Source organism: Nocardioides sp. 1609 (assembly GCF_004522105.1).
GTDB lineage: Bacteria > Actinomycetota > Actinomycetes > Propionibacteriales > Nocardioidaceae > Nocardioides.
Window position 1 is genome coordinate 1 of record NZ_SPUJ01000010.1, and the last position, 55,949, is coordinate 55,949.

Here is a 55,949-nt window from a genome sequence, read left to right on the forward strand (position 1 = left end):
GACACTAGCTTTCGCCAGAATCATTGCCGAAAAAAACCATCCAAACCCTCAAGAAAAGAGGACAGGACATACAAACTAATCCGTCGACTATGACACACTGTTGAGTTCTCAAACATCAGACGCACACCAGCCTCGCCCTGTTCGGGGTCCGGTACCGGTAGCTGGTGCACCATCTCGAGCACACCTACGTGCCAGGCTCTCGTCGGCCTCGATCGTGCTGGCCTTCGATCACCTGACGGTGAGAGAGTGGTGGCCGCTCGGGGGCCGGTGGCCCGACCTCTCGGTCTTGCCTCCCGCCGCTCCCTGGCGACAAAGAGAACATTAGGGGACTTCCGGGAGAACGCCAAATCGAATCGACGTGACGGGGACCACATCAGGCCGGGTCCGACGTTTCCGCAGGTCAGAGGCGGTTTGATCGTTCAAAGACCGACCAGGTCCCGCGTGTCGCGCACCCGACGAGCTCCCGCGAGGCGCATCGACTCGGTGGTCTGGGCCTCCAGCTCGGCCAGCATCCGACGCACACCGGGCTCGCCGTCGACGAGGGCGTACAGGGGCAGCCGGCCCAGGAAGACGGCGTCGGCCCCGAGGGCGAGCGCGGTGACGACGTCGAGCCCGTCGCGGACTCCCCCGTCGACGTAGACCTGGGCGCGATCCGCGACGGCGGCCCGGACGGCGGGCAGCACCGCGGCGGTGGTGGGCGTGCGGTCGAGCTGTCGGCCGCCGTGGTTGGACACCCACACGGCCGCCGCTCCCGCATCGACCACCCGGGCGGCGTCGTCGGGACGCAGCACCCCCTTGACCACGACGGGCAGTCCGGTGAGCGTGGCCAGCCGGTCGACGTCCCGGGCGCCGAGGTCGCGCGCCTTGTCGGACCCCGGCGCGGTGTCGTACCCGGGGTCGAAGTTCACGCGGAGCAGCGCGGGGTCGACGACGTCCCAGATGACGTCGGCCCCCGGCGAGCCGGGGTACTTGGTGCCGACGACGGGGGTGTCGGCCGTCAGCACCACGGCCGAGGCGCCGGCGTCCACCGCGCGGCGCAGCAGCGGGACGGCCAGCGAGCGGTCCGCGGGCAGGTAGCACTGCACCCACCACGCGACGCCGGTCGCGCCGATCTCGGCGAACGGCGTCCCGGCGTTGCTCGACACGACCAGCACCCCGTCGGACGCGGCGACCGCGCGGGCCATCGCGAGCTCGCCGTCGGGGTGGACGGCCCGCTGCAGGGTCGACGGGGCGACACCGACGGGCGTGCGGTGCCGCCGACCCAGGAGCTCGACAGAGGTGTCGACCTCGGTCACGTCGCACAGCACGTGCGGGTGCAGGACGACGTCACGCCACGCACTCACGGCCCGCGCCGCGGTGCGCCCGTCGCGCGCGCCCTGGGCGACGTACTCGAACAACGGCGGCGACAGGCGCGCGCGGGCCTGCTCCTCGAGACCGGCCACCCAGCGCGCGTCGGTCATGGCCTCAGCGGACCTCGACCCCGGCGAAGTTCTTCTTGCCGCGGCGCAGCACCAGCCAGGACCCGCCGAGCAGGTCCCCGTCGGTGATCGCCGCCTCGGCGTCGTCGACCCGGACGTTGTTGAGGTAGGCGCCGCCCTCGGTGACCGTGCGGCGGGCCTCGCTGCGGCTCTTGACCAGCCCGGTCGACACGAGGAGGTCGCCCACCGTCGGGAGCCCGTCGCCCCGCTCGACGGAGGTGACCCCCGCCTCCCGCAGCGCGGCCGCCAGGGTCGAGGGACTGAGCGAGGCCAGGTCTCCCCCGCCGAACAGGGCGCCCGCGGCGGCCTTGGCCTGCTCGGTCTCCCCCGCTCCGTGGACGAACGTCGTGACGGCGTCCGCGAGCCGCTTCTGCGCCTCTCGCAGGAACGGCTTCTCCGCGTGCCGGGCCTCGAGCGCCTCGATCTCCTCGCGGGTGAGGAAGGTGAAGACGCGCAGGAGCTCGCCGACCTTCTCGTCCTCGACGTTGAGCCAGAACTGGTGGAAGGCGTAGGGCGAGAGCATCTCGGGGTCGAGCCAGAGCGCGCCGCCCTCGGTCTTGCCGTACTTGGTGCCGTCGGCCTTCGTCATCAGCGGCGTCGCGAAGGCGTGCACCGCGTCGCCGGTCGTACGACGGACCAGCTCGGCGCCGGCGGTGAGGTTGCCCCACTGGTCGGAGCCGCCGAACTGGAGGTCGACGCCGTGCTCGCGGTGCAGGGTGAGGAAGTCGAGGGACTGCAGGAGCACGTAGCTGAACTCGGTGTAGCTGATGCCGGACTCGAGCCGGCGCTTCACGGTGTCGCGCGCCAGCATCCGGTTGACCGGGAAGTGCTTGCCGACGTCGCGGAGGAAGTCGATGACCGAGAGCCCGTCGGTCCAGTCGAGGTTGTTGACCATCGTGGCGGCGTTGTCGCCGGCGAACGACAGGAACGGCTCGAGCTGGCCCCGGACGCGGGCGGTCCACTCGCCGACGGTGTCGGCGGTGTTGAGCGTGCGCTCCCCGGAGTCGCGCGGGTCGCCGATCATGCCGGTGGCGCCGCCGACCAGGAGGTACGGCGTGTGGCCGGCGTCCTGGAGACGGCGCGCGGTCATCACCTGCACGAGGTGGCCCATGTGCAGGCTCGGTGCCGTCGGGTCGAAACCCACGTAGAACCGGACGCTCCGCTCACCGAAGGCCGCGCGCAGCGCGTCGGGGTCGGTCGAGTGGGCGACGAGACCGCGCCACTGCAGGTCGTCGAGGAGCATCGGGTCGACGGGCACGGAGGGCCTTTCCGGGGTTCACGGGTCGGACGGAGGAGTCGGGACAAGCCTGCCTCATGAGGGAGCGTGGCAGGTCATCCGGCTCGTCACAGTAGGTTTTGCCGTCAGGAGGAGAGACGAGACGTGATCGGCGACAGGTACTCGCTCGACCGGGAGATCGGTCGCGGCGGCATGGGAGCGGTCTGGCTGGGCCGCGACGAGCTCCTCGGGCGACCCGTGGCGATCAAGCGCGTCGGGGTGATGCCGGGCGGCTCGAGCCCCGACCTGATGCGCGCCGAGCGCGAGGCGCGGATCGCGGCGAGCCTCAACCACCCGAACATCGTCGGGATCTACGACCTCGCCCACGACGCGGACCAGCAGTACCTCGTGATGGAGTACGTCGAGGGCAGCACCCTCGCCGAGCTGGTGCGCGAGCGCGGCCCGCTGCCGGCGCGCGAGGCCGCGCGGCTCCTGAGCCAGGCGGCGTCCGCGCTCGCAGCGGCGCACGCGAGCCAGATCGTGCACCGCGACGTGAAGCCGTCGAACATCCTGGTCCGCTCCGACGGCGAGGTGAAGCTGTCCGACTTCGGCATCGCCCGGATGACGGCCGACCCGTCGCTCACCCAGACCGGTCTGGTGACCGGCTCCCCCGCCTACCTGGCGCCCGAGGTGGCCTCGGGCACGCAGGCCTCCCCCGCCAGTGACGTGTGGTCGCTGGGGGCGACGCTGTTCCACGCCCTGTCGGGCGCGCCGCCGTACGACGTCGGCGACAACGTCCTCGGGACGCTCTACCAGATCGTCAACGACCCGCCGCCGCGGCTGCCGAACCCCGGCGAGATGGCGCCCGTCCTGCTCGCGACGATGGCGCACGACCCCCAGCGCCGGTGGGCCATGGAGGACGTGGCACGCGTCCTGGAGCTCCTGGCGCACTCCGACTCGACCACCGCCGTCCTCCCGGCGCCCGACGCCACCGCGCTCCACCGCGCGATGCCGGAGGGAGGCACGCGGGCCCTGCGCTCGGCACCCGAGCCGGCGCCCGAGCCGGCGCACCAGCCGGCGCCGGCACCGCCCGAGGCGTCGGCACCGGCCCAGCCGGTCGCACCGCCCGTGGCCGCGCCGCCGGGGCGCCCGACGCGGCGCCGTCGTCCGGTCCTGCCGCTCCTGGTCGCCGCGCTCGTGGTGCTGCTGCTCGGCGTGATCGGGGTCCTGATCCTGACCGACGACCCCCAGGACGACGCCCCGCCGCCCGGCGTCGCCACCGCGTCGGACCCGCCCTCGACAGCGCCGTCCTCGGAGCCGACGAGCGCGACGTCGTCGCCGCCGACGGCGCCCTCCGAGGACGAGATCCGCACGTTCGTCCTCGGCTACCTCCAGACCGCCAGCAAGGACCCCGAGGCCGGATTCGCGATGCTGACACCGAAGTACCAGGCCGAGAGCCCCGACTACGACAGCTTCTGGGGAAGCGTCTCCAACCCGCGGGTCCAGGCGTTCAGCGCGGACCCGGAGACCCTGGTCGCCACCTACACCTACACCTACAACCAGCAGGGCGTCGGGAAGAAGACCGAGCAGGTCCGGCTCCAGCTCGTGCAGGACGACACGGGTGCGCTCCTCATCGACGGGGCGTCCTGAGGTGAGCGAGGAGCCGCTGTCCCCGACCCCGCCGATGGCGGGCCTGGACGTCGAGCGCCTCGACTCGCTGCGTGACCTCGACCCCGGCGACACCACGTACCTCGACCGGGCGATCGGCAACTTCCAGGTCAACTCCGTCGAGGCCGAGGCCGCGATCCGGGACGCCGTGCGGGCCGGGGACGTCGCGACGGTGAAGGCGCGCGCCCACAAGATCGCCGGCAGCGCGCTCAACCTCGGCGTCCCGCGGGCCGGCGAGGCCGCCCGGGCCATCGAGCTCGCCGCCGACTCCGGGAGCGTCGAGGACGCACCGCCGCTCCTCGAGGAGCTCGCGGGCGCGATGGCCGAGGGCCGCGCCCGGCTGCTCGCCTACCAGGCGACGTACGCCGGCTGAGCGCGACGCGACACCGCCGTCGGCCTGGGCCGCGGTGCTGGCTGTCACCGCCCGCCCTCCACCCCCGACCCCGGGGCGCGAGCACCCGACCCCGAACCTGGACAGCGGGACCACCATGACCGTCTCCACCTACCCCACCGGCTCCGTCGACCAGGCCGCCGCCGCCCTGGAGATCCCCGTCGCCGCCACCGAGGGACGCATCCACGTGGTGGGCTGACCGTTCGTGCGCTGGTCCCGCGGCACACGGCGAACCCCCCTGAGGCGCGTCCTGTACCGACCATGTCCGAGTCGGTCTCCGAGCTGATGTCACCTGGTTGCGGGATTCTCCGGACGCCGCGTCAACCGCGTTCACGTCTCGTTCCGTTCTTGATGGTGACCTGGCCTGACCGAGGAGGACCACATGGACCTACACGACCTGATCGATGACGTCATCGAGCACCCGACCCCGCTGCGCATCGAGGACCACCTGGCAGCCGGACGCGCCGCTGTACGCCGCCGACGCGCACCTGCGGTGCTGGGCCTCGGGGTGGCCGCGACCGCCGTGGTGCTGCTCGGCACAGCAGCGCCTTGGTCGCCGAGCGGCACCGCGCGAGAGGCCACCTCGCCTGCGGCCTCCGCGTCGGGCCCCTCCCCGAGTGCGGGCCCCGTGGCCTCGTCGCCGGTCGATCCAGTCGTGGAGTACCGCCCCGACGGAACGCTGGCCGTCGGTGACGACTGGCGGGTGACCGAGCGGATCGACGGCCCGGTCGACGTTCCGGTGCAGATCAACGGCGACCTGTGGGCCGTGCCCGACCGCTCCGTGGCACTCGAGCTGAGCGACGGAACCACGACCCAGTGGGCCCTGGCCTGGGCGTCGAACCGCGACGGGGGAAGCTCCAGGACACGCTCCGAACCTGCCGACTCGGGTCCTTCCTCGCTGAGCGCCTGGGCGGAGATCCAGGTGGCGTTGGAGTCCCGCAGCGCTACCCCGACGGTCGTCCAGGTGGGTGCTGACGGCGCGATGGTGGGCCTGAACGGCGTCCAGGTGCTCGGGCAACGGGCCACCCCGGAGCTCGACGGCGCGGGCCGGACCACCGCCGTGGCCGACGTGACGTTCCCTGGCGCTCCTCCGTCCGACGGGTGGGTCCTCCTGGTCCGCGACGGCGACACGGTCTCGACCTATCCGATCTGGGGCTACCCGTCAGTCGACTCAGTCGACAACGACGGTCCCGACACCATCGACGGGTTCGTCGCATGGGCGGCCCCCCGGGTCGCGGCAGGCGCGTTCCGTTGACGATCTGGACACGCCGCCAGCCGCGCGAGCTCAGCTTCGTCGAGTACGTCGAAGCGCGCCACGCCCACCTCTGGCGCCTCGCCTTCGCCCTGACCGGCACCCGCGAACGCGCCGATGACCTGCTGCAGGTTGCCCTCGAGAAGCTCTACGTCGCCTGGCCCCGCGTCCGCGACCTCGCGCACCCCGACGCCTACGCCCGCCAGGTCCTGGTACGCGCCAACGTCGACGAGTCACGACGACCGTGGCGGCGCGAGACCGTCTCGGCCACTGCCCCCGACACCCGCGTCACGCCCGACCCGACCGGCGCCGTGGACACCCGCAACGACCTGCTCTCGCTGCTGCAGGAGCTCGCGCCGATGCAGCGACGCTGCGTGGTGTTGCGCCACTGGCTCGACCTCTCCGTCGCGGAAACGGCGCTCGCGCTGAACATCAGCGAGGGCTCCGTCAAGACACACACGTCACGAGGTGTCGCCCACCTCCGCAGGATGATGGCGGTGACCGCCTCGAGCTGACCTGGCTTCCCCCACCCCGATGCCGGAGCCACCCGCCCAGACCGGACGGCCGGGGGTGTTCGACATGGTCTGCTCCGGCTCTGCCGGAACGACCGCAGCGGGTGCGTTGCGCCCGCGTTGATCCCAGTCCCGACGTCGCAGGTGGACTCGAAACGTCGGCTCTGCAGTTCACGTGCGTAGGGCGACAGGGACTTGAACCCTGGACCGAAGGATTATGAGTCCTCTGCTCTGACCGACTGAGCTACCGCCCCGTGATTCGTGTTTCCGCAGGTCAGAGGCCACTTCCGACGCTCGCGAGCGGGACACTTCTCAGGGGCTCGACCCTACCGTGCCGCATCTGTGCCGCACGAGCCGCGACCGCGACCTCTCCGAGGCGGTCGACGTAGGTGTGCGCGTCGCCCGGGTACAGGTGGCCGTAGCGGTCGAGCGTGATCGCCACCGACGCGTGACCGAGCATCGTCGAGAGCACCTTCGGTGGCGTGCCGTGCTTGATGTGGAGCGACGCGCACGTGTGCCGTAGGTCGTGCGGGCGGACCAGGTCGCCGCGGACCTGCGTCGCCAACCCGGACAGCCGCACGGCCGGATCGAAGACGCGGCCGCGCCAGTTCCCGAGTCGTAGCGGTCCGCCCTCCGACGCCGTGAACAGCCGATCCTCAGGACCCTTCCCGCCCATGAGCGGCGCGAGCTCGTCGACGAGCCACGCAGGCACCGGGACCGTGCGGACCGAACCCTCGGTCTTCGGCGGTCCCTCGACGAGCCGGCCGCCGAGCTCCGAGAGCGTCGCCGCCACTCGGAGCTCGCGACGCAGCACGTCGAAAGACCGCACGCGGAGCGCAGCGAGCTCGCCGAACCGGAGCCCGCACCACGCGAGCGCGAGCACGCTCAGACGGTGGTCGCCAGCAGCGTCCGCGAGCGCCCACACCTGCCGCTCGTCGAGAGCCCGGATCTCCTCGCGTGTCGACCGGCTCGGCAGGCTCGGCAGCTCGACGCCGCGCGCCGGGTTGCTCGGGATCCGCCGCGCCTTCACGGCCAGCTCGAGCACCTGCGAGAGCACGACCCACGCCTGCCGAGTCCGCGACGCAGAGAGTCCCGAGGCGTGGAGCCCCGTCACCCACGCCGCGACCTCCTCGTGACGCACCCCGGAGAGCGAGACACTTCCCCACGTCGGCAGGACGTGAGTCCGCAGGAGCGCGTCGTACGTCGCCCGCGTCGACTCCCGGAGCTTGACCTTCCCGCGCAGCCACTCCGCGGCGTACGCCTCGACCGTCGTGCGGCCGAGGGCCGGGTCGGTCCAGTCTCCGCGGTCGACGCGCGCGGTCTGAGCGCGTCCCCACCGATCGGCGTCGACCTTCCGATCGAAGATCCTCGTTCGCTCGCGACGATCCGGGCCGCGGTAGCGCGCTCGCCACCGTCCGTCCGGGATCTTCGCGACGTTGTATGTCGCCACGTCGTGTCCTCCTCCTGTGGGGCCGTCGCGGTCAGTCGCGACGGTCGTCTGATGTGTCCGGCGAGGGCCCCGACGTCGGTCCCTCGACCCAGCTCGAGCGGCGCTCGCTCGTCCTAGGGATGAGCCCCGCTCGACGCGCCTCCGCGATCCACTTCCGGACGCGCACGCGGCTGCCGTCGCCGCTTGACCCGTACACGTCCCGCTCAGTCAGCAACTCCGCCGTGCGCGCGGCCGCGCGTCGCGGCTGCTCGAGGACGGCGACACGGTAGGCATCTGCGACGAGCGCGAGGAAGTCGTCCCGACTGCCGTAGGGGCTCCGCTCGGCGGAGCGACGACGTCTGTTCTCGCGATGAGCCTCGAGGAGCTGCGAGCCGCGCTCGGTCATCAGGATCGTCCCGCCCGCCGAGTCCTCGTCGTCGATGACGATGCTTCGGACCCCGCTCGCCAACAGGCGGGCCCTCGACGAGTCGATCATGCGACCCATCGGAAGCTGACCGAACAGTTTGCGGGTCACTGCGGCGAGCTCGGGCGGGTCGCTGGCGGCCGCCGGCGCTCCCTCGAGCCGATAGTCCCCGTCTTCACCCACCTGCTCGGCGTCGTCGTACGCGGCGATCGTGACGCCGACCGGGCGGAGGCTCGGGTCGGTCTGCCACATGACCGTGACCTCCCACCTATCCCCGTTCGGATCGGTCCATCGCACCGGCGGGGCCACTACTCCCGGACCGACCACCCGATCGACCTGTGACCCGTCCTCGTTTCTCATGCTCACAGTACAACACTTGTCAGCCTGTACCCGCAACAGACAACGTTGGTAGCGACCGATCCCAAGAGAACCGGAGACCACCGACATGACCGATCGAGAGTTCCTCAGCACGGAGGAGCTGGCAGACCTGCTCGGCGTCCCGGTCGCCACCTGCCGATGGTGGCGACACAACGGCACGGGCCCGCGCGGCTTCCGCGTCGGTCGCGCCGTCCGGTACCGCCGGACCGACGTCGACCGGTGGATCGAGGAGCGCGAGCGCGAGGAGCGGCTGAGCGCCTCGAGCGCGACGTGATGCGGCACAAGTGCGGCACGCGCCGGCCGTCGATCGGCGCTCGTCGAGTTGCGCGTGCCGCTGACCTGCGCCGATGCCGCTCGTCGTGCGCGGCCGCGGCGACGTGACCGCAGGACGACCGATCCCCTCTTCCCCGCAACAGACAGGAAACCCTCGTGAGGACCGATGTCCTACGTGTCGACGGTGGCCGGCCCGCCGTCGCTCTCGTGGCCGCTCTGCCCGCGAGCTGGACGACTGAGGCCGATCGGCTCGTGCTGCTCGCCCTTGCCTGCGACTCATTCGACGGGCAGACCTCCGCACCCGGAGCGGACAACCTGGCCGCCTGGACCGGACTCCACCGCGGCACCGTCTACGACGTCGTGCGTCGCCTGCAGTCACCAACGAGCATCCGGCCAGCGCTCGTCGCAGTCGCAGACACCCGACGCGGTCGAAGGCGCACCCGCTACCGACTCACCCTCCCGGACGTCGAACCGTCCAGTGAGGCCGACAGTTGCGAACCGTCCGGCCAGCACGACGGTTCGGCGGGTGCAGCCGTCGGCCAACCGTCGGGTGACCGTCCGCTCAGCCCGACGGTTGAGCACCCTCAACCGTCGGCCAACCGTCCGGAGAGCACGGACACTCCCTCTCCCTCAGACTCCCCTTCCCCCACCACCGACGTCGACCCCGTCAAGCTCGCGAGCGGCGAGCTCGTGGTGGTCGTGGTGGAGGCGATCCCCGACAACCTGAGACCCGACCACGGTCGCCTGTCGTCGCTCTGCCAGCGCCTCGCCGACGATGGGTGGACGCCCGACGAGCTCCGCTTGTGGGTCAAGCGGCAGAGTTGGTCCGGTGCTGGCGGTCCTGGCCTGGTCGTGCACCGGCTCGGCGGTCTGCAACCCACCGACCGTCAGCCCTCGCCCACCCGTCCGCACCGACCGAGCGCCCGACCGACCTGCCCGAACGGCTACCCGATCGGCGTCGACGAGACGTGCTGCCCCGACCCAAGCAGCCACGCGGAGGCGTCGTGACCTGGCCGCCGGTGTCGTCGGAGGACACCCGCGAGCAGCGGGCGGCCGAGGCCGAGGAGAGCGCCGCTCTCGACGCCCGACCTCGCCACGGCCGTGACTGCGTCGACGGGTGGCTCGGCGACGACGAGCACGACCGGCCGATCCCCTGCCTTGAGTGCCGCCCCCACCTGGCCCGCCGGCGTAGGGACGTGAGCACGTGAGGACCACTCGTTCTCGCGAGATCGGCATGACCGTCGTACGCCACGCCCTCGGCGTGAAACTCGCTCTCGAGCTCGACCGGCCCGACGTCGCCGCGACGGAGCTAGACGCGCTCCTCGAGGCCCTCGTCGTCGTCGAGCAGATCACCCCACCCAGCACCAGAAAGGCCCACCGATGAGCGCACCTCTGTCCCCGCGAACCGAGGCGATCCTCGACACCTTGCAGCGACTCGGCCCGTCCGACGCCGCCACGATCGCCAACCTCCTCGACCTCGACCCACCCGACCCACGATGGACGTCCCTCACGACCGTGGACCGGACCAGCACCGTCCGCCGCTACCTCGGCCGACTCGTCGATGCCGGGGAGGTCTGCCGGCTGGAGGAAGGGACCTACGTCGCCGTCCGGCACACCACCGCCGCACCCTCGACGACCCCCACCAGGAAGACGCGAGATCCCGCTCCGCCTGCATTCGATCCGCAGACGTCGACGTCACACGAGGCAGGACACAACCCGCCCGCCGATCCCCAGCAGCCGACCCCGCATGCACCCGACCAGCACGAGACCAAGACGACGAGCCCGGAGCCCAACTCCGAGGAAGGACAACCCACCATGACCGAGACGACCACACCCGAGGCGACGACCCTCGACGAGACGCCCGCCGAGGCACGACCGGCCGAGCCGGCGCGCACGGCGCGCGCGCTCCTCGACGAGTGCCCGCACGCCCCGTGGCCGGCCGAGACCTACGACCGCGTTGACGTCGTCGTGCGACTCCACGCCCGCCGGGTCGAGCTGACCCGCGAGCGCGACGAAGCTCTTGTCGCGGCGAACGCCGCGGAGGCGGCCGAGGCCGAGGCGATCGTCGACGGTGGCGACCCGGCCGCTCACGCCGCGGACGCGTCCCGCCACCGCGAGAGCGTCGCCACTCGCAACCGGGCACTCTCGAGCCTCGAGGTGCGCCTTCGTGCGGCCGCCTTGCACGTGCTCGACGCGCAGGAGAGCGAGCTCCTCGAGCGCGCCCACGCCGACCGCCGGGCGGTCAAGGAGCACCGAGACGAGCTTCGTAGACGGCTCGAGGAGCTCGCAGCATTCGACGGTGACCACTGGACCGACGTCGAGCTCGCCGTCCCGCGCTTCACCCAGCTCGGACGGGCCGCCCAGCTCGAGCGATGGGCCGAGAGCAGCGCCGACCTCGTCGCCGCCGTGCGTGCAGTGCTGGACGACATTCCGCTCGGCTTTCCCGGAGAGCGTGGCGCGGTGAGGTCCGGGCGGCTCGCGACCCTGACCGGCGTGGACGGTGTCCCGCCGCTCGTCGACGTCGAGACCCTGCGTGGCGAGGACGCGCTCGGGATCGACGGTGCGGGGCCCCTGCTCAACGAGCTGGCCGCCGAGCTCGCAGAGACCCCGATCCGCTGACTCCGATCCCCGGTCGGCGTTTTGGTGATCCGCCCGCCGGGGTGTCAGCCGATCGGCCGCCGCGGATTGGAGCCCCGCGGCGAGAGGTCCCCGACGTGTACGCGCGGCATGCGTCGGGGACCTCGTCGCGTTCCCTTACGGGTACGGTCGCCCCGCGTTGTGTCCCTACCGCTGGATCGTCCATCACCGCTCGTGGAGTGGTCGTTGGCGCACCGTGGGCCCGAACGCCTGTCGGGGGTCCGCCGGCGCGCGGCCGGCCTGTCCTGACCTTTAGGTTTGGCACCGTGACGAGAGAGAAGAGCCGTGACGGGGAGGTCACACTCCGCGCCAGCAGCTTCGAGACCCTGGCCGCCGACCACCCCCTCGCGTTCCCCGTGCCGTACGGACAAATGGTCAGCCCCTCGACGGTCTTTGAGGGCGTGTGGCATTACCTGCAATATGTGTTCGACTTCCACAACCCCGCCGACTTCGTGCCGATCCCGGCCGGCGTCCTCACGGACGATGACCGGCGGACCCTCGAGCGCTACCTGCGATGCTCGCGCGGCCTCGCGGACGGCCAATTCCTGCGACACCCGCTCAAGCTGGAGGTGTCGTTCGGCGGAGGCCGCGAGGGTACGGAGGTCGTCGGACAGGACTTCCCACACGCCGAGAACATCCGCGGTTTCTCAGTGCTGTTTCGCCAACTCAACGAGAACGGCGAGGGAGCGTCGTTCCACCGTGCGCAGACCATTCTCCGCCAAGCAGCCCAGCGGGCCGACGACGACCACACCGACTTGCGAATCGAGCGGATCACCGAGTGGGCTAGGGCGGTCGGCAGGCTACGCGCGTTCCAACTTCACGTGCTCGTGGGGCAGCGCCTGGTAAGGGAGGGTCGCTACCGACACGAGGGCCCATTCCCCGGGGAGGAAATGAGCCCGGCATTCCTCATCAGCCGCTACAACTACGGTGAAGACATCCACTGGGGCAAGCATCGAGACGAGGTTGACGCCCTCAGCCACGATCCGTTCATGGCATCGTGGACCCGCATGCTGTTCTTCGACGCCGTCGCAGGGCTCGCACACACGTTCCTAGGGTTCAGCCTCCTCGTCCGACGCTCGCTCGAGGGGTAGCAACGTCGACCCTGACCGGCGTCGCGGGAGTCCCGCCGCTCGTCGACGTCGGGACCCTGCGCCGCGAGGAGGCCCTCTCGGTCGACGCGGGCCCGCTGACGCGTGCCGCATTCGTGCCGCATCCATGCCGCACGAGACCCGTAAACAGCCGTATCTGACCAGCAACGATCAACAGGACAGAACGCCCGCTGACCCACGACGTTTGCGCAGGTCAGCGGGCATTTCCGCAGGTCGGCGCGCGAATGAAGCCCGCTCCTCGATCGGCCGAGTGAGGGGCTTATGAGTCCTCTGCTCTGACCGACTGAGCTACCGCCCCATGATTCGTGTTTCCGCAGGTCAGAGGCCACTTCCGACATCCGCTGACGAGACACTTCTCAGGGCCCCGACCCTACCGCGCCGCCGCCGCTGTGCCGCACGAGCCGCGACCACGATCTCGCTGACCGGGCGGAGCGACTCCGAGCACCGGTGGCGGCCTCGGCTCAGCTCGAGCACGCCACCCAGCCGTCGGGCCACCAGCCGTCGTCGCGCAGGCTGACCGAGAAGGTGCGCGACACCTCCCCACCCGAGGTCGTCTCGTGGACCAGCGTCGACCCTCCTCGTTGCTCGACCACCGTGACGCCGCGGGCGAACGGCGCGACCGCTCGCTCGGGCGTGCGTCGTCCGGGTCCCAGGACATCGAGGTCCGTGCCCCGCTGCTCGGTCCTCGGGCACGGGAGTCCTCGTGGTGCAGCAGCCGCCGCCGCGGCCGGGGCCCGATCGAGGGCGGCGTCGTGCTCCCGTCAGGTGTCGGCGCCGGGCCCGGGTCGTCACCGCACGCCCCCAGGGACACGACGACGACGCAGGCAGCGATCCGGACGGTCATCACCTCAGCATGGACGGGGTCCGGACCGGTGGGGTTCCGCCCGGCCCCGTCGAGCGCCGGCGGGTGCGGACCTCGGTGTCCGTCACCGTCCCTGCCGAGCAGCGACGCTGCGCGCCTGACCTTCGTGGATGTCGTTCACCCACTCCCAACCCGGCTCGGCACCGGATCCTAGGCGCGGGTCGTCCGGGGTCCGGCCGTCGCGCAGCGCGTGCAGGTAGGCACGGTCCAGCTCGATCCGGGCCAGCACCTGGTCGTCCCGGCCGACGGACCCGTGGCCGGGGACGACGACGTCGACGTGCTCGGCGGCGTCCTGCAGCGTCCGCAGCCCGACGAGGTACTCCTCGACCGGGTCGTTGGACCCGTCGAAGCCGTCGAGCATCGGCACGAACACGTCGGAGAGCATGTCGCCGGCGATGAGCACCCCGCTGTCCTCGACGACCAGAGCAGCGTGCCCCGGCGAGTGCGCCGGGTGCTCGACGACGCGAACGCGCGGGCCGTCCCACGCGATCTCGGTGCAGCCCGCCGGCAGACCCGTGACGAGGCCGTAGAGGTGCAGCGGCACGTCGTCGGCGATCTCCGGTGGCAGCACCTCCATGGCGCGGGCCTCCCAGTCCTCCCGCAGCAGCACCTCCCGGGCGACCGCCGCACAGCGGAACGTGCCGTAGCGGGGCACGTCGCCGAAGGACTCGTGCCAGAGCACGTGGTCCCAGTCCGGGTGGGTGGCGAAGCCCGCCACCACGCGGCGGTCCGTGGCCTGCAGGTCACTCGCGAGGCATCGCATCTCGGCACTCGTGATCCCGGGGTCGACCAGCAGCACCCCGTCTCGGCCCTCGACGACGACGGTGTTGTTGCGCAGCAGCTCGCTCTGGTGGACCAGCACGCCCTCCGCGACCTCGGTCAACACGGGCGCGGCACACTTCTCGAGTCGGTTCCGATCACGACAGCCAGACCGACCGGCTCCCCCGGAATCATCGGTGCGCCGGCGGGTGCGGACACCGGGTCGTGCGGGGGCGGTCAGTCGGACGCGGCGGCGTCGTCCGTGACGTCGTCCGAGACGGGGTTGTAGGCACAGACGTCGACGGGGTCCTCGGCGCGCTTCACCTTGGGGGCGCCGGCGGGGCGCGGCGGCGGGTTCAACGCGTTGGCGACGGTCTCGCGCACGTAGTCGTAGTCGGGGTCCGCCGAGCTGAACTGGTCGGAGGACCTGAAGACGACCGAACGGATCTTGCCCTCCTTGACCTTGAGCAGCAGCTCCACGAAGTCGGCGGCGATCCTGCGGGGGATGTCGGTGAGGACGATCTCCTTGCCTGCCTTCACGATGTCGATGTAGCGGGTCACGATCGTGGTGGGATCGGCCGCCTCGATGATCGCGTCGATCGTGCACCGCTGGCGGTCCATCCGCGCGTAGTCGTCGGAGCCGTACCGGCCGCGCGCGAACCACAGCGCGTCGAAGCCGTCGAGGTGCTGGTCGGGGCCGGGATCGAGGTAGTCCGTCGGCGGGATGCCGGCGTCGGTGTTGCCGTTGATCGCGACCGGCTCGTTGATGTTGACGGTGATGCCGCCGATCGCGTCGACGATCGTCTGGAAGCCCTTGAGGTTGACCATCACGTAGTAGTTGACCGGGATCCCGAGGCTCCCCTCGACGGCCAGCTTGACGGCGTCCGCGCCCTCGTTGTCACTGTCGCCGAGGACGCCGGGGTGGGCGGCCGGCACCTGGCCGTAGATCGCGTTGAGCATGTCGAAGCCGGGATCACCGAGACCGGTCTGGTAGCCGTCGGGATAGAGGTCGTGGAGCGGCGAGTCCTCGGGGAACTCGGCGTACATCATGTTGCGCGGCAGGCTGAACATGACCGTCCGGCCGGTCTTGGTGTCGATGCTGACGAGGATCACCGTGTCGGTCCGGACGCCGGTGCGGTCGTCGCCGCCGTCGCCGCCGAGGAGCAGCACGTTGACGTAGTCCTGCCCGGCCCACGGGTTGTCGTCGGAGACGTTGTCGGGCGTGGTGCCGCTCCTGACGTCGTCGGGGAAGACGTCCTCGACGCCGTCGGCGGTGACCAGTGCGTACTGCGCGGCGCGCAGCACGGGGGCCGCGCCCACCAGCACCAGGACCAGCACCATGACGTGGCCGATGACCGTGTGTGCCCGGGACCGTTCCCGGGGGCGCACCAGCCGGTACGAGGTGTAGACGATGAACGCCCAGACGAGGAGCACCGCACCGAGCCCGGCCGCCGCCACCCGGACCAGCATCGGGTCGAAGGCGAGGTGCAGGGCGGCGGTGAGGCCGCGACCGAAGTACCAGACGAGGACGCCGATGCTCACCAGCCACGCCCCGAGCACGAGCGCACCGAGGAAGCGGCGCCCCGCGAACAGGTAGCCGGAACCGGGCACGAACGCGCCGAGCGCCGTGAGGCCGACGGTGCCGGCGAGGCCGTCGGCCCGACGGCGTTCGCGGTGGGCCCGTCGCGCGCCGCCGGCGGGCCGCGCGCGCACCGGACGGCGGGACGACCGCGAGGCGCGCCGGCTCCCGCCGGGCCGCGGCGGGGTCGTCTCGTCGAGCACCTCGTGCGACATGTCGTCCTCGGGCCGGGGGCAGGGTGGAGTGCCGGGAGGACCGGCGCGAGGAAAATAACACCGCACCCCTGAGCGTGGTGTCATCCTGGCGGGCATGGACCCCGAGCCGCTCGAGCCGCTGGACGAGACCTGGGACCGCGCGCTGTGCGTCGTCGCCCATCCCGACGACATGGAGTTCGGCGCCGCCGCCGCGGTGGCCCGCTGGACCGGGCAGGGCAAGAGCGTCGGGTACTGCATGGTGACCAGCGGCGAGGCCGGCATCGACGCGCTCGCGCCCCAGGAGTGCCGCACGGTGCGCGAGGCCGAGCAGGTGGAGTCGGCCCGCATCGTCGGCGTCGACCACGTCGAGTTCCTCGGGCTGCCCGACGGCGTCCTCGAGTACGGCGTCCCGCTGCGGGCCGCGATCGCGCGGTCGGTCCGGGCGTTCCGACCCGACATCGTGGTCACCGGCAACTTCCGCGACACCTGGGGCGGCCGCAACCTCAACCAGGCCGACCACATCGCCGTCGGCCGGGCCGTGCTCGACGCCGTGCGCGACGCCGGCAACCGCTGGGTCTTCGCCGACCAGCTCGGCGGCCCGGCGGACGCCGACGGGTTGGAGCCGTGGGGTGGCGTCCGCGAGGTGTGGGCGTTCGGCTCGCCGCAGTCGACGCACGGCGTCGACACCACCGACACCTTCGACGCCGGCGTGGCCTCGCTCGAGGCACACGGCGCCTACATCGACGGACTGGGGTGGGAGCACTTCGACGCCCGCGAGTTCCTCGAGGGCATGGGACGCCAGAGCGGGCAGCGGCTCGGCGTGGGCTTCGGGGCGCCGTTCGAGGTGTTCCCGATGGGCTGGGGCGAGTAGGCCACGGTGCGGCTCACGACCACGGTCCCGGCCCTGCCGGTGCGCGACGTCGTCCGCGCCGTCGAGGCGTACGAGCGAACGCTCGGCTTCGGCGCCGTGCACGTCGACCCGGACGGCTTCGCGATCGTCGTCCGCGACGACGCCGAGCTGCACCTGTGGCAGGCCGCCGACACCGGGTGGCGACGGCGGCCGCCGACCGACCTGGTCGACTCCCCCGTCCGCTCGGGGGCCGAGGACTTCCTGGCCGGGACGGTGAGCTGCCGGATCGCCTGCTCCGACGTCGACGCGCTGCACGCCGAGCTCGCGCCGACCGGGGCGCTGCACCCGACCGACGCCGGCCGGGCGACCGACACGTCGTACGGCACCCGCGAGGTCGCCGTCCTCGACCTCGACGGCAACCTGCTCACGTTCTTCGAGCAGATGGTGACGCCCTGAGTCGAGGGCCTACAGTGGCACCCGGTGCGCCGGGAAGTCTGGTCGGCATGTTCTCGTCGACCCACCAGGAGACCCGTGTCCACGCCACCGCCCAGCACGCCACCTCGCGCACCTCGCCTCTTCGCGCGCGGCTCGTTCCTCGAGCACTCACGCACCGCGGAGGTCCTGCGCGCCGAGACCACCGGCGGCCTGCTCCTCATCACCGGCGCCGTCGTCGCGCTGGTGTGGGCCAACAGTCCCTGGGCGGCGAGCTACGCCGACCTGCGTGACCTGAGGGTCGGGCCGGCGTCGTGGCACCTCGACCTGACCCTGGGCGCCTGGGCCGCCGACGGGCTGCTGGCCATCTTCTTCTTCGTGGCCGGGCTGGAGCTGAAGCGCGAGTTCGTGGCCGGCGACCTCCGCGACCCGCGACGGGCAGCCCTCCCGATCGCCGCCGCCGCCGGCGGGATGGCGGCGCCCGCGCTGATCTTCGTCCTCTGGAACCTCGGCCCGGACGGCGCCCTCACCGGCTGGGCCATCCCGACGGCGACCGACATCGCGTTCGCCGTGGCCGTGCTCGCCGTGATCAGCACCCACCTGCCGAGCGGGCTGCGGACGTTCCTGCTGACGCTCGCCGTCGTCGACGACCTGCTGGCGATCACGATCATCGCGATCTTCTACACCGACGACCTCGACCTGCGGTTCCTCGCGCTCGCCGTGGTCCCGATCGCGGTGTTCGGGTTCCTGGCGCAGAAGCGGATCTGGTCGGGGTGGTTGCTGGTCCCCCTCGCGCTGGCTGCCTGGGTGCTGGTGCACGAGTCGGGCGTCCACGCGACGGTCGCCGGCGTGCTGCTCGGTTTCACCGTGCCCGTGCTCCGCAGCGAGCGCGCCGGCGGGCCCGGAGCCGGCCCCGGGCTGGCCGAGCACCTCGAGCACCTGGTGCGGCCGATCAGCGCCGGCATCGCCGTCCCGGTCTTCGCCTTCTTCGCCGCCGGCGTGACCGTCGGCGGGCTCGGTGGCCTCGCAGAGTCCCTGCAGGACCCGGTCGCGCTCGGCATCGTCTGCGGGCTGCTGTTCGGCAAGACGGTGGGCATCGCCGGGTCGACCTGGCTGCTGTCGACCTTCACCCGTGCCGACCTCGACGACGAGCTGGGGTGGCTGGACGTCATCGGGCTGGCGATGCTCGCCGGGATCGGCTTCACCGTCTCGCTGCTCATCGGCGAGCTGGCTTTCGGGACCGGCAGCGAGCGCGACGACCACGTGAAGGTCGGCGTGCTCGTGGGGTCGCTGGCCTCCGCGCTGCTCGCCTCGGTGCTGCTCCGCGCCCGCAACCGCGTCTACCGGCGCCTGCACGACGCCGAGTCCCTCGACGCCGACGGCGACGGCGTCCCCGACGTGTTCCAGACCGACCGCGACAGGTGACGCGTGCCTCGTCCTGCTCGCAGCGGACGAGCTGGCTCTCACTGGTGGGTCCGACGGCTGTCCGGTCCTGCTAGGTCGTGGTCCGAGGGACGAGGTCGAGGCTGAGTGAGGCCAGGCCTGCGACAGGCTCGAACCCCAGCCGTCGGTAGAGGTCGAGCGCGGGACGGTTGTCGAGCCCAGTCACCAGGGACAGTCGTGTCGCGCCGGCGGCGACCGCGTCCTCCCGCACCGCGCTGACCAGGGCGGCCGCCGTCCCGCGGCGACGGAACTCCGGGAGCACGTAGAGGTCTCGCAGCTGCCAGAACCGTCCCATCACCAGCGAGGCAGGCATCGCGTGGCTCGTCGCCAGGCCGAGCGGAGGACGCTCATCCTGTGAGGCCGACGATGCTGTGTAGACCGTGAGCATGCGCGAGTGGACCATCTCGGTGAGCCACCCGAGAGTGCGCTCGCCGCCGTCCGACTCGCCGTGGTGGCGCCGGTACCGGTCGAACAGGACGCTGGCCGGGGCGAGCGTCTCGGGGGTCTCGCACGTCGAGACCCGCAGGATGTCCCTCGGAGCCGGCGGGTCGCCGTTGCCTGCGTTCGTGTCCATCTCGCCGTCGATCCTCGCACCGTCGCCGGACGGCTCCGTCGCCTCGAGCGTCGGCTCCGACCGCGTCCCCGTCGACGCCGCTACCGGCGGGGGCTCGTCCCGGACCACGAGGCGTCCTGGGCGGCTCCGCCGTCGGCCGGGGCGCCCGTGCCGGTGGGACCGGTGGCGACCAGGCTGCCCAGGAGTCTCAGCGCAGTCGCGTCGGTCGAGCCGGACTCGGCGTGGTAGACCACCAGCTCCTGTCCGGGTGCCGCCCGGACGTCGAAGACGTGCATGCGCAGAGCCAGGTCGCCGACCTGGGGGTGCCGGAACCTCTTGATCGCGGCACGCTTCGGACCGACGTCCTGGCGGCTCCACAGCTCGTCGAACTCGGGAGCCCCCGCCCTCACCTCGTTCACCACCTGCGTGATGCGCGGGTCGTGGGGGAACTGCCCGCGCAGGACCCGCAGCCCTGCCACCGTCGCTGTCGCGACGCGGTCCCACTCGGCGTACAGCTGGCGAGCGGCGGGGTCGAGGAAGACCGTGCGGACCAGGTTGGCGCCCACCTTGGCCCTGCCTTCCACCGAGCCGAACAGCGCGGCCCCTAGCCGGTTGACCGCCAGCACGTCGTAGGCGCGACCCAGGACGAGTGCCGGGTTGTCGGCCCAGGTGTCCATCAGCGCGAGGAGCTCAGGGGCGACCCGCTCGGCCGGGACGCTCCGCGGTCGCCCGCCGATGCCGGCGAGCTCGGCGAGGTGGTCGTGGGCGTCGTCGTCGAGCTGCAGGACGCTCGCGATCGCGTCGATGACCTGGGCCGAGGGGTTGCGTTCCCGACCCTGCTCGAGCCGGACGTAGTAGTCGATGCTGACGCCCGCGAGCGTCGCGACCTCCTCGCGCCGCAACCCGGGCACGCGTCGCAGTCCGTACGTCGGGAGCCCTGCCTGCCCCGGCGACACCCGTCCTCGGCGAGATCGGAGGAACTCGCCGAGGGGGTTCGTGGACATGGACACAGCCTAGGAGCGGACCGGGCTGCGAGCCTGGGTGTGCGACTACCAGGAACGACGCAGCCTCCCTCACCAGGCGACCTGCGACGACGGTGGTTCCATGACCTCAGACACCACCACCGACATCGACACCACCACCGACGACCGCCAGCGGAAGATCGTCCTGGTCACCGGGGCCAGCAGCGGGATCGGCGCCTCCACCGGGCGCCGCCTGGCCGCTGCAGGACACCACGTCGTCCTCGCCGCGCGCCGGACGAACCGGCTCGCGGAGATCGTGGAGGACCTCACCGCCCAGGGATGCAGCGCCGAGGCGCTCGAGCTGGACGTCACGGACCACTCCGCCTTCGTCGCGGCGGTCGACGCCGTCGTCGCCGAGCACGGGCGCATCGACGTCTACGTCGGCAACGCCGGGATCATGTTGCTCTCGCGTCTCGACGCGCTGCTCGTCGAGCAGTGGGACCGCATGTTCGACGTGAACGTCCGCGGCCTGTACCACGGCGTCGCGGCGGTGCTGCCGCACTTCACGCGCCAGGGCGGTGGGCACGTCGTGACGATGGCCTCGGTCGGTGCGCACGAGGTGCCGCCCACCTCGGCGATCTACTCCGCGACCAAGCACGCCGCCTGGGCCCTGAGCGAGGGTCTGCGCATCGAGTCGCCCGGCAGCATCCGCGTCACCACCGTGTGCCCGGGAGTGACCGAGTCCGAGCTGGCCGACCACATCACCGACGACCACGCCGTCGAGGCGATGAGGACCTACCGAGCCTCGGCCATCCCCGCCTCGGCCATCGCCGACGCGGTCGCCTACGCGGTCGACCAGCCCGTGAGCGTCGACGTCAACGAGATCATCGTCCGGCCCAGCCGGCAGCGCTGACGATCGAGATCGACCCGCCTTCGCTCCGCCGCCTCGCAGCCGAGCTCTCGGGTGAGTGACCGGCGATGATGCCCAGGCCGCTGCCGGTCAGCAGCGTCGAGCGGACGCGGACTGTCACGCTCGCTGGTCTGAGTCCCCCGGTACCGACCGCGTGCAGACGAGCTCGAGCACCTGATGGACGCCATGCCGGAACTCCGGCACCGGACGCCCGCAACGGCTTCGCGGCCCGAGGCGAGCGGGAGTCGGGCGCTCAGGTCGGCGGTCCGTCCTCGCGGTTCTGTCCCCACCCGAAGCCGCTCTCGGCAACGAAGTCGACGAGGTTGGAACGCAGCCGCTCGCGCCAGTCGTCGAGCGACATGTCTGGCACGTCGCCCTGGACGACCAAGTCCGTGAACGTCTCCTCGACGGCAACCAGGCGCCAAGGTGAAGCCCGGCCCTGGTCGGGACTCGGACGGGCCGGGCTGCACCCGGTCGCGAAGAGCAACTCACCGCGCTGCGTGTTCTGGTCGATGGGCGCAGGTCGTTGAGCGAGGACCGCTCGCGGATGACCTCGCAACTGCACCGACTGTTGCTGGAGCTGATCGCGGGTGGTGCGAAGAACGAACTCACCGCTGCACGGGCCAAAGGGTGACGACCCTGACTCCGGCGCGACCAACTCACAACCCCGTGCCGGCACTGCGGACAGGTCGCTTCCCGAACCCGCCGAAACCGGTCCCAGAACCCTGATCGCCACCCTGCCCGACACAGAGGGGAGCCGTGGTCGGGCGGATCTGCCTAGCGGTGGTCCACCGGCAGCCGCGCGAACTTCTGAGGACGGCGGTGGCGCAACGCCTGGTATCCCGCGCCGCCCAGCACGAGGACCGCGACACCTCCAGCGATCCCCAATCGAGTTCGTGACTGTTCTCGACACGACTTCTCCGGCAGGACGATCTCGTTGTAGGACATGATCGAGACCTCTTCATCGGCGCCGCCTCCGAACGAGTGCGTCACGGGCGGCCCACAATCGACCACCCGCTCGGAGTCGCCGAACGTGAACACGACGTTCGTCGGAACAACGGCCAGTGCTACGACCGCCGCAATTCCGACGGTTGCCAGCACGAACCGCAGCCATCGCATGGCGACGAACCATAGTGCTGTCGCGTCGCCACGACGCGGCTAGGGCGCGTCCGACCATCGGCATGATCGGGCTCCGCCTTCCTGACGGCATGGACCTGACCGACAGATGCACGTGGCCGGCAGCCGCGAAACAGCCCGAGGTCCTCAGCCCGCAGGTCGGGGTCCGGGAGGAACGGCAGCGGGTGCCGCGCTCGCGCGGGAGCAGACCGAGCCGCACCGGGCGCCATGGCGCAGCGAACGACCTGTGGGTGTGGTCGCTGTGTCAGCCACGCGGGATGGGTGCACTCCAGGGCCAGCCGCCCCGCGGGGTGCTCGGGGCCAGGTCCGCGTCGCCACCGATCTCCGTGATGAGGCGGACCCGGATGTCGCCGTAGCTCCCGTCGTGGAAGCAGCTCGCAGGGAGACGAACTCGGGCGGTGTCTGCGTCCCTGTCCCACGTCACCGACAGTCCGGCGCACTCCTGCTCGCCATCGACCGTGCGGAGCTCGTTGCGGTCGCGGCGCGCGCGGTGCCTGCTGTAGACCAGGACGACGTCGCGGCGCGCCGACCCGGCGGGCCGGTAGTAGAGGGCGAGGTCGCCGCCGGTGACCTCGCGGAAGGCGATGCTGGTGACGATCGCGCGGTCGTTGTTCGCGACACGCACCTCGGTGATGTCGAGCGCAGCACCGATCTGTCCGTCCCGGTCCGGGTCGTCGATGATCTGCGTCCCAGCATTCGCGGACGGGCCAGTGGACACCACGACGGCCCCCAGGACCAGGGACACGAGGAACTTCGCGCGAGTCATGACCGAAGGGTAGGCGTAGGTGTGCACGGTCGGTCGGCGCCTTCTGAGCGAGTCGCGGCGCCGGGTCGACGGGCACGGAGCACGAGCACTAACGGCTGTCTCGCGCGCACCCACGTCCAGGCGGGCGACCGACGGATCCCCTTGAGCGGGAAGCACCCAGGCCCCGTCCCCAGAGAAGCTGGGGCGGGGCCTGGATGCATCTGACCTGGGCTGATGCCTCAGGTCTGCGGCTCCCCCGGTTGGACTCGAACCAACGACATCCTGATTAACAGTCAAGCGCTCTGCCAGCTGAGCTACAGGGGATCGTGCGGGGATACGTTAGCAAGGTCCGAGGCTGACGCAGAATCGGGCCGTCCCACCCTGCGGATCAGACGAGACCGACCTCGTCGCGCGCGGCCTGCAGTGCCTCGGCGGCGGCGAGCCGGACGACCGGGTCGGCGGGGTCGATGCCCTCGTCGTACTCGAAGACCCACGACAGCTCTCCCCCGCCACCGGGCGCGCGGCGGGCGATCACGCGCACGCCGCGACGTCCGGCGAGCGGCACGTGGCGCTGGAGGACGACGGAGGCGGTGACCCGCTCGCGCACCAGCTCGAGCAGCCGACCCGGCTCCTCGACGACGAAGACGTGCTCGGCGCGATGGTCGCCCCAGCTGCCGACCTCGCTGACGCGCAGGGTGGTGGTCTCGCGGTCCCAGTCAGCGGCCTCGACCTGCTCCCACGGCACCCGCTGCGGGGCGTAGAACGCGTCGCGGGTGCCGCCGAGGACCTGCCCGTCGGTGCTCGTCGCCCACGCCAGCAGCCGCTCGCCCTTAGCGACGGCCAGCTCGGGACGTGCCTCCCTGCTCCGGCCCCTCACACCGGTCCCCCGACGATCCGGTCGCGCAGGTTGCGGCGGTACTGCTCGAGGGCGGCGAGCTCGCCGAACATCCGGCGGTACTCGTCGACCTGCTCGGGGTTGGTGCGCTGCATCCTCCCCTTGACCGCGGCGATCCGGCGCAGCGCGGTGAGCTCGAGCAGCCGGACGACGTACAGGGTGACGTAGGCGGCGTCCGGGGGCTCCTTCATCAGCGGCTCGACGGCGAGCGCGCTGAGGACCGAGGAGACCGCCGGGTCGGTGGCTGAGTCACGCAGCCGGGACACCCAGCCGGGATCGTCGGAGCCGGCCACCGTGCCGCCGGCGGCCGCCACGAGCTCCCACACGCCGCGGTAGGTGGGGTGGGTGAAGTCGTTGGGCCCGATGTCGGCTGTCGTGCGGCCGATCGCCATCGGGTGCTGCAGCACCAGCTTCAGCGTCTCGCGCTCGATCGTGAACCGCGGGTCGCTCAGGGGCGGGACGGCGTTGCGCGGGCGCACCGGGGCCGGCTCGCTGCGCTGCGGCTCCTCCCCGGGCTTGCGGCGCGCGGCCCGCTGCACCTCGGCGAGGACGACGTTGGTGTCGATGTCGGAGCCGATCATCTTGCTGATCTCCTGCGCGAAGGCCGTCACCTTCGACTGGTCGCGGATGGAGGCCACCAGCCGGGCGCTCTCACGCATCGCGTCGACCCGCCCGTCAGCGCGGTCGAGGTCGTACTTGCCGACGATGTTGCCGAGCACGAAGCGGTACAGCGGCTGCCGGCGCGCGACCAGGTCGCGGACGGCGGCGTCGCCGTCGCGGATCCGCAGGTCGCACGGGTCGAGCCCCTCGGGCTGGACGGCGACGTAGGTCTGGGAGACGAACTTCTGGTCACCGGCGAAGGCCTTGAGGGCGGCGTTCTGGCCGGCGGCGTCGCCGTCGAAGGTGAAGATCACCTCGCCGCGGAACTCGTCGTGGTCCATCATGAAGCGCCGCAGGACGCGGGTGTGGTCGTCGCCGAACGCCGTGCCGCAGCTCGCGACGGCGGTGGTGATGCCGGCCAGGTGGCAGGCCATCACGTCGGTGTAGCCCTCGACCACGACGGCCTGCGAGACCTTGCCGATCGAGGACCGCGCGAGGTCGATCCCGTAGAGGACCTGGCTCTTCTTGTAGAGCGTGGTCTCGGGGGTGTTGAGGTACTTCGCCTCGATCTTGTCGTCGTCGAAGATCCGACGCGCCCCGAAGCCGATCGTGGCGCCGCTGGGGTCGCGGATCGGCCAGAGCAGCCGGCCGCGGAACCGGTCGTAGGCCGACCGGCCGAGCGCGACCACGCCGGCGGCCACCGCCTCGTCCTGGCTGAAGCCGCGCCCGCGCAGGTGCTTCCAGAGCGCCTCGCCCTCGCGCGGGGCGAACCCCATCCCGAAGTGCTCGGCCGCGGCCTGGTCGAAGCCGCGCTCCTGCAGGAACGTGCGGCCGGCCTCGGCGTCGGGCCCGTTGAGCTGGTCGGCGTAGTACTCCTGCGCGGCCCGGTTGGCCTCGACCAGCCGCTGGCGCGGCGGGCCCTTGGGCCGGTCGTCGCGGCCGTCGCCGTCCTCGCGGCGCAGCTGGATGCCGACCTTGTCGGCCAGCCGCTCGATCGCCTCGGAGAACGAGAGCCCGTCGATGTCCATCAGGAAGGTGAGGACGTCGCCGCCCTTCTGGCAGCCGAAGCAGTGGAAGAAGCCCCGTGCGGGGTTGACGTTGAACGACGGGGACTTCTCGTCGTGGAAGGGGCACAGCCCCTTGAACGAGCCGCCGCCCGCGCCGCGGAGGGTGACGTAGTCGCCGATCACCTCGTCGATGCGGACCTTCTCCCGCACCGCTGCGATGTCGTCCTCTCGGATCCGGCCGGCCACGGGGCGATCCTACGGGCGCGGTCGCGACCTCAGTAGGCGCCCGTCATCACGTTGTGGAGGGGCTCGCCCGCGGCGTAGCGGCGCAGCTGCTCGCCGACGACGCGGTGGGCCCGCGGCCACATCGCCGAGCTGAGGCCGCCGACGTGCGGGGAGACCAGGACGCCGGGGGCGTCCCACAGCGGGTGGTCACCCGGCAGCGGCTCGGGTTCGGTGACGTCGAGGGCCGCGGTGACCCGGCCGGTGTGCAGCGCGGCGACCAGGTCGTCGGTGACGACGACCGACCCGCGGGCGACGTTCACGAGCAGCGCGCCGTCCTTCATCCGGGCGAGGAACGCCGCGTCGACGAGGTCGCGGGTCTCGTCGGTGAGCGGCACGACGAGGATGACGACGTCGGCGTCCGGCAGCAGCGCGGGCAGCTCGTCGAGGGCGTGGACGCCGTCGCGAGCAGTCCGCGCGACGCGGGTCACGCTCGCCTCGAACGCCGTCAGGCGGGTCTCGACGGCCCGGCCGATCGCGCCGTACCCGACCAACAGGACGCGGCGGTCGGCCAGCGAGGTCCGCCACTGCCCCGCCCACGCGTGCCGCTGCTGGGCGCGCACGATGTCGGGGACGCCGCGCAGCGAGGCCAGCGTGAGGGTCAGCGCGAGCTCGGCGGTCGAGGTGTCGTGGATCCCGCGGCCGTTGCACAGCGTGACGCCGTCCGGGACGGCGCCGCGCACGTTGTCGACCCCGGCCGTGAGCGTCTGGACGACCTCGAGCGACGACATCCTGGGGAGCACGTCGGCCACCTCCGACCCGAGGCGGTAGGGCGGCACGTAGAACGCGACGTCGCCGACCGAGTCGGGGACGTCGCCGTCGACCGGGTCCACCACCTCGTAGCGCAGCCCGGCCGGCACCTCCCCCAGCTCGGCGGGGTCGAACGGCAGCCAGACGAGGGGTTCGCTCACGCCGTCGAGGCTAGTTGCCCCGCCGCCGCCCGTCGCGCCCGGTCGGCAGCCGGTCAGGAGCCCGCCAGCCGGGCGTGACGGGCCACCGCGCTGGCGTCGGTGAGCGAGGCGACCTGGTCGACGACGACCCGCAGCCGGGCCGCGTCGTCGGCAGCCCCGCGCCAGTCGTCGGCGTACTGCCGGTCGAGGGCGTCGGGACCGCGGTCGCACAGGACCACGACGAGGTCGGCGAGGAGCTCGCGCTGACGCTCCATGACCGCCATCCGGTCGGCGGCCTGCATGACGTAGTGGGCGGCGACCCCCTTGAGGACGGCGATCTCCAGCAGGGTCCGCTCCGGCAGCACCAGGTCGGCCTCGAACCGCACGAACGGCCCGTCGCCGGCCGCGAACGTCGCCTGCTGGACGTCGCCGCAGAACCGGCCGATGAGGTCGCTGGTGAGGTTCTTCAGCGCGGCCAGGTGGCGCCGGCTGCCGTCGTACGACGCGCCCGGCCAGCTGCCGACGGCGAGCAGCCCGTCGAGGGCGTCGTCGAGGTCGTCGTCGCGGGCGTCGGGCAGGTACCAGGCGCGGGTGGTGTCCCAGACCGCCGCGCGGTCGAGGCGGGTGAGGTCGAGGCGGCCGGCGACGACGCCGTCCTCGACGTCGTGCACCGAGTAGGCGACGTCGTCGGCGAGGTCCATCACCTGGGCCTCGAGGCACTGCCGGTGCGCCGGGGCCGGGTGGTGCGGGCCCGGGGCGCGCAGCCAGTCGAAGACCGGCCGGTCGTCGGCGTAGACCCCGAACTTCGCCGGGTGCGGTCCCTCGCCGCGCGCCCACGGGTACTTCGTGCAGGCATCCAGCGTCGCGCGGGTCAGGTTGAGGCCGACCGACCGGTCGCCGTCGAACGTCTTCGCCTCGAGCCGGGTCAGCAGCCGCAGCGTCTGGGCGTTGCCCTCGAACCCGCCGCAGGCCGCGCTCACCTCGGCCAGCGCCCGCTCGCCGTTGTGCCCGAACGGCGGGTGCCCCAGGTCGTGCGCGAGCGCCGCGGTCTCGGCGATGTCGGGCTGGCTCCCCAGCGCGCGGGACAGGTCGCGCGCGACCTGGGCGACCTCGAGGGAGTGGGTCAGCCGGTTGCGCACGAAGTCGTCGGACTGCGGCCCGACCACCTGGGTCTTGGCCGCCAGCCGCCGCGACGACGCCGCGTGCACCACCCGGGCCCGGTCGCGCTCGAACGGCGTCCGCACCGGCGCGTCGACCCGCTTCGGCGGCTCCTCGACGACGCGCTCGCGGGCGTGGGCGTCGTAGCGGTCGCTCGGGTCGACGGTCACTGGGGTGAGCCTAGACGGGCGGGGCGTGCGCGGTCGACGCAGTCTCGCGCCGCCGCTGCGCCCCGGGCGTCAGTACGTCGTGACGTGCACGTGGTCGTAGTGGTTCGCCGTGGTGGAGCCTCGGTTCTCCATGCCCCGCCAACCCTCGCTGGAGCGCTGGACCGACCAGATCCGCTGGGCGTAGATCAGGTAGCTGATGCCGAGGTCGGCGTGGTACTCGCGCAGGAAGTCGGCCACGGCCTGGCCCTCGGCACCGGAGACCATGATGTCGACCGCGATGCCCTGGGCGTGCTCGCCGTCGCCGCGGAAGGTGCCGTAGACGGTGATGTCGGGGAACTCCGCGCACACGGCCTGGTGCACCTTGACGATGTTGGGGCTGACGCCCGAGGCGACCGACGTGCCGTTGGTGCACTCGCCGCCGAGGGTGAACGGCTCGTCCTCGGTGAGGTAGCCGCTGGTCACCCAGCGGGTCTCGTCGCCCTCCCAGACGATCTCGACGCGGTCGAGCATGCTGCGGCCGGTCGCCACGACCTTCTCGCCCGCGGCGATCTCGCCGGTCTGGGCGGCGTCGTCGCCGGGCTCGGTCCAGAGGTTGAGGGACTCGGAGGTCCACAGGGTGGTGTCGGCCCGGGCGATGGCCCGCTCGACGGCCGCGGGCTTCAGCAGCGCCTGGATCTCCTGCTCCTGCGGGCTCAGCGTCAGCGGGGCCCGGGCCGCGTTCTTCGCGCCGGTCTCGGAGGCGGTGTCGGAGCCGGTGTCGGTGCCGCGGCCGGAGCCGCCGCCCCGCGACGGGGTCGGGCGCCGTCCGACGACGTCTCCGGCGGTGACGGAGGTCGTGTCACCGACGACGGGGCCGGCCGCCACCGGGCTGGCCGGGAGCTCGGCGCCCAGGACGCCGATCGACACGGCACCGGCGGTGGCGATGACGGCCAGGGGCGCGGAGAGAAAGGCGGCTCGGGGTCGCGGAAGCCGCGCGACGAGGAGCGTGCGGGCATTGGTTTCCCGCTTGTGGCGATGCTGAGCCACAGCGCTGATCCTTTGCGATCGATGTCAGGGCAGCGCCCGCTGCCGGAGGACGGCGGCGGGCACGAAGCCACGAGTGAAGCACAGGCGAGGGGACCGTGGTCAATCTCGACCGAAGCCGTGGACAGTGAGTCGAGTCACCCGGCGGCCACCCGGCGGTCACCCGCCGGTGGTCTCGCGGGCGTCCTCATGCAGCACGACGCCGGTGCCGTCGGTGTCGTCGAGCCACCCCTCGGGGAGCACGACCCGGTCGCGCGGCGAGCCCTGACGACCCCGGGGCGAACCCAGCTCGGACACCGGGAACGGCTCGTCGGCGTCCAGCTCGGCGAGCAGCCCGTCGAGGGCGGCGAGGCTGTCGACGAGCCCGAGCGAGCGGCGCATCGGGCCGCCCGCGGCGAACCCCTTGAGGTACCACGTGACGTGCTTGCGGAACTCCTTGCAGCCGCGCTCCTCCCCCATGTGCTCGCACAGCAGCTCGGCGTGGCGGCGCATCATCGCGGCCACCTCGCCCAGCGTCGGGAGGGTCTTCACGTCGTCGCCGGCGAACGCCGCTGCGAGGTCGCGGAACAGCCACGGACGGCCGAGGCACCCGCGGCCGACGACGACGCCCGCGGCGCCGGTCTGCTCGACCATCCGCAGCGCGTCGGCCGCCTCCCAGATGTCGCCGTTGCCGAGCACCGGGATGCGGTCGACGTGGGCGACGAGCGCGGCGATCGCGTCCCAGTCGGCCGCGCCGCTGTAGGCCTGCGCGACGGTGCGGCCGTGCAGCGCGATCGCGGCGCACCCGGTGTCCTCGGCGATCCGGCCGGCGTCGAGGTAGGTGAGGTGGTCGTCGTCGAGGCCCTTGCGGGTCTTCATCGTCACCGGGACGTCGTACGGCGCGGCGGCCGCGACCGCGTGCTCGAGGATCTGGCCGAGCAGGTTGCGCTTCCACGGCAGTGCGCCGCCGCCGCCCTTGCGGGTGACCTTCGGGACCGGGCAGCCGAAGTTCAGGTCGACGTGCGCGACGCCGTACTCCCCGCACAGGATCTCGGTGGCCTTGGCGACGTAGACCGGGTCGGTGCCGTAGAGCTGCACCGAGCGGGTCGTCTCCAGCTCGTCGAAGACGAGCATGCTCATGGTGGTCTCGTCGCGCTCGACGAGGCCGCGCGAGGTGATCATCTCGCAGACGTAGAGGCCGGCGCCCTGCTCGGCGCAGAGCCGGCGGTACGCGGCGTTGGTGATGCCGGCCATCGGGGCCAGCACCACGGGGGTCTCGACCCGCAGCGGGCCGAGCTGGAGAGGGGAGGTCACCCCTCCATGATGCGTGGTCCGCGCACCCCGGACGAAAAGCACGCCGACCCGTCAGCGACCGCTGACGGGTCGGCGCGGTGGGCGGATCAGCAGCCGACGAACCGCTCGGCGAAGTAGGCGGAGATCCGGTCGAGGGACACCCGCTCCTGGGCCATCGAGTCGCGCTCGCGCACGGTGACGGCGAGGTCGTCGAGGGTGTCGAAGTCGACGGTCACGCAGTACGGCGTGCCGATCTCGTCCTGGCGGCGGTAGCGCTTGCCGATGGCGCCGGCGTCGTCGAAGTCGACGTTCCAGCCGCGGCGCAGCTCGGCGGCGAGGTCGCGGGCCTTCGGCGACAGGTCGGCGTTGCGGCTCAGCGGCAGGACGGCGACCTTGACCGGCGCCAGGCGCGGGTCGAGGCGCAGCACGGTGCGCTTGTCGACCCCACCCTTGGTGTTGGGCGCCTCGTCCTCGTGGAAGGCGTCGACCAGGAACGTCATCAAGCTGCGGCTCAGCCCGGCCGCCGGCTCGATGACGTAGGGCACGTAGCGCTCGTTGTTGGCCTGGTCGAAGTAGCTGAGGTCCTTGCCGGAGGCCTCGCTGTGCGTCTTGAGGTCGAAGTCGGTGCGGTTGGCGATGCCCTCGAGCTCGCCCCACTCCGAGCCCTGGAAGCGGAAGCGGTACTCGATGTCGACGGTGCGCTTGGAGTAGTGGCTCAGCTTCTCCTGCGCGTGCTCGTAGTGGCGCAGGTTGTCGGGGTCGACGCCGAGGTCGACGTACCAGCGGGTGCGCTCGTCGATCCAGTACTGGTGCCACTCCTCGTCCTCGCCCGGCTTGACGAAGAACTCCATCTCCATCTGCTCGAACTCGCGGGTGCGGAAGATGAAGTTGCCGGGCGTGATCTCGTTGCGGAAGCTCTTGCCGACCTGCGCGATGCCGAACGGCGGCTTCGCGCGGCTGCTGGTGACGACGTTCTGGAAGTTCAGGAAGATGCCCTGCGCGGTCTCGGGGCGCAGGTAGTGCAGACCGGACTCGTCGTCGACGACGCCGAGGTAGGTCTTGAGCAGGCCGGAGAACGCGCGCGGCTCGGTCCACGCGCCACGGGTGCCGCAGTTGGGGCAGGCGAGGGTGGCCAGGTCGATGTCGTCGGGATTGGTGTCGCCGCCCCTCTTCTCGGCGGCGGCCTCCTGCAGGTGGTCGGCGCGGAAGCGCTTGTGGCAGCTCTGGCACTCGGTGAGCGGGTCGGCGAAGGTCGCGACGTGGCCGCTGGCCTCCCACGTCTGGCGCGGCAGGATCACGCTGGAGTCGAGACCGACGACGTCGTCGCGCATCTGCACCATGGACTTCCACCACTGGCGCTTGATGTTGTCCTTGAGCTCGACCCCGAGCGGGCCGTAGTCCCAGGCCGAGCGCGTGCCTCCGTAGATCTCCCCGCACGGGTAGACGAAGCCCCGGCGCTTGGCGAGGGAGACGACGTTGTCGACGGCGGACGGCGGCGGCTTGGCCACGGGAGAGCTCCTAGTGCTGGAACGTGCTGGTGCGGTCGACTGGCTGTCGATCGGGAGCGTTCAGCCTAACGAGCGCGTCTGCCGGATATTCAGGTCGGTCCCGACGGCCGCGACCTCGTAGGCGCTGGGCTCGTCGAGCGCCCGCCCGAGCGTCGGGACGGCGTGCAGCTTCACGTCGTAGGCCGACAGCGCGCGCCGGTAGGCGCCGACGTGCTCCCAGGTGGTGGTGAGCACCCAGAGCTCGGGGTCGTCGACGTTGCGGCCGATCGTGCCGGTCAGGTAGCCGGGGCGCTCGGCCAGGGCGTCGTGCGCCCGCTGCAGGTCGGTGCGGAACGCCGCGCCGTCGTCCTCGGGCACGCGGAAGCGGTTGACGACGATCACGCTCGCGAGCGTAGTCCTGGCTTCACTAGGGTCGGGCCATGACCTCGCCCGCCGAGCACCCGGAGCTCCCGCACGACCGGGTCGCCTACCCCGATCCTCCGTGGCGGATGGTCGGGTCGCTGTGGCTGACCCTGTTCCGGCTCGGCCACGACGCCGGCGACCACCCGAGGGGCCTGTACGGCGCCGCGTTCGTCTCCTACGACGAGGGCAGCCCGCTCACCTACTCCGAGCTGCTGGTGGCGCGGGCGCTCCCGCGGAGGGAGGGCCGGGGCCGGCGCGGCTCGATCACCGACATCTGGGTCGACTCCCCCGCCTCGCTCGCCGGTGGCCGCGAGCTGTGGGCGATCCCCAAGGGCCTGTGCGACTTCGACCTCGACTCCGCCCACCGCGGGCCGGTCACGACGACCGACTGGTCGGCGTCCCTGGGCCGACGTCCGATCGCGAGCGCGACGTTCCGCGACGTCTCGCGGGTGGCGCCGCGGCTGCCGTTCCGCATGGGTCTGTGGCAGCCCGGCCTCGCCGAGGGCGGGGGCGACCGGACCGTCACGTTCGGCGGCAATGCCAAGATCCTGCCCGCCCGCGCCCGCTGGGACTTCGCCGACGACGGGCCGCTCGCGTTCCTGCGCGGGGCGCGCGCCCTGTCGTCGTCGCGCATGGCGTCGTTCCGGATGTCGTTCGGCTGAGTCGCGCGGGCCGGCGAGCGGAGGTGGTCGTGGGACGTCCGGAGCCGGACCCGGCGCTGGTCGAGCGGGTCGCGCGGACGGCGACGTCGCTGCCCGACGCCTACGAGGAGGAGGCGTGGACCGGCGTGCGGTGGCGGGTGCGGAGGAGGACGTTCGCGCACGTGCTGGTCCTGACGCCCGCCCACGTCGAGGAGTACGCGCCGGGGGTGGTCGCCGAGCCGGCGCCGGCCGTGGTGCTCCGCTCCACCGGCGAGGAGCTCCTGGCGCTGAGCAGCGCCGGGCCGCCGTACCTCCGGCCGCCGTGGGCGCCAGGGGTGGTCGCCCTGCTGCTGCGCGACGACACCGACTGGGACGAGGTCGCCGAGCTGGTCACCGAGAGCTACCGGGTGATGGCGCCGCAGGTGCTGGTGCGCCGGCTCGACGGCCGCCCCTGACCGACTTGGCTCAGGCGTCGGGGTCGTGCTCCTCGCCGGCCCTGCGGGCGGAGTCACGGATCTCGAAGACCTCGGTCGCGAAGCCTCCGAGCACGCCGGCGACGTCCTGGACGGCGCGGGTGATGATCGTGGTGACCTCACCGACCGTCGTGGCGGCGGCCTCGGCGGCGGCCTGGAGGGAGTCCTTCGCGATCTCGGACTTCGACAGGTGGTCGGTCATGGCTCCAGTGTGCCCGTCAGCCGTTCCTCGGCGGCAGGGCCATCCGGCAGATCTTCCTCGCGACGCTCGCCAGCTGCCTGCCGAGGGGGCCGGTGTTGTAGGTGAGGCCGTAGCGCTGGCAGATCTCCCGGACCTCCTCGGCGACCTGGGGGTAGCGCCGCGCGGGCAGGTCGGGGAAGAGGTGGTGCTCGATCTGGTGCGACAGGTTGCCGGTCATCAGGTGGAACAGCGGGCTGCCGGTGATGTTGGCCGAGCCGAGCAGCTGGCGGTAGTACCAGTGCCCGCGCGACTCGTCCTCGCACTCCTCCTCGGTGAAGGTGGCGACGCCGGCCGGGAAGTGGCCGCAGAAGATGATGTTGAAGGCCCAGACGTTGCGGATCAGGTTGGCGGTCGCGTTGCCGGCCAGCGTCAGCGGGAACAGCGGGCCGGTCAGCGCGGGGAAGAGCACGTAGTCCTTGAGCGCCTGGCGCCTCACCTTGCGCATGATCCCGGCGTGCAGCGCCTTGTTCTCCTCCAGCCGGCGCTTGCCGGCGACGAGGTTCTCGACCTCGAGGTCGTGCATCGCGACCCCCCACTCGAAGAACACCATCAGCAGGAGCGCGTAGAGCGGGTTGCCGAGGTAGTAGGGGTGCCACTTCTGGTCCTCGTCCATCCGGAGGATGCCGTAGCCGATGTCGCGGTCCTTGCCGAGGACGTTGGTGAACGTGTGGTGGATGTAGTTGTGGCTGTACTTCCACTGCTCGCCGGGGCAGACGTTGTCCCAGTCGTACATGCGGGAGTTGAGGCCCGGGTCGCCCATCCAGTCGTACTGGCCGTGCATGACGTTGTGGCCGATCTCCATGTTCTCGATGATCTTGGAGACGGCGAGCGCGCCGACCGCGAGCGGCCAGGCGGGCGGCAGGTAGAACAGCGCGCGGCCGGCCACCTCGAAGCCGCGCTGGATCCGCACGACCCGCCGGATGTAGTCGGCGTCCTCCTCGCCGAGGTCGTCGAGGATGCGCCGGCGGATGGCGTCGAGCTCGGCGCCGAACGCGTCGAGCTGCTCGGCGGTGAGCTTCCTCGTCGCCTCGACGTCGATCGCATCGCGCACCGGGTCGAGGAGCGGGTCGAGGAGCGGGTCGAGGAGCGGGTCGAGGTGGTCAAGCTGGGGTGCGGTGGTCATGGCGTTCCCTCTCAGAGCTCGACTGCGCAGTCGCCGACGGGGGCGCTGACGCAGATCTGGATGTCCTCGTCGGGAGCCGACGAGGTGGCACCGGTCAGCACGTTGCGGACGGTGCCCTCGGTCTTGCGGGAGGTGCAGGAGAAGCAGATGCCCATCCGGCAGCCGGACTCGGGACGGAGACCGAGTGCCTCGGCCTGCTCGAGCAGGGTCGCGCCGGTGTTGGTGCCCTCGGCGCCGGAGCGGGTGAAGGCCACGTCGCCCCCGGCGCTGCCGGCGCCGGCGCGCGGGGCCTTGAAGAGCTCGGTGCGCAGCCGGGACGAGCCGGCGTACGCCGTGGTGACCAGGTCGGTCAGCCCGGACGGGCCGCAGACCCAGGTGTCGGTGTCGCGGTAGGCCGGCACCAGCCGGCGCAGCTCGAGCTCCGAGAACACCTGCTCGCCGTGGCGCAGGTGCACCGTGACGTCGTTGTCGGCCGCGGCGATCGCGGCGAGCTCGTCGGCGTAGATCTGGTCCTCGGGCGAGCGGGCGTAGTGCAGGAAGGTCACCTTGCGGCCCGCCCGGCCGTCGTACCCGTCGCGCAGCAGGGTGCGCAGGATCGACATGGCCGGGGTGATGCCCGACCCACCGGTGAGGAGGAGCAGGTGATTGTTGGTCGGGGTCGCGGGGCTCTCGTCGAGGGTGAAGGCACCCTGCGCCTGGCTGAGGTGCAGCACGGTGCCGGGTCGGACCTCGCCGAGCGCCTTCGAGACGCTCTGGCGTCCGTCGGCGTCCTCGTGGGCCCGGACGGTCAGGGTGATCTGCTCCCCCGGCACCGATGCGGCCGAGGAGACGGTGAAGCAACGGGTGAGCCGCTTGGCCGAGCCGGGGAGGTCGATGCCGACCTGCACGTACTGACCGGCGCGGTGCCCACGCCAGGTGGACGTCGGCTGCAGCACGACGGTGGCGACCGACGGCGTCTCCCGGCGGACCTCGACGACGCGGGCGCGGACCTCCTCGGCGGCCCACATCGGGTTCACCAGCTCGAGGTAGCGGTCGACGCCGTGCGGCGAGGCGAGAGCGGCCAGGACGCGGGAGCGCAGCACCCGCGTGCCCCACGAGAGTCCGGGGGTCGGGGCCGGCGATGGGGCGGTGGTGCTCATGGCGCCTCCGTTTCGGTGTACGTCTGTACACCGAAACCATTCCGGAGGTCCCGCACGCGGTCAAGACCTCCGCACGGTGAGCGTGGACACACGTGCACTGGCTAGGATCGGCCGATGACCGAGACCCGGGTCGAGCGCAAGGAGCGGACCCGCCGCGCCCTCCTCGACGCCACGCTCACGCTCTGCGAGGACAGCAGCCTGGTCGCCCTCTCGCTGCGCCAGGTCACCAAGGAGGTCGGCATCGTGCCGACCGCGTTCTACCGGCACTTCGACTCCCTCGACGACCTCGGCCTGGCGCTCGTCGACGAGTCGTTCGTGTCGCTGCGGGCGATGCTGCGCGAGGTCCGCAGCAGCGATCCGACGTTCCGCGACATCGTCGACCGGTCGGTCGACATCCTCGTCACCCACGTGCACCAGCAGCGCCAGCACTTCGAGTTCATCGTCCGCGAGCGCGCGGCCGGTCCACTGCCGGTCCGTGAGGCGATCCGCCACCAGGTCGAGCTCGCCGAGCGCGAGCTGGCCACCGACCTGGCCCGGATGCCGGGCACCGAGCCGTGGTCGGCCTCCGACCTGCGCGTCCTGTCGACCCTGATCGTCGGGGCGATGGTCAGCACCGCCGAGGCGATCCTGGTCGCCGCCGGCCGGCTCGACCTCGAGAGGGAGGTCGCCGAGACCGCCCGCACCCAGCTGCGGATGGTGCTCGTCGGCGCACTCAACTGGACCTCGCGAGCCTGAGCGCGTCCGCTGCGCCGTCGTCGCGCGGCTCCTAGGGTGTTCGGCATGGAGCACGAGGAGTACGCGCAGCACGACGCCGTCGGCCTGGCCGAGCTGGTCCGCACCGGGCAGAGCACGCCCGCCGAGCTGCTGCGGGCGGCCCGCGAGCGGATGGCGGCGGTCAACGACCGGATCAACGCGATCGTCGTCGACGTCGACCCGCCCGACGACGCGAGCACGGACGGACCGTTCGCCGGCGTCCCGTTCCTCGTCAAGGACCTCGGCCAGGACGTCCGGCACTACCCCACCAGCGGCGGCTCGCGGTCGCTGTCGACGCTGCCGGCCACCGAGCACGCGACGGTCGTGCAGCGCTGGCTGGACGCCGGCCTGGTGATCTTCGGCAAGACCAACACCCCCGAGTTCGGCGCGAAGGGCATCACCGAGCCCGAGCTCTACGGTCCGGCCCGCAACCCCTGGAACACCGACCACACGCCCGGCGGCTCCTCCGGCGGTGCGGCCGCCGCGGTCGCGGCCGGCATCGTCCCGTGCGCCGGTGCCAGCGACGGCGGCGGGTCGATCCGGATCCCCGCGTCCGCGTGCGGCCTGTTCGGGCTCAAGGCCACCCGCGGCCTCGTCCCGGCCGGCCCCGCCCAGGGCGAGCCGCTCGGCGGGACGGCGACCCACGGCGTCATCTCCCGCAGCGTCCGTGACAGCGCCGCGATGCTCGACCTGCTCGCCGGGGCGATCCCGAGCTCGCCGTACCTGCCCCGGATGGCGGAGGGCAGCTACGCCGACGCCGCGCTGCGCGAGCCCGGCCGGCTGCGGATCGCGGTCTGCACGGCGAGCGCCATCAACCCCGACCCCGACCCCGAGGCGACCGCCGCGACCACGGCGGCCGCCGAGCTGCTCGAGCAGCTCGGGCACGACGTCGAGGTGCTCGACGTCCAGCCGTTCGACGACGCCACGCTGGCCAAGGACTTCCTCACCAGCTGGTTCGTCTACTGCGCCTTCTCCGTCGACGAGGCGAAGCGGCTCACCGGCAGCGGCGACGGCGGGTTCGAGGCCGACACGCTCACCATGGCCGCGCTCGGCCGGGCGACCAGCCCGGTCGACTTCGTGCGCTCCCTGGAGAACCGGCACGCCCACGTACGCCGCCTGGCCGAGTTCCACGAGACCCGCGACCTGCTGCTCACGCCCACCACCGCGACCGCTCCCCCGCGCATCGGCGCCTTCGACGCACCGCTGCCCGTGCGCCTGGCCCAGAAGGCGCTGCTGACCGCGCGCTCCGCCAGCGTCCTGCGCCTGACGCCGATCGTCGAGACGATGATCAGCCAGAACCTCGGCTGGGTGCCCTACACGCAGCTGGCGAACCTGACCGGACGCCCGGCGATGACGGTGCCGCTGCACTGGACCGCGGCCGGGCTGCCGATCGGCGTCCAGCTCGTCGGCCGGCTCGGTGCCGACGCGCAGCTGCTCAGCCTGGCCGGCCAGCTCGAGGACGCCCAGCCGTGGGCCGACCGGCGTCCCACGCTCTGAGGCCGGACCCGTCGGGCGCTCCGCGCGTCAGCGTCCGGTGAAGGGCACGACCGGACGCACGGTGACCTCCGGGATGGTCGCGTCGTCGGAGAGGTCGAGCACGTGCAGGATCGTGTCCGCCACGGTCTCCGGGCTGATCCACCGCGCCGCGTCGTAGGCGCGCCCCTCCTGCTCGTGCACCTTCTCCTGCATCGGGGTCGCGGTCCGGCTGGGGAAGACCGTCGTGACGCGGACGCCGTTGCCCGCCTCCTCGCCGCGCAGCGCGTCGGCGACGGCGCGCAGCCCGAACTTGGAGGCGGCGTAAGCCGCCCAGTCGGGGTTGGCGACGAGACCGGCCGAGGAGTTCACGAACACCACGAGCCCGTGCGCGGCGCGCAGCGCGGGCAGCAGGAGCCGGGTCAGCACGACCGGCGCGACCAGGTTGACGTCGAGGTGCTCCCGCAGCGACGCCGTCGTCACCTCCGCCACCGGCGCGAGGTCCACGACGCCGGCGACGTGGTGCAGCGAGTCGAGCCGGTCGAGCTCGGGAACGACCAGCGACGACGGGTCGGCGAGGTCGGCGACGAACGTCTGCGCGCCGGGGTAGCGCTCGGCGAGCTCGGCCGCGCGCCGCGCCGACCGGGCCGGCAGCACCAGCTGCTCGTCGCGGACCATCAGGGCCTGCGCGAGCGCGGCGCCGATGCCCGAGCCGGCCCCGGTGACGAGGTGGGTCCCCATCAGCCGACGCGCACCGGGTCGGCGCTCGCCGGACCGGCGTTCAGGGAACCGGGGTTCACCGGGTGAAGACGATTTTGCCGAAGACGTCGCCGCCGGCCATCGCGGCGAACCCGTCGCGCGCCTCGGTCAGCGGGACCTCACGGCCGACGAGCGGCTTCGTGCCGGTCGCGTCGAGCAGGTTCACCAGCGAGGCGAGCTCGTCGCGGGTGCCCATCGTCGAGCCGACGACACTGAGCTGGAGGAAGAAGATCCGGGTGAGCTCGGCGTCGTCGAGCTTCGGCCCGGACGTCGTCCCGCTGGTGACGAGGGTGCCGCCGGGGCGCAGTGCCCGGATCGAGTGCGACCAGGTGGCCCGGCCGACGGTCTCCATGACGGCGTCCACCTTCAGCGGCAGCCGGGCACCGGACTCGAAGACGTCGTGGGCGCCGATCTCGAGGGCCCGCGCACGCTTGGCCTCGTCGCGGCTGGTGGCCAGGACCCGCAGCCCCGCGGCACGCGCCAGGATGATGCAGGCCGTCGCGACGCCGCCGCCCGCGCCCTGCACGAGCACGGTGTCGCCGGCGGTGAGGCCGCCGCGGGTGAACAGCATCCGGTACGCCGTGAGCCAGGCGGTCGGCAGGCAGGCGGCCTCGGCGAACGACAGGGACGCCGGCTTCGGGACGACGTTGCGGCGTGGGACGGCGACCCGCTCGGCGAGCGTGCCCTGGTGCCGCTCGGAGAGCAGCGAGCGCCTCGGGTCGAAGGTCTCGTCGCCGGTCCACGCGGGGTCGCTGATCACGGCGTGGACGACGACCTCGTTGCCGTCCTCGTCGAGGCCGGCGGCGTCGCAGCCCAGGATCATCGGGAGCTGCTCCTGCTTGAGACCGACGCCGCGCAGCGACCACACGTCGTGGTGGTTGAGCGAGGCGGCCTTGACCTCCACGGTGGTCCAGCCGTCGGGGGCGACCGGGTCGGGTCGCTCACCGAGGACGAGCCCGTCGAGCGGCGAGTCGGGCGAGAAGGACTCTGCGTAAACGGCGAACATCCTGCGAGAGTAGCCGCGTCACCTTCTCGCAACGTGTGAGGTCTACCGTGGAAGACATGGAGCAGCCGTACGTCATCGTCATCTTCGGCGCGACCGGGGACCTGGCCAAGCGCAAGCTGCTACCGGCCCTCCTGCGGCTCGTCGAGGCCAACCTCATGCCCGACTGCCGGGTCATCGGGACCTCCCTCGAGGAGCTCGACACCGAGCAGTTCGACGTCCTGGCCCGCGCGGCGTGCGAGGAGTTCGGCAAGGGCGACATCACCGACGAGCGCTGGGCACCGTTCTCGGCGCGGCTGCGCTACATCCCCACCGCGGCCGGCCCGAGTGCCCTGGCCTCGGTGGTCAAGGAGTGCGAGGCCGAGCTGACCGCGGAGATCGGCCCGGTCGAGGTCGGCCGCCTGCACTACCTGAGCGTGCCGCCCAAGGCCGCGCTCGACGTCATCCACGAGCTCGCCGACGCCGACCTGGTCGACCGGGCCAAGGTCATCATGGAGAAGCCCTTCGGCACCGACCTGGCCTCGGCGAAGGCGCTCAACGACGAGGTGCACCAGGTCTTCGACGAGGACCAGGTCTTCCGCATCGACCACTTCCTGGGCAAGGAGGCCGCGCAGAACATCCTGGCCTTCCGGTTCGCCAACGGCCTCTTCGAGCCGATCTGGAACCGCAACTTCATCGACCACGTGCAGATCGACGTCCCGGAGACCCTCGGGCTGGAGGGGCGCACCAAGTTCTACGAGTCGACCGGGGCCTACCGCGACATGGTCGTCACCCACCTCATGCAGGTGCTGGCGTTCATGGCGATGGAGCCGCCGACCACGCTGGCGCCCGGCCCGATCGGCGAGGAGAAGCTCAAGGTCTTCCGCTCGATGCGGCCGATCGAGCCGCACAACGTCGTCCGCGGCCAGTACGGCGGGTACCGGGGCAAGGAGCAGGTCGCCGACGACTCCGACACCGAGACCTTCATCGCGCTCAAGGTCGAGATCGACAACTGGCGCTGGGCCGGCGTCCCGTTCTACCTGCGCACCGGGAAGAAGCTCGCCGAGGGCGCCCGGATCATCTCGATCGCCTTCAAGGAGCCCCCGCTCTCGATGTTCCCTGCGGGCTCGAACGCCGGCACCCAGGGCCCCGACCACCTGACGTTCGACCTGGCCGACCAGTCGCGGATGTCGCTGTCGTTCTACGGCAAGCGCCCCGGCCCGGGGATGAAGCTGGAGAAGCTGTCGATGCAGTTCGCGACCGTCGACACGACGGCGTCGGGGTACGTGCTGGAGGCCTACGAGCGGCTGATCCACGACGCCATGCGCGGCGACCACACGCTGTTCACCTCGGCGGCCGGCATCGAGACGCTGTGGGAGAAGTCGGAGGCGCTGCTGAACAACCCGACCCCGGTCCGCGGCTACATCCCCGGCTCCTGGGGACCCAACGCGATCCACCAGCTCATCGCCCCGCACGCCTGGCGGCTCCCGTTCGAGCGCACCTGGCGCGACCCGAACGCCACCGGCGGCTGAGCCGGCCGGTCAGGCCCGCGCGACGCCGTCGGCGCGGGCTGCGGCGGACACCGCGGCGGCGACGGCCGGTCCGACCCGCGGGTCGAACGGCGACGGGATGACGTAGTCCTCGGCGAGGTCGTCGCCCACGAGGTCGGCCAGCGCGGTGGCGGCGGCGACCTTCATGCCCTCGGTGATCGCGCTCGCGTGCACGTCGAAGGCGCCGCGGAAGATGCCCGGGAACGCCAGCACGTTGTTGATCTGGTTCGGGAAGTCCGAGCGGCCGGTGGCGACGACACGGGCGTAGCGGTGCGCGACCTCCGGGTGCACCTCGGGCGTCGGGTTGGCCATCGCGAAGATGATCGCCTCGGGGGCCATCCGCGCGACGTCCTCCTCGGGGATCGTGCCGCCGGAGACGCCGAGGTAGACGTCGGCGCCGTCGAGGACGTCGGCGAGGCTGCCGGTGCGACCGGACCGGTCGGCGGTGATCTCGGCGAGCGCCTTCTTCACCGGTGTGAGGTCGCCGCGCCCGGAGTGCACGACGCCCTTGCGGTCGGTGACGGCGAGGTCCTCGATCCCGGCCTCGAGCAGGATCTTGGCGATGGCGACGCCGGCCGCGCCGGCACCGGAGATGACCACGCGGGTCGAGGACGCCGTCCGGCCGGTGAGGCGGAGCGCGTTGGTCAGCGCGGCGAGCGCGACCACGGCGGTGCCGTGCTGGTCGTCGTGGAAGACGGGGATGTCGAGGCGCTCCTTGAGGCGGTCCTCGATCTCGAAGCAGCGCGGGGCGGAGATGTCCTCGAGGTTGACGCCGCCGAAGCTGGGGGCGAGCCGGGCGACGGTCTCGATGATCTCCTCGGTGTCGGTGGTGTCGAGGCAGATCGGGACGGCGTCGACGCCGCCGAACTGCTTGAACAGGACCGCCTTGCCCTCCATCACCGGCATCGCGGCCGCCGGGCCGATGTCGCCGAGGCCGAGGACGGCGGTGCCGTCGGAGACGATCGCCACCACGTTGGGGACCCAGGTGTAGTGCTGGGTCAGCGACGGATCGGCCGCGATCGCCTCGCACACCAGGGCCACGCCCGGCGTGTAGGCGAGCGAGAGGTCGTCGCGCCCGTCGAGAGCGACCGTCGAGACCGTCTGCATCTTGCCGCCTACGTGCAGGTCGAAGACGGGGTCGCCGGCACGCGGGTGCGAGGCCTTCCCGCTCACGGTGCCCTCGTCGGTGCCCTGCTCGGTGTCAGCCACCTTCGGGATACTTCCACAACGACCGGCACCGGTCCGGCCCGTCCGGAGAGACCCGGATCACACTCGACGGGCCATCCGTCCCGGCCGCGGCCAGATCCGCCACGTCACGACGCCGAGCACGGCCTCGTCGGGGACGGCGCCCCGGGCCCGCGAGTCGGCGAGCCCCTCGGCGGCGTTGTCGCTGAGCAGCCACCAGCCGGTGGCGCGCCGCTCGGCGACCCGCTTGACCACCGCCGTCCCGTCGGCGAAGCGCGCCACGACGACGTCCCCCACCCGCGGCACGCGGCGGGCCCGGACGAGGAGCCGGTCGCCGGGGCGCAACGACGGCAGCATCGAGCGCCCGCGCACCACCACCATCCGCAGGATGGGCACCCCCAGGGGTCTGGGCTCGACGTCGTCCACGCGGAGTAGTGTCGCAAGCACCGCACCATCTCCTGATCGAGAGGACCCGCATGCTCTCCCGCCTGCTCCCCCGTTTCTTCGCCCCGACCCTCGAGGTCCAGGCCCACTGCGACCTGCCCTGCGGCGTCTACGACCCCGCCCAGGCCCGCATCGAGGCCGAGTCGATCAAGGCCGTCATCGGCAAGCTCGCCGACAACGACGACCCCGACTTCCGCACCCGTGCCGTGATCATCAAGGAGCAGCGCTCCGAGCTGGTCAAGCACCACCTCTGGGTGCTGTGGACCGACTACTTCAAGCCCCCGCACTTCGAGAAGTACCCCCAGCTGCACTCGCTGGTCAACGAGGCCACCAAGCTCGCCGGCGCCTCCGGCACCAAGGGCACCATGGACGCCGACGTCGCCGACCAGCTGCTGGCCAAGATCGACGAGATCGCCGCGATCTTCTGGGAGACCAAGAAGGCCTGAGTCACCCGGGCTCGTCCCGGACGCACCACCACCCGGTGGACGTCGCCAGGCTCCTCGACACCGTCGAAGGATCCCGGTCGGCGTCCACCTGGCGTTTTTCGTGCAGGTTGGGGCGGGTCCGACGGGTCCGACGGGTCGGCCGCGCACCTCTGGCCGCACGAGTGACGCGGGTCTCGTACCGCCGACCAGTCAGGGTGACCGGTCGCGGCGAACCACTTCCTGCAAGAGACGCCAGCTCGGCGTCCTTGAGCAACGAAGGAAGTGCTCCATGCGCACCAACGCCCTGAACATCAAGCGCGGCATCGCCGGCATCGCCGGCATCGCGCTCCTCGCCATCCCGCTCACCGCGTGCGGATCCGAGGACGACACGACCCCCGCCTCCTCCAGCTCCGACAGCTCCTCGAGCGCCAAGCCGCAGGCCGTCGCGGCCATCGACGCCCTCGAGGGCCAGGACACCCAGATCGCGCTCGACAAGGGCTTCACCGACGCCCTCACCGCGCTCAAGCTGACCCCCGGCGTCGTCGGGACCGCGAAGCTGGAGGACGGCTCGCTGATCTTCCCGATCACCGGCGGGAACGTCTCGGTCTTCGAGCCCGACGAGGTCGACCCCTACGTGATCGGCCAGATCCAGCACGAGGGCTCTGGCCTGTCGCTGACCGCCGGCGACACGACGGTCGAGCTCACCAACTTCAACGTCGACCCCGGCGTCTCCCGCGTCTACGGCGACGTCACCGTCAACGGCAAGGTCGCCGTCACGAGCGCCTTCCTCTTCCAGCTCGACGGTCGCACGCTGAAGCCCCTGCAGACCGAGGGCAGCACCGCGATCCTCGAGGGCACCGAGGTCAAGATCTCCCCGGTGGCCGCCCCGCTGCTCAACGAGACCTTCGGCACCGACCAGGTGACCCCCGACCTGCTGGTCGGCATCGCCAAGATCACCGTCGACGTCCCCTCCTGATCGACAGCACGACCGGACGATGACCACTGCGAGGCACCTCGCACTGCGGCCGGCTGGCCCACGTCCAGCCGGTCGCTCGCGGGCCCACCCCTGAGCGGGGCACGGGCCCTGCCTGGTGCGTAGGGGCCCGTGCCTCGACACCGAGGGACACCCGCACCCGGCCGCGCGCACGGCCCCCGTGCCGCGCGGCACCCGGTCCACCACCCGCCGACCGCTTCCGTTGGGGCACTATGGGTCGGCGGGTGGTGCTCGTCGTGGGGCGGGACCACCCGACGTCGGCCCGGCACCGCGCCTCAGCCAGCACCCGAAGCACCGCTCGGACGCACGACGATAACGTGAGCCCACCGCCACGGAGAGGCTGGTCCCCCGGGATGCGCGACCCAGCACAGGACCCTGACGAGTCGGGGTTCGGGTTCCCCGCCCCCCTCTGGCGGGCGGTGGCTCGCCGTCGTCCACTGGGACTCGACGTCCGGTGGCGCAGCCCGCTGCGCGGCCCGTGGCTGACCTCGGTCCTCGGTCTCGTGCTGCTCGTCGTCCTTCCGGTCGTCACGGTCACGGGCTTGCTCTCCTACAGCGCCTACGGCCCCCAGTTCGACCAGGCCTATCCCGGCGACGTCGGGTTCCTGCGGCTGCCGGACTTCGACTGGCCGACCGACCCGCCCTGGCTCTACCGTCTCAACCAGGGTCTGCACGTCGGCCTCGGTCTGGTCGTCATCCCCGTGGTCCTCGCCAAGCTGTGGTCGGTCATCCCCAAGCTGTTCCAGTGGCCGCCCGCGCGTTCGCTCGCGCAGGTCCTGGAACGGATCTCCCTGCTCATGCTGGTCGGCGGCCTGCTGTTCGAGATCGTCACCGGTGTGCTGAACATCCAGTACGACTACGTCTTCGGCTTCAGCTTCTACACCGCCCACTACTACGGCGCGTGGGTCTTCATGGCCGGGTTCCTCGTCCACGTCCCGCTCAAGCTCGCCACGATGGTCCGCTCGCTGCGCGGGACCTCGCTGCGCGAGGTGATGCGCACCGGTCGCGACCAGACCCGCCCCGAGACCGGGCCGAGTCACGGACTGATCCCCACCGACCCCGACCCGCCGACCCTGAGCCGGCGCGGAGCGTTGGGCCTGGTCGGCGGTGGGAGCCTGCTGGTCCTCGTCCTGACCGCCGGCCAGACCGTCGGCGGCGTCTCCCGGTACGCCGCCGTGCTGATGCCCCGGGGCCGCCAGCCCGCGGGCACCTTCCCCGTCAACAAGACCGCCGAGGCAGCGGGCATCAGCCGCGAGGCCGTCGAGAGCTGGCGGCTGACCCTGACCGGCGGCGCCGTCGAGGTCTCGCTGACCCGCGAGCAGCTGCTCGCCCTGCCCCAGCACACCGCCACCCTGCCGATCGCGTGCGTCGAGGGCTGGTCGACGACCCAGACCTGGACCGGCGTCCGGCTGCGCGACCTTGCTCGGCTCGCCGGCGTCACCGAGCCGTCGTCGGCCCGCGTCGAGTCGATCCAGGAGTCCGGGCTGTTCCGCGCCGCCACCCTGCAGGGCAACCAGGTCGACCACGCGGACTCGATGCTCGCGCTCCGGGTCAACGGCGGGGACCTCCCCCTCGACCACGGCTACCCCGCCCGGATCATGGTGCCGGCCATCCCCGGCGTCCACTGCACCAAGTGGGTCGGCACCATCGACTTCGAGGCGGGCTGACGGTGCGCACCCCGACCCCCCTCCTCACGCGGTTCCGGCGCAGCTACGGCGCCGGCCCGGCCCACCTCCTGCTGCTCCTCGCCGGTCTCGCCCTGGCCGTCCACACCGTGCGGACGATCGGCCTCGACGCGCTGTGGGACCCGGAGGTCTGGTGGCAGTCGATCGCCGTCTGGTTCATCGGCGCGGCCGTCGTGCACGACCTGGTCCTGTACCCGACGATCGCGGCCGCCGACACCGTCATCGCCCGGGCCACGACGCGTCGCCGCGCAGGCACCGGCACCCGTGGACGCCGACGGCACGCGGGGCGGAGGATCCCCGTCCCGGCCGTGAACTACGTGCGCGTCCCGCTCATGGCCTGCGCCCTGGTCACCGTGCTGTTCCTGCCCGGGATCATCCGTCACGGGGCCGACACCTACCAGCGCGCCACCGGCCAGACCCAGGACCCCTTCCTGCTGCGCTGGGCGCTGCTGTGCTCGGCGATCGTGCTCCTGGGTCTCGCCGCCTACCTGGTCGCCCGCCTCCGAGCGCCTCGCCGGACGCCGTCGGACCCGCCGCCCCCCGCACCGCTGCCCGACCGGCGCGCCGTGCCCGTGCCCGGCGGCGTGCCCGCGGGCGTGCCCGCCGCCGGCACAGGCACCGGCGCCGTCCGCCAGGATCGGGCGCCGCTCCTCGCCGCCGCCCTCGTCGCCCTGGCCGTCGTCGCCGTCGTCCTCGTGCGCCGTCGCGGACGCGCCTAGCGGCCGGAAGGCACGCGGCTCAGCGGACCGGGCGGGCCGACGTCCTCGTCAGCACGACACACCAACGACCGCCGAAGGTCGCGGTGGAGCGGACACGCAGCCCGGTCCGGCGTGCCAGCGTGTCGACGTCGTCGACCCCCTGGACGGCCCACCGGAAGCGGCGACTGCGGCTCTCGGCGCACTCGATCGTCGCCCACATGTTCCTGGTCGCGACGCCGGGGGCGGCCAGCTCGGCGACGATGCGGCCGGCGGGCGCGACGAGGTCCCGGAGCCTGGCGAGGAGCGCGACGGGGTCGCCGCCGATGCCGACGTTGCCGTCGGCGAGCAGGGCGGTCCCCCAGGTCCCCTCGTCGGGCACCGAGCCGAAGACGTCCAGCTCCAGTGCCGGCACGCCCCGCGCGCGGGTCAGCCGGACCGCCTCCGGGACGACGTCGATGCCGAGCGCCGGGACGCCGCGCTCGACCAGCGCAGCGACCATCCGTCCCGGACCGCAGCCGACGTCGATGGTCGGGCCGTGGCAGAGGTCGAGCATCCGCCGGTCGTGCTCGTCGGCCGCCTGGCGCCACGTGTCGACGGGCAGCGCGCCGGGGGTGTCGTCGAGGCCGACGACATCGGTGGGGTGGCCCTGGAGGGCGTGGGTGAAGACCGTCGAGAAGGACTGCTCGATCACGGGCTCATCGCCCCCAGCGCGGCCCAGGCCGCCGCGAACCGGGTCGCGGGTGCGTCGAGCGCCACCGCCTCGGCGTCGTCGACGGTGTCGACGTCGCGCAGGAGGACGGTCTCGCCGACCGAGAGCCCGGCGGATCGCAGGGCGGCCGCGGTGTCGTCGAGCGTCGTCGGGGTCGACATCGGGACTCCGCGCAGGGCCCCGCCCGTGGCCGCGTCACGCAGCCCGAGCACCCACCAGCCGCCGTCCCCGGCCGCACCGAGCACCGCGTCGTGGTGGGCCAGCGCGGCGGCGACGGCGTCGAGGTGACCGGCGGTGACCTGGGGGGTGTCCATCCCGACCTGGACGACGGGTCGGTCGGCGACCGCGCCGGCGTCGGCGTGGGCCGAGGCGAGGCGCTCGTCGAAGCCGTCACCTCGCTGCGGGACGACCACGCAGCCGGCGAGGGCGGCTGCGACCTCCTCGCCGCGGGCGGCCCGGTAGAGGTCGCCGGTCAGGGCGACGACGCAGCGGTCGGCGCCGACGGCCGCCCGGGCTGCGGCGAGCGTGTCGAGGAGGGCGGCGGCGGCGACGTCCGCGGCCCCGTCGTCACCGACGACGGCTCCCAGACGGGTCTTCGCGCGTCCGGCCACCGGGGCCTTCGCGACGACGAGCACGGTGTACCCGGTGGCGGGGCGGGTCACGAGGACAGCGCCTTCGCGAAGTCGCGGGCGGTGCGCACCGTTCCCCGCACCGATCCGGAGACCTTGGACCGGGTGCCCTCGGCCCGCGGGTGGTAGGCGACGTCCTGCTCGGCGAACCGCCAGCCGGCGCCGGTGGCCTTCTGGAGCAGCTCGACGGGGTAGCCGAAGCGTCGGTCGCGCACGTCGAGGGCGAGGAGGTCCTCGCGGCGGCAGACCCGCATCGGGGCGATGTCGTGGGCGTCGAGGTCGATCCGGCGCCGCAGCCACGCGACGATGAGCGCGTTGCCGGCACGCGCGTGCCACGGCCACACGCCGCGGGACACCGGACGTCGGCGACCGACCGCGAGGTCGGCGCGGCCGCTGCGCACCTCGGCGAGGAGCGGCAGCAGCTCGGCGGGGTCGAACGACCCGTCTCCGTCCATGAACGACACGTAGGGGTTCGTCGCCGCGAGCAGCCCGGCTTGGACGGCGGCGCCGTAGCCCGGCGTCGGCTCGTGCACCACGCGGGCGCCGAGCTCGCGAGCGACGTCCGCGGTCGAGTCGGTCGAGCCGTTGTCGACGACGATCACCTCGAACTCGTCGGGGATGCGGGGCAGCAGCCCGCGCAGTGCGGCCGCCTCGTCCCGGCAGGGAAGGATCAGGTCGCAGTCAGGCATCGTGGGTCCGAACCTAGGCGGAGACGGGTGGTCGCACCCCACCCCAAAGCCGGGGTCGAGGACGCCGACGCCGCCCCGCAGGCCGCCCCGTCCCTAGGGTGGGCGTGATGAGCACCGTGACGGCGACGCCTCCCTCGGGGCGCCGGCTGGCCAGGTCGGCGTGGTCGGGGGCCCTGGCCGGCGTCGTGCTCGTCGTCCTGGCGTTCTGGCTGCCCCACCTGCTGTCGTTCGACACGTTCTCGCGCACGCGCTACCCCGGCGAGGAGCCGGTCCCCCCGCTGCGGGGCTACCTCGAGGTGAAGTCGGTCGGGTTCGCCACGGTCCGGGTCGTGCTCGTCGGCCTGGTGGCCTGGCTCGTCCTGCCCCGTCTGGCGAGCGTCGCGCGCTGGCCGGCACTGCTCCTGGCGTCGTACGCCGTGGGCCTGGTCTGGCTGCTGGCCCTCGCCCACGTCGACGGCTCGGAGGGCATCTCGAGGGTCGAGGACATGCCCGGGGAGTACCTGACCACGGCGCGGGGGATCACCGACGTCCCCGCGACCCTCGACGGCTTCGTGGGCCGGATCACCTACGGCGAGCCCGACAGCTGGGCGACCCACGTCTCGGGGCACCCACCGGGTGCGCTGCTCTTCTTCGTGCTGCTCGTCCGGCTGGGCGTCGACACGTCCTTCGGGGTCGGCATGGCGGTCACGATCATCGCCGCTGCGGCCGTGCCCGGCGTGCTGGTCGCCCTGCGGGCGCTGGGCGCCGAGGCGCTCGCGCGCCGGGCTCTCCCGTTCCTGGTCCTGACCCCCGCCGCGGTCCTGATGGCCGTCTCGGCCGACGCCGTCTTCCTGACGGTGAGCGCCTGGGGCCTGGCGGCCCTCGCCCTGGCCGCGACGGCGAGGACCCGGCGGCGCGCGACGGCCTGGTCCGTGCTCGCCGGCGTGGTGCTCGGGCTCGGGGTGTTCCTCTCCTACGGTCTGCTCCTGATCGGCCCGGTCGCGCTCGCCGTCCTGGCCAGCGCGAGGTCCTGGCGGCCGCTGCCGTGGGCGGTCGGCGGCGCCCTGGTCGTGGTGGCCGGCTTCGGCGCCCTCGGGTTCTGGTGGTGGGAGGCCTACGGCCCGCTGCGCGATCGCTACCTCGCCGGCCTCGGCGGCCGCCGGCCGCAGTCCTACTGGGTGTGGGGCAACCTCGCCGCGCTGGTGGTCGGTGCCGGCCCGGTGCTCGGCGCTGGCCTCGCCTGTGCGCTCCCCCGGCTCCGTGCCACGGTGACCGGCGCCGTCGACGAACGGCGCACCGCGGTGCTCCTCTCGCTCTCGGCCGCGGTCGCGGTGCTGGTCGCCGACCTGTCCGGCATGAGCAAGTCCGAGGTGGAGCGGATCTGGCTGCCCTGGGTGCCGTGGCTGCTGCTGAGCGCTGCCCTGCTCCCCCCGAGGTGGCACCGTCCGGCCCTCGCCGTGCAGGTCGTGAGCGCCATCGTGCTCCAGCAGCTCGTGTTCACGCAGTGGTGAGGCTCAGGCGCGCAGCGGCGTCGTCGCGAACGCCGGCAGCCCGGTGCCCGGGAGGATCTCGGCACGGAAGCCGAGCGTGGCCTCGGCCCGCGCCGGGGACGCCACGACGTGCCGCACGTCGCCCAGCCGGTAGCCGCCGGTCACCTGCGGCTCCACTCGGGCGTCGGTGCCCTCGGCGACCAGCCGCGCGACGTCCAGGATCGAGACGGGGTGGCCCGAGGCCACGTTGAACGCCTCGAAGGTGCCGGCGTCCGCGGCCACGACCGCCCCCAGCGCGAGCACGTTGGCCCGCGCGACGTCGGCGACGTGGACGAAGTCGCGCACCTGGCCGCCGTCCTCGTAGACCTGGGGACGCTCCCCGCGCTCGAGCGAGGACCGGAACATCGCCGCGACCCCCGAGTAGGGCGTGTCGCGGGGCATCCCCGGCCCGTAGACGTTGTGGTAGCGGAGCGCGATCGCGGACGCCCCCGACTCCGCCGCCTGGCGGACCCACGCCGAGGTGTAGTGCTCCTGGGCGAGCTTGCTGGCGGCGTAGCTGCTGCGCGGGTCGAGCCGAGCGTCCTCGTCGACCAGCGCCCACGCGAGGTCGGCACCGCACACGCCGCAGTGGTTCTCGACGTCGCCGGCCTCCAGCGCCGCCACGGCACGCGGCGGCGGGACCTGGTCGCCGTGGGTCGCGCAGGTGTAGCGACCCTCCCCGTAGACCACCATCGACGAGGCCAGCACCAGCCGCCCGACACCGCGGGCGTGCATCGCCGCCAGCAGGGCGGCGGTGCCGAGGTCGTTGTGGGCGGCGTACGCCGGCAGGTCGGCGACGGTCACCCCGGCCCCGACGACGGCCGCCTGGTGGCACACCGCGTCCACGCCCTCGAGGAGCTCGCTCGGCCACCCGACCGCGTCGCGGACGTCGAGTCGGTGCGTGCCCTCGGGCACCTCGGTCGAGCCGTGCGCCTGCTCGAGCATCAGGTCGACCCGCACCACGTCGTGGCCGCCGTCCTCGAGCGCCCGGCCGATCGCGGTACCGATGAACCCGGCCGAGCCGGTGAGGAGTACGCGCATGCCCCGAGCGTAGGCGGCGTCCGAGCGGCCCGGCCCGGAGCGCTGCACCTGCGCGGCGGGTCCCCGTCCGCGGCGTCGCTCCCACGTTTCGGTCGGGAACCGCGCGGGTAGCCACCGACGGACGCCGACCCGGTCCGCCGCGGGCGCTAGGGTCGGTGCGTTGAAGCCAGACGAGCGAAGGACCGGCCCCATGTCAGACACGTCCCACCCCGACGGTCGTCCCGACGTCGAGCTGCGGCTGCCGGCCGACAGCGCCTACGCCTCGGTCCTGCGGACGACGACCGCCGGCCTGGCCGCGCGCCTCGACTTCACCATCGACGACATCGAGGACCTGCGGATCGCGGTCGGCGAGGCCAACGCGATGGTGCTGGAGCACGCCGCGGACGGCACCGACCTCGTCACCGGCTTCCACCTGGCACCGGGGCAGATGACCATCTCGGTCGGCGCCCGGACCGCGGGCAACCCGGTCCCCGACCTCGACAGCTTCGCCTGGCAGGTCCTCACGACCCTGGCGACGTCCGCCGACATCGAGTCGCGCGACGGCCACCTGGCGATCGTGATGACGATGACGTCGTCCGCCCTCGGGGCCGGCACCTGACATGGACTCGTCTGCACCTCGGGACGGCAGCACCTCCCCGCCCGACCCTCCCCAGCCCGACCCTGTCCAGCCCGATCCCGTCGAGCCCGACCCGCTGGTCGAGGTCGAGGTCGAGGTCGAGGACGACGTCCAGCCGACCCCCGCCGAGGCGCGGCTCACCCGCGTCGAGGCCACCCGCAAGCGCAGCGCCGAGCTGTTCGTCGAGCTGCGCGACGACCTCGGCTCCGACGCCACCCGTGGCCAGGCCCGCGACGACCTGGTGCACCTGCACCTGCCCCTGGTCGAGCACTGCGCCCGGCGCTTCCGCAACCGCGGCGAGCCGTTCGAGGACCTCGTCCAGGTCGGCACGATCGGGCTCATCAAGTCGATCGACCGGTTCGACACCGAGCGCGGCGTGGAGTTCTCGACCTACGCGACGCCCACGATCATCGGCGAGATCAAGCGGTACTTCCGCGACAAGGGCTGGGCGATCCGCGTCCCGCGGCGCCTGCAGGAGCTGCGGATGCAGATCAGCGCGGCCTCGGCCGAGCTGACCCAGAGCCTGGGCCGCTCCCCCACCCCCCGCGAGCTCGCCGAGACCATCGGCTGCACGGTCGAGGACATCGTGGAGGGCATCGAGTCGAGCAACGCCTACTCGACGCTCTCGCTCGACGCCAGCGACGACTCCGACGAGGGCGGGTCGAGCATGCTCGACGCGATCGGCGTCGAGGACGAGGGCCTCGAGCACGTCGAGATCCGCGAGTCCATCAAGCCACTGCTCGAGCAGCTCGCGCCGCGGGAGAAGAGGATCCTGCTGCTGCGGTTCTTCAAGAACATGACCCAGTCGCAGATCGCCGAGGAGATCGGCGTCTCGCAGATGCACGTCTCCCGGCTCCTGAACCGGACCCTCGAGCAGCTGCGCACCTCGCTCGAGGCACCCGACCCCGAGTAGGGCCCCGACCTCAGGCGCCGTCGCGCTCCAAGGCGGCGATGCTGGCCGGCTGCACCATCAGCACGATGGTGACCACGCCCATCACGGCGAGCGGGACGGCCAGGAGCGGCACGTCGCGCACGTTCCAGGCGATGCCGATCTGGATCAGCTGCGTGATGAGCACCGGTCCCCGCGCCCAGCCCCGCTGCTTCGTCAGCCCGACCGCCGCCGCGACCAGCGCGCCGCCGTAGGCGCCGAAGAAGATCGCGACCGAGAGGCCGATCTCGACCTGGTCTCCCCCCACGTCGAGGACGGCGAGCAGCGCGAGGACGATCATCGCCACCCCTTGCACACCGACGAGCACCGCTGAGAGGGTCAGGGGGAGGGGCCGCGCCCGACTGCTCTCTCGCACGAACCGGAGCCTACGGCGCCCTCGTCGGCCGTTCGTTCTCGGGAGGCTGTGACGGACAAGACTCACATCACGGCGCGAAACGCTTGATACCGCCGTCGATAGTTGCGACAGTGGTCAGGCGTTCGTGAAATCGTTCACACACCGACGATCTCGCGCGCCCGCAGGCCTGAGCAACCCCTGCCTGCACGAACGAGAGATCAAGGATCCACCCACCCATGGACTGGCGCCACCGTTCCGCATGCCTCGACGAGGACCCGGAACTGTTCTTCCCGATCGGCAACACCGGTCCGGCCATCCTCCAGATCGAGGAGGCCAAGCAGGTCTGCCGACGCTGCGACGTGCGCGAGCTCTGCCTCGCCTGGGCGCTGGAGGCCGGACAGGACCACGGAGTCTGGGGCGGCCTCAGCGAGGACGAGCGCCGCGCGCTCAAGCGGCGCAACGCCCGCGCGCGGGTGCGCACCGCCTAGGACGAGACGGGCGAGCGCAGCGAGCCCGTGCTCGTCCTGATGGTGGTCGAGCTCGCTCGATCAACCTCCGAGGTTGCTGGCTCACCCGGCTGTCGGCACGTCGATCGCGACCCGCGTCCCGCCCTCGGGGCGGTTGCGCAGCTCGAGCTGACCGCCGAGCTCGGACTCGACGAGCGTCCGGACGATCGACAGACCCAGGTTGGTCGAGCCGTCGAGGGTGAAGCCCTCCGGCAGACCGCGGCCGTCGTCGTCGACCACGACGTGCGTCCGGCCACCGAGGTGGTCGACGGTCACGACGATCTCGCCGGCCACGTCGGGGTCGTCGTCGTAGCCGTGCTCGACGGCGTTCTGGAGCAGCTCGGTCAGCACCATCGCCAGCGCGTTCGCACCCTCGCTGGGCAGGACGCCGAAGCTGCCGAGCCGGCGCACCCGCACGCGGCCGGGCAGGGCGCTGACGTCGGTGACCATCGTGCCGAGGCGGTCGGCGATCTCGTCGAACTGCACCGTCTCCTCGACGGCCTGGCTGAGCGTCTCGTGGACGATCGCGATCGACCCGACCCGCCGCACGGCCTCCTCGAGCGCGAGCTTGGCGGTCTCGTTGTCGATCCGGCGGGCCTGCAGCCGGAGCAGCGCGGCGACGGTCTGCAGGTTGTTCTTCACGCGGTGGTGGATCTCGCGGATCGTCGCGTCCTTGGTGACCAGCTCGCGGTCGCGGCGACGCAGGTCGGACACGTCACGGACCAGGATCAGCCCACCGATGTGCTCGCCGCCGGGCCGCAGCGGGATCGCCCGCACGATGATCGAGACCTCGACGGTGCCGATCTCGACGTCGCGGTGCGCCCGGCCGCCCAGGACGGCGCTGAGCGTCTCCTCGTCGGGACGGCGGCGGGGCGGCACCAGCTCGCGCACGAGGTCGGCCAGCACCAGGCCGGCCAGGTCGCCCGAGAGCCCGAGCCGGCGGTAGACCGACTGGGCGTTGGGGCTGGCGTAGACGACGTGCCCGCCGGCGTCGACGCGCAGGAAGCCGTCGCCGACCCGCGGTGAGTCGGCGTGGTCGCTGCGCTGGCCCGAGGAGGGGAAGTGCCCGGTCGCGATCATCTGGGTCAGGTCGGCCGCGGTCTGCAGGTAGGAGAGCTCGAGACGGCTGGGGGTGCGGACGCCGAGCAGGTTGGTGTTGCGGCCGATCACGCCGATCACGCGTCCGGCGCGCATCACCGGGATGGACTCGTTGCGCACCGGCACCTCGTCGCGCCACTCGGGGTCGCCCTCGCGCGCCGTCCGGCCCTGCTCGTAGGCCGCGTCGAGCAGCGGTCGCCGTCCCCGCTCGACGTAGGTGCCGACGATGTCGTCGACGTAGGCCGTCGGCCCGGTCGTGGGCCGCATCTGCCCGGCCGCCCAGAACCCGCTGCGCTCGCGGTCGGGCAGCCACAGGACCAGGTCGGCGAAGGACAGGTCGGCGATGATCTGCCAGTCGGCCTGGAGCAGCTGCAACCAGGCGACGTCGTCGGCGTCGAGATCGGTGCGCGTGCGGACGATCTCGGTGAAGGACGACACCCCGCAAGGGTAGGGCGAGGCCTCGATGGGGGTCGACGGGCGTTCCTTTGGCAGGATGACCCCGTGTCCCGGGTCGACTGGAAGCAGGTCCACGCAGCCGACTTCCAGGTGCCCTCCGGCGTCCCGCTCGCCGACCTCACCGAGGAGCTCACGCTCATGCTGGGCGACCCGGACCCCGTCCGGCGCGACGCGACGGCGTACCCGACGCTGGCCACGTGGGTCGAGCGCGGGGTGTACGACGACCTGCTGCCCGCGCTCGGCGACGGGATGGCCGTCGGGCTGCGGACCGGCCTCGGGCTCGTCGAGGACGACACCGTCTTCCGGCGCAGCTTCTCGGCCCTGGTGCTGGCCGAGTGCGTCCTGCGTGACAACAACCGGCCGCTCGTGCTCGGCGGCAAGGTGCTGCAGTGGGGCGACGCGATCGCCACGTGGATGCTCCGCGAGCGCGACCTACGGGGCTTCGTGCC

58 protein-coding genes and 2 tRNA genes (1 of these 60 running past the window's edge) are annotated in these 55,949 nt (G+C 72.4%); 27 read left to right on the forward strand and 33 right to left on the reverse strand.

The annotated features are described in order from the left end of the window. Positions 1–419: 419 nt before the first annotated feature. Together E4623_RS21210 and tyrS are read right to left on the reverse strand one after the other, a co-directional pair. Complete coding sequence (locus tag E4623_RS21210; protein ID WP_134768582.1) at positions 420–1,460, reverse strand: alpha-hydroxy acid oxidase; 1,041 nt, start codon at positions 1,458–1,460, stop codon at positions 420–422. Positions 1,461–1,464: 4 nt separating this feature from the next. Continuing rightward, the gene (gene tyrS / locus E4623_RS21215) at positions 1,465–2,736 is read right to left on the reverse strand and encodes a tyrosine--tRNA ligase (RefSeq protein WP_280633689.1); all 1,272 of its coding nucleotides are present in this window, start codon (positions 2,734–2,736) and stop codon (positions 1,465–1,467) included. A 123-nt stretch (positions 2,737–2,859) separates the two neighbouring features. On the opposite strand from tyrS, the gene E4623_RS21220 reads away from it, so the two are divergent. The 4 genes from E4623_RS21220 (at position 2,860) to E4623_RS21235 (ending at position 6,520) form a co-directional block, all read left to right on the forward strand. After that, the gene (locus E4623_RS21220) at positions 2,860–4,344 is read left to right on the forward strand and encodes a serine/threonine-protein kinase (RefSeq protein WP_134768583.1); all 1,485 of its coding nucleotides are present in this window, start codon (positions 2,860–2,862) and stop codon (positions 4,342–4,344) included. Between the two features lies 1 nt (position 4,345). Continuing rightward, the gene (locus E4623_RS21225; protein WP_134768584.1) at positions 4,346–4,735 is read left to right on the forward strand and encodes an Hpt domain-containing protein; all 390 of its coding nucleotides are present in this window, start codon (positions 4,346–4,348) and stop codon (positions 4,733–4,735) included. Between the two features lie 400 nt (positions 4,736–5,135). Next, positions 5,136–6,008: a hypothetical protein gene (locus tag E4623_RS21230; protein WP_134768585.1), complete on the forward strand. Its 873-nt coding sequence runs from the start codon at positions 5,136–5,138 to the stop codon at positions 6,006–6,008. Beyond that, positions 6,005–6,520, forward strand: coding sequence for a SigE family RNA polymerase sigma factor (locus E4623_RS21235; protein WP_245155207.1), 516 nt, complete (start codon positions 6,005–6,007; stop codon positions 6,518–6,520). Before E4623_RS21230 ends, E4623_RS21235 begins: the two co-directional genes overlap by 4 nt. Positions 6,521–6,697: 177 nt before the next feature. Here the strand turns inward: E4623_RS21235 and E4623_RS21240 are convergent. The 3 genes from E4623_RS21240 to E4623_RS22835 all read right to left on the reverse strand — a co-directional run bounded on the left by E4623_RS21240 (position 6,698) and on the right by E4623_RS22835 (position 8,730). Then, a tRNA-Ile gene (locus tag E4623_RS21240) sits at positions 6,698–6,771 on the reverse strand. A gap of 20 nt (positions 6,772–6,791) precedes the next feature. Further along, on the reverse strand, positions 6,792–7,967 hold the full coding sequence (locus E4623_RS21245; RefSeq protein ID WP_167736794.1) for a site-specific integrase: 1,176 nt from the start codon (positions 7,965–7,967) through the stop codon (positions 6,792–6,794). Between the two features lie 31 nt (positions 7,968–7,998). Next, positions 7,999–8,730: a hypothetical protein gene (locus E4623_RS22835; protein WP_167736795.1), complete on the reverse strand. Its 732-nt coding sequence runs from the start codon at positions 8,728–8,730 to the stop codon at positions 7,999–8,001. Between the two features lie 85 nt (positions 8,731–8,815). Here E4623_RS22835 and E4623_RS21250 point away from each other — a divergent pair, with 85 nt between their 5' ends. The 5 genes from E4623_RS21250 to E4623_RS21265 all read left to right on the forward strand — a co-directional run bounded on the left by E4623_RS21250 (position 8,816) and on the right by E4623_RS21265 (position 12,749). After that, entirely contained in the window at positions 8,816–9,022 is a 207-nt protein-coding gene (locus E4623_RS21250) for a helix-turn-helix domain-containing protein (RefSeq protein WP_134768588.1), read from the forward strand. A gap of 155 nt (positions 9,023–9,177) precedes the next feature. Continuing rightward, positions 9,178–10,029: a hypothetical protein gene (locus E4623_RS21255; protein WP_134768589.1), complete on the forward strand. Its 852-nt coding sequence runs from the start codon at positions 9,178–9,180 to the stop codon at positions 10,027–10,029. Between the two features lie 226 nt (positions 10,030–10,255). Next, entirely contained in the window at positions 10,256–10,405 is a 150-nt protein-coding gene (locus tag E4623_RS22840; RefSeq protein WP_167736796.1) for a hypothetical protein, read from the forward strand. Further along, positions 10,402–11,640, forward strand: a complete 1,239-nt coding sequence (locus tag E4623_RS21260) for a hypothetical protein (RefSeq protein WP_134768590.1) — start codon at positions 10,402–10,404, stop codon at positions 11,638–11,640. Before E4623_RS22840 ends, E4623_RS21260 begins: the two co-directional genes overlap by 4 nt. A gap of 284 nt (positions 11,641–11,924) precedes the next feature. Next, positions 11,925–12,749 (forward strand): hypothetical protein, encoded by an 825-nt coding sequence (locus E4623_RS21265; protein ID WP_134768591.1) that lies wholly within the window; start codon positions 11,925–11,927, stop codon positions 12,747–12,749. A 944-nt stretch (positions 12,750–13,693) separates the two neighbouring features. Here the strand turns inward: E4623_RS21265 and E4623_RS21270 are convergent. Further along, a complete protein-coding gene (locus E4623_RS21270; RefSeq protein WP_134768592.1) occupies positions 13,694–14,515 on the reverse strand; it encodes an MBL fold metallo-hydrolase in 822 nt (273 codons plus the stop codon). 110 nt (positions 14,516–14,625) lie between these two features. Further along, positions 14,626–16,182, reverse strand: a complete 1,557-nt coding sequence (locus E4623_RS23410) for an LCP family protein (protein ID WP_134768593.1) — start codon at positions 16,180–16,182, stop codon at positions 14,626–14,628. Between the two features lie 94 nt (positions 16,183–16,276). Between E4623_RS23410 and E4623_RS21280 the strand changes: the two genes are divergently transcribed. The 3 genes from E4623_RS21280 (at position 16,277) to nhaA (ending at position 18,868) form a co-directional block, all read left to right on the forward strand. Continuing rightward, positions 16,277–17,032, forward strand: coding sequence for a PIG-L deacetylase family protein (locus E4623_RS21280; protein ID WP_134768594.1), 756 nt, complete (start codon positions 16,277–16,279; stop codon positions 17,030–17,032). 6 nt (positions 17,033–17,038) lie between these two features. Beyond that, a complete protein-coding gene (locus E4623_RS21285; protein ID WP_134768595.1) occupies positions 17,039–17,467 on the forward strand; it encodes a VOC family protein in 429 nt (142 codons plus the stop codon). 75 nt (positions 17,468–17,542) lie between these two features. Next, a complete protein-coding gene (nhaA, locus tag E4623_RS21290; protein WP_209020821.1) occupies positions 17,543–18,868 on the forward strand; it encodes a Na+/H+ antiporter NhaA in 1,326 nt (441 codons plus the stop codon). Positions 18,869–18,938: 70 nt separating this feature from the next. Here the strand turns inward: nhaA and E4623_RS21295 are convergent, their stop codons facing one another. Continuing rightward, the gene (locus E4623_RS21295) at positions 18,939–19,460 is read right to left on the reverse strand and encodes a GNAT family N-acetyltransferase (protein ID WP_134768597.1); all 522 of its coding nucleotides are present in this window, start codon (positions 19,458–19,460) and stop codon (positions 18,939–18,941) included. Between the two features lie 80 nt (positions 19,461–19,540). After that, positions 19,541–20,443, reverse strand: a complete 903-nt coding sequence (locus tag E4623_RS21300; protein WP_134768598.1) for a helix-turn-helix transcriptional regulator — start codon at positions 20,441–20,443, stop codon at positions 19,541–19,543. 100 nt (positions 20,444–20,543) lie between these two features. Between E4623_RS21300 and E4623_RS21305 the strand changes: the two genes are divergently transcribed. Next, positions 20,544–21,314, forward strand: a complete 771-nt coding sequence (locus E4623_RS21305) for an SDR family oxidoreductase (RefSeq protein WP_134768599.1) — start codon at positions 20,544–20,546, stop codon at positions 21,312–21,314. 774 nt (positions 21,315–22,088) lie between these two features. Here the strand turns inward: E4623_RS21305 and E4623_RS21315 are convergent. The 11 genes from E4623_RS21315 to E4623_RS21370 all read right to left on the reverse strand — a co-directional run bounded on the left by E4623_RS21315 (position 22,089) and on the right by E4623_RS21370 (position 32,379). Continuing rightward, positions 22,089–22,430 (reverse strand): hypothetical protein, encoded by a 342-nt coding sequence (locus E4623_RS21315; protein ID WP_134768600.1) that lies wholly within the window; start codon positions 22,428–22,430, stop codon positions 22,089–22,091. 262 nt (positions 22,431–22,692) lie between these two features. Then, positions 22,693–23,214, reverse strand: coding sequence for a hypothetical protein (locus E4623_RS21320; protein WP_134768601.1), 522 nt, complete (start codon positions 23,212–23,214; stop codon positions 22,693–22,695). Positions 23,215–23,444: 230 nt separating this feature from the next. Next, positions 23,445–23,517, reverse strand: a tRNA-Asn gene (locus tag E4623_RS21325). A gap of 64 nt (positions 23,518–23,581) precedes the next feature. Continuing rightward, positions 23,582–24,070, reverse strand: a complete 489-nt coding sequence (locus E4623_RS21330; protein ID WP_209020822.1) for a hypothetical protein — start codon at positions 24,068–24,070, stop codon at positions 23,582–23,584. Then, positions 24,067–25,941: a DNA primase gene (dnaG, locus tag E4623_RS21335; RefSeq protein ID WP_134768602.1), complete on the reverse strand. Its 1,875-nt coding sequence runs from the start codon at positions 25,939–25,941 to the stop codon at positions 24,067–24,069. Before dnaG ends, E4623_RS21330 begins: the two co-directional genes overlap by 4 nt. A 29-nt stretch (positions 25,942–25,970) precedes the next feature. Then, positions 25,971–26,888, reverse strand: coding sequence for a 2-hydroxyacid dehydrogenase (locus E4623_RS21340; protein WP_134768603.1), 918 nt, complete (start codon positions 26,886–26,888; stop codon positions 25,971–25,973). Positions 26,889–26,941: 53 nt separating this feature from the next. Next, positions 26,942–28,195 (reverse strand): deoxyguanosinetriphosphate triphosphohydrolase, encoded by a 1,254-nt coding sequence (locus E4623_RS21345; protein ID WP_134768604.1) that lies wholly within the window; start codon positions 28,193–28,195, stop codon positions 26,942–26,944. A 69-nt stretch (positions 28,196–28,264) separates the two neighbouring features. Continuing rightward, the gene (locus tag E4623_RS22845) at positions 28,265–29,101 is read right to left on the reverse strand and encodes a hypothetical protein (protein WP_167736797.1); all 837 of its coding nucleotides are present in this window, start codon (positions 29,099–29,101) and stop codon (positions 28,265–28,267) included. Between the two features lie 276 nt (positions 29,102–29,377). Next, positions 29,378–30,511, reverse strand: coding sequence for a tRNA dihydrouridine synthase DusB (gene dusB, locus E4623_RS21360; protein WP_280633690.1), 1,134 nt, complete (start codon positions 30,509–30,511; stop codon positions 29,378–29,380). An 86-nt stretch (positions 30,512–30,597) separates the two neighbouring features. Then, on the reverse strand, positions 30,598–31,998 hold the full coding sequence (locus tag E4623_RS21365; protein WP_134768606.1) for a glycine--tRNA ligase: 1,401 nt from the start codon (positions 31,996–31,998) through the stop codon (positions 30,598–30,600). Positions 31,999–32,058: 60 nt separating this feature from the next. Then, the gene (locus E4623_RS21370; protein ID WP_134768607.1) at positions 32,059–32,379 is read right to left on the reverse strand and encodes an antibiotic biosynthesis monooxygenase family protein; all 321 of its coding nucleotides are present in this window, start codon (positions 32,377–32,379) and stop codon (positions 32,059–32,061) included. Between the two features lie 38 nt (positions 32,380–32,417). Between E4623_RS21370 and E4623_RS21375 the strand changes: the two genes are divergently transcribed. Both E4623_RS21375 and E4623_RS21380 read left to right on the forward strand, forming a co-directional pair. Continuing rightward, positions 32,418–33,062, forward strand: a complete 645-nt coding sequence (locus E4623_RS21375; RefSeq protein WP_134768608.1) for an acetoacetate decarboxylase family protein — start codon at positions 32,418–32,420, stop codon at positions 33,060–33,062. 29 nt (positions 33,063–33,091) lie between these two features. Then, positions 33,092–33,496, forward strand: a complete 405-nt coding sequence (locus tag E4623_RS21380; protein WP_245155208.1) for an MmcQ/YjbR family DNA-binding protein — start codon at positions 33,092–33,094, stop codon at positions 33,494–33,496. A 10-nt stretch (positions 33,497–33,506) separates the two neighbouring features. Here E4623_RS21380 and E4623_RS21385 read toward each other — a convergent pair whose 3' ends face one another. The 3 genes from E4623_RS21385 to E4623_RS21395 are packed head-to-tail and all read right to left on the reverse strand — an operon-like array spanning position 33,507 to position 36,017. After that, complete coding sequence (locus E4623_RS21385) at positions 33,507–33,716, reverse strand: hypothetical protein (RefSeq protein WP_134768610.1); 210 nt, start codon at positions 33,714–33,716, stop codon at positions 33,507–33,509. Positions 33,717–33,732: 16 nt separating this feature from the next. Continuing rightward, positions 33,733–34,878 (reverse strand): acyl-CoA desaturase, encoded by a 1,146-nt coding sequence (locus E4623_RS21390; RefSeq protein WP_134768611.1) that lies wholly within the window; start codon positions 34,876–34,878, stop codon positions 33,733–33,735. Positions 34,879–34,889: 11 nt separating this feature from the next. Beyond that, a complete protein-coding gene (locus E4623_RS21395; protein ID WP_134768612.1) occupies positions 34,890–36,017 on the reverse strand; it encodes an iron-sulfur cluster-binding domain-containing protein in 1,128 nt (375 codons plus the stop codon). Positions 36,018–36,131: 114 nt separating this feature from the next. On the opposite strand from E4623_RS21395, the gene E4623_RS21400 reads away from it, so the two are divergent. After that, positions 36,132–36,752 (forward strand): TetR family transcriptional regulator, encoded by a 621-nt coding sequence (locus tag E4623_RS21400; RefSeq protein ID WP_134768613.1) that lies wholly within the window; start codon positions 36,132–36,134, stop codon positions 36,750–36,752. 45 nt (positions 36,753–36,797) lie between these two features. Then, a complete protein-coding gene (locus E4623_RS21405) occupies positions 36,798–38,267 on the forward strand; it encodes an amidase (RefSeq protein WP_134768614.1) in 1,470 nt (489 codons plus the stop codon). A gap of 27 nt (positions 38,268–38,294) precedes the next feature. On the opposite strand, the gene E4623_RS21410 is transcribed toward E4623_RS21405, so the two are convergent. Both E4623_RS21410 and E4623_RS21415 read right to left on the reverse strand, forming a co-directional pair. Beyond that, complete coding sequence (locus E4623_RS21410; protein WP_134768615.1) at positions 38,295–38,984, reverse strand: SDR family oxidoreductase; 690 nt, start codon at positions 38,982–38,984, stop codon at positions 38,295–38,297. 55 nt (positions 38,985–39,039) lie between these two features. Further along, the gene (locus E4623_RS21415) at positions 39,040–40,008 is read right to left on the reverse strand and encodes a zinc-binding dehydrogenase (RefSeq protein ID WP_134768616.1); all 969 of its coding nucleotides are present in this window, start codon (positions 40,006–40,008) and stop codon (positions 39,040–39,042) included. Between the two features lie 56 nt (positions 40,009–40,064). On the opposite strand from E4623_RS21415, the gene zwf reads away from it, so the two are divergent. Further along, positions 40,065–41,516, forward strand: coding sequence for a glucose-6-phosphate dehydrogenase (gene zwf, locus E4623_RS21420; RefSeq protein ID WP_134768617.1), 1,452 nt, complete (start codon positions 40,065–40,067; stop codon positions 41,514–41,516). A 9-nt stretch (positions 41,517–41,525) separates the two neighbouring features. Here zwf and E4623_RS21425 read toward each other — a convergent pair whose 3' ends face one another. Together E4623_RS21425 and E4623_RS21430 are read right to left on the reverse strand one after the other, a co-directional pair. Further along, a complete protein-coding gene (locus E4623_RS21425; protein ID WP_134768660.1) occupies positions 41,526–42,641 on the reverse strand; it encodes an NADP-dependent malic enzyme in 1,116 nt (371 codons plus the stop codon). 159 nt (positions 42,642–42,800) lie between these two features. Next, positions 42,801–43,145: a S24/S26 family peptidase gene (locus E4623_RS21430; RefSeq protein ID WP_245155209.1), complete on the reverse strand. Its 345-nt coding sequence runs from the start codon at positions 43,143–43,145 to the stop codon at positions 42,801–42,803. Between the two features lie 62 nt (positions 43,146–43,207). On the opposite strand from E4623_RS21430, the gene sodN reads away from it, so the two are divergent. The 4 genes from sodN (at position 43,208) to E4623_RS21450 (ending at position 46,986) form a co-directional block, all read left to right on the forward strand. Beyond that, positions 43,208–43,609: a superoxide dismutase, Ni gene (gene sodN / locus E4623_RS21435; RefSeq protein ID WP_209020824.1), complete on the forward strand. Its 402-nt coding sequence runs from the start codon at positions 43,208–43,210 to the stop codon at positions 43,607–43,609. Between the two features lie 268 nt (positions 43,610–43,877). Beyond that, positions 43,878–44,564 (forward strand): hypothetical protein, encoded by a 687-nt coding sequence (locus tag E4623_RS21440; protein WP_134768619.1) that lies wholly within the window; start codon positions 43,878–43,880, stop codon positions 44,562–44,564. A gap of 371 nt (positions 44,565–44,935) precedes the next feature. Then, entirely contained in the window at positions 44,936–46,249 is a 1,314-nt protein-coding gene (locus tag E4623_RS21445) for a molybdopterin-dependent oxidoreductase (RefSeq protein WP_134768620.1), read from the forward strand. 2 nt (positions 46,250–46,251) lie between these two features. Next, positions 46,252–46,986: a hypothetical protein gene (locus tag E4623_RS21450; protein ID WP_209020823.1), complete on the forward strand. Its 735-nt coding sequence runs from the start codon at positions 46,252–46,254 to the stop codon at positions 46,984–46,986. Between the two features lie 19 nt (positions 46,987–47,005). Here the strand turns inward: E4623_RS21450 and E4623_RS21455 are convergent, their stop codons facing one another. Genes E4623_RS21455 through E4623_RS21465 form a run of 3 tightly spaced genes read right to left on the reverse strand, consistent with a single transcriptional unit; the run spans position 47,006 to position 48,992 of the window. Then, complete coding sequence (locus tag E4623_RS21455) at positions 47,006–47,656, reverse strand: methyltransferase domain-containing protein (protein ID WP_134768621.1); 651 nt, start codon at positions 47,654–47,656, stop codon at positions 47,006–47,008. Then, positions 47,653–48,336, reverse strand: a complete 684-nt coding sequence (locus E4623_RS21460) for a DUF2064 domain-containing protein (RefSeq protein WP_134768622.1) — start codon at positions 48,334–48,336, stop codon at positions 47,653–47,655. The genes E4623_RS21455 and E4623_RS21460 overlap by 4 nt, the downstream gene beginning before the upstream one ends. Beyond that, positions 48,333–48,992, reverse strand: a complete 660-nt coding sequence (locus E4623_RS21465; protein ID WP_134768623.1) for a glycosyltransferase family 2 protein — start codon at positions 48,990–48,992, stop codon at positions 48,333–48,335. Before E4623_RS21465 ends, E4623_RS21460 begins: the two co-directional genes overlap by 4 nt. A gap of 107 nt (positions 48,993–49,099) precedes the next feature. On the opposite strand from E4623_RS21465, the gene E4623_RS21470 reads away from it, so the two are divergent. Further along, entirely contained in the window at positions 49,100–50,482 is a 1,383-nt protein-coding gene (locus E4623_RS21470; protein ID WP_134768624.1) for a hypothetical protein, read from the forward strand. Positions 50,483–50,485: 3 nt separating this feature from the next. On the opposite strand, the gene E4623_RS21475 is transcribed toward E4623_RS21470, so the two are convergent. Further along, entirely contained in the window at positions 50,486–51,541 is a 1,056-nt protein-coding gene (locus tag E4623_RS21475; protein ID WP_134768625.1) for an NAD-dependent epimerase/dehydratase family protein, read from the reverse strand. Between the two features lie 190 nt (positions 51,542–51,731). Between E4623_RS21475 and E4623_RS21480 the strand changes: the two genes are divergently transcribed. Then, entirely contained in the window at positions 51,732–52,139 is a 408-nt protein-coding gene (locus E4623_RS21480; RefSeq protein ID WP_134768626.1) for an anti-sigma factor, read from the forward strand. Between the two features lies 1 nt (position 52,140). Then, a complete protein-coding gene (locus E4623_RS21485) occupies positions 52,141–53,070 on the forward strand; it encodes an RNA polymerase sigma factor SigF (protein ID WP_134768627.1) in 930 nt (309 codons plus the stop codon). A gap of 10 nt (positions 53,071–53,080) precedes the next feature. On the opposite strand, the gene E4623_RS21490 is transcribed toward E4623_RS21485, so the two are convergent. Next, the gene (locus E4623_RS21490; protein WP_134768628.1) at positions 53,081–53,461 is read right to left on the reverse strand and encodes a hypothetical protein; all 381 of its coding nucleotides are present in this window, start codon (positions 53,459–53,461) and stop codon (positions 53,081–53,083) included. A 215-nt stretch (positions 53,462–53,676) separates the two neighbouring features. On the opposite strand from E4623_RS21490, the gene E4623_RS21495 reads away from it, so the two are divergent. After that, positions 53,677–53,928 carry a WhiB family transcriptional regulator gene (locus E4623_RS21495; RefSeq protein ID WP_110241912.1) on the forward strand — a complete coding sequence of 84 codons (252 nt, stop codon included), beginning with the start codon at positions 53,677–53,679 and terminating at the stop codon, positions 53,926–53,928. A gap of 81 nt (positions 53,929–54,009) precedes the next feature. On the opposite strand, the gene E4623_RS21500 is transcribed toward E4623_RS21495, so the two are convergent. Further along, the gene (locus tag E4623_RS21500) at positions 54,010–55,482 is read right to left on the reverse strand and encodes a PAS domain-containing sensor histidine kinase (RefSeq protein WP_134768629.1); all 1,473 of its coding nucleotides are present in this window, start codon (positions 55,480–55,482) and stop codon (positions 54,010–54,012) included. A 63-nt stretch (positions 55,483–55,545) separates the two neighbouring features. On the opposite strand from E4623_RS21500, the gene E4623_RS21505 reads away from it, so the two are divergent. Next, positions 55,546–55,949 carry the 5' end (the start) of a DUF2785 domain-containing protein gene (locus E4623_RS21505; protein ID WP_134768630.1) on the forward strand. 448 nt of this gene lie beyond the right edge of the window, so 404 of the gene's 852 nt are visible here — the first part of the coding sequence; it begins with the start codon at positions 55,546–55,548; its stop codon lies off the right edge, out of view.

Coding starts and splice junctions, on each gene's coding strand:
- E4623_RS21415 (WP_134768616.1), bottom strand. CDS start 40,008: ATGTTCGCCGTTTACGCAGAGTCCTTCTCGCCCGACTCGCCGCTCGAC.
- E4623_RS21400 (WP_134768613.1), top strand. CDS start 36,132: ATGACCGAGACCCGGGTCGAGCGCAAGGAGCGGACCCGCCGCGCCCTC.
- E4623_RS21445 (WP_134768620.1), top strand. CDS start 44,936: ATGCGCGACCCAGCACAGGACCCTGACGAGTCGGGGTTCGGGTTCCCC.
- E4623_RS21495 (WP_110241912.1), top strand. CDS start 53,677: ATGGACTGGCGCCACCGTTCCGCATGCCTCGACGAGGACCCGGAACTG.
- E4623_RS21305 (WP_134768599.1), top strand. CDS start 20,544: ATGACCTCAGACACCACCACCGACATCGACACCACCACCGACGACCGC.
- E4623_RS21425 (WP_134768660.1), bottom strand. CDS start 42,641: ATGCAGACGGTCTCGACGGTCGCTCTCGACGGGCGCGACGACCTCTCG.
- E4623_RS21475 (WP_134768625.1), bottom strand. CDS start 51,541: ATGCGCGTACTCCTCACCGGCTCGGCCGGGTTCATCGGTACCGCGATC.
- E4623_RS21440 (WP_134768619.1), top strand. CDS start 43,878: ATGCGCACCAACGCCCTGAACATCAAGCGCGGCATCGCCGGCATCGCC.
- E4623_RS21395 (WP_134768612.1), bottom strand. CDS start 36,017: ATGAGCACCACCGCCCCATCGCCGGCCCCGACCCCCGGACTCTCGTGG.
- E4623_RS21465 (WP_134768623.1), bottom strand. CDS start 48,992: ATGCCTGACTGCGACCTGATCCTTCCCTGCCGGGACGAGGCGGCCGCA.
- E4623_RS21375 (WP_134768608.1), top strand. CDS start 32,418: ATGACCTCGCCCGCCGAGCACCCGGAGCTCCCGCACGACCGGGTCGCC.
- E4623_RS21485 (WP_134768627.1), top strand. CDS start 52,141: ATGGACTCGTCTGCACCTCGGGACGGCAGCACCTCCCCGCCCGACCCT.
- E4623_RS21480 (WP_134768626.1), top strand. CDS start 51,732: ATGTCAGACACGTCCCACCCCGACGGTCGTCCCGACGTCGAGCTGCGG.
- E4623_RS23410 (WP_134768593.1), bottom strand. CDS start 16,182: ATGTCGCACGAGGTGCTCGACGAGACGACCCCGCCGCGGCCCGGCGGG.
- E4623_RS21230 (WP_134768585.1), top strand. CDS start 5,136: ATGGACCTACACGACCTGATCGATGACGTCATCGAGCACCCGACCCCG.
- E4623_RS21410 (WP_134768615.1), bottom strand. CDS start 38,984: ATGGGGACCCACCTCGTCACCGGGGCCGGCTCGGGCATCGGCGCCGCG.
- E4623_RS21315 (WP_134768600.1), bottom strand. CDS start 22,430: ATGCGATGGCTGCGGTTCGTGCTGGCAACCGTCGGAATTGCGGCGGTC.
- E4623_RS21320 (WP_134768601.1), bottom strand. CDS start 23,214: ATGACTCGCGCGAAGTTCCTCGTGTCCCTGGTCCTGGGGGCCGTCGTG.
- E4623_RS21385 (WP_134768610.1), bottom strand. CDS start 33,716: ATGACCGACCACCTGTCGAAGTCCGAGATCGCGAAGGACTCCCTCCAG.
- E4623_RS21210 (WP_134768582.1), bottom strand. CDS start 1,460: ATGACCGACGCGCGCTGGGTGGCCGGTCTCGAGGAGCAGGCCCGCGCG.
- E4623_RS21470 (WP_134768624.1), top strand. CDS start 49,100: ATGAGCACCGTGACGGCGACGCCTCCCTCGGGGCGCCGGCTGGCCAGG.
- zwf (WP_134768617.1), top strand. CDS start 40,065: ATGGAGCAGCCGTACGTCATCGTCATCTTCGGCGCGACCGGGGACCTG.
- E4623_RS21390 (WP_134768611.1), bottom strand. CDS start 34,878: ATGACCACCGCACCCCAGCTTGACCACCTCGACCCGCTCCTCGACCCG.
- E4623_RS21405 (WP_134768614.1), top strand. CDS start 36,798: ATGGAGCACGAGGAGTACGCGCAGCACGACGCCGTCGGCCTGGCCGAG.
- E4623_RS21260 (WP_134768590.1), top strand. CDS start 10,402: ATGAGCGCACCTCTGTCCCCGCGAACCGAGGCGATCCTCGACACCTTG.
- E4623_RS21295 (WP_134768597.1), bottom strand. CDS start 19,460: ATGGACACGAACGCAGGCAACGGCGACCCGCCGGCTCCGAGGGACATC.
- E4623_RS21280 (WP_134768594.1), top strand. CDS start 16,277: ATGGACCCCGAGCCGCTCGAGCCGCTGGACGAGACCTGGGACCGCGCG.
- E4623_RS21250 (WP_134768588.1), top strand. CDS start 8,816: ATGACCGATCGAGAGTTCCTCAGCACGGAGGAGCTGGCAGACCTGCTC.
- E4623_RS21300 (WP_134768598.1), bottom strand. CDS start 20,443: ATGTCCACGAACCCCCTCGGCGAGTTCCTCCGATCTCGCCGAGGACGG.
- E4623_RS22840 (WP_167736796.1), top strand. CDS start 10,256: ATGACCGTCGTACGCCACGCCCTCGGCGTGAAACTCGCTCTCGAGCTC.
- E4623_RS22835 (WP_167736795.1), bottom strand. CDS start 8,730: ATGAGAAACGAGGACGGGTCACAGGTCGATCGGGTGGTCGGTCCGGGA.